A 57170-nucleotide genomic window follows, 5' to 3' on the forward strand; every position below is an offset into this window, starting at 1 on the left:
CAGACATTCGAAGTTCCGTCGCTCCTGGCTCAGATCGAGCTCACGCAGGATCTTGCCGAAGAGGCCCTGAATGCGCTGAGCGCGCAGTGCTGGTTCGGTGAACTTGGACCCAAGAAGAGGATTCGTTCCGTCGATGTTCGCGCGCATCGGTTGTTCCTGGTCGATGGCAATATGGTTCGGGTTTACGACGGAGTTACCGAGCGCCTGCAGAGTTTTCACGGGCTGAGCGACCCCATCGATTTGTTTCCCGAGGCGCGGGACGAGGGCGACTGCGTCATCACGGAGACGGCCTGCAAATTGCTTAGAATTCCCGTGGCGGCCTTGGAGGCAGCGCTGTCTAACAGCACGCAAGTCGACGACATCGATTTGGATCCGACCGAGGCGGCCTTTCTGGCCGAGCTCTATCAGCTCATCACCGACAATCGTCTCGAATTGCCAGCGCGGCCCGAGGTTGCGCTCAAGATCCAGGAGCTCACCTCCGATCCCGACGCTGGCATCGACGAACTCACCGAAATCATCCAGCACGATGGCACCATTGCCGGTGCCTTGCTGCATGCGACCAACAGTCCGCTGTTTCGTGCGGCCAAGGAAATTCTTTCGGTACGGGACGCCGTCCTTCGGCTGGGGTTCCGCAACACTCGGATGCTCACGACCAATCTGGCCTTGCGTCAGGCCTTCAAGGCCAAACACACGGCAACCAGAGATGCTATGGCGCGGGTCTGGTCCGATGGCGTTCTCTGTTCGGCCTACAGTTATCTCATCTCCGATGTGCTGAAGGTCCAGCACCGCGAGCGTGCGCTTTTGGCTGGACTGGTTGCAGGAATCGGCGCGGTCCCCATCATTCAGTTCATCGAGATGCGTGATGCCGATCCCGATCCGAATCTCATTGAGTCGCTGGTCTATAAGTTGTCGAGCATTACCGGAGTTTTGGTCATCAACTACTGGGGACTTGGCGAGGATCTGGTGAAAGTGGCTGAGGAGTCGTCAAACTGGGGTTACGAGGCGGAGGAGCCCGATTACGCGAGTATTGGCCTCGTTGCGAAATGGGCCATGCTGCAGAGCGAGGGCAGACCGCATCCAGATGCGGCCGAAGTGCCTGCTTTCAGAACCTTGGGGCTTCCACCTCCGGAGCCGGGCGAGCCGATCGCTGCCTTGGCTGACAGTGGGGAAACGTTGGAATCATTGAAGTCGATGTTCAATCTGTAGACTTTGGGAGATGCAGATTAATAGCGGGTCCCGCATCCGATCGGCTCGTGACTCGAAGAATCCGCTTTCCGAGTCGCGCAAGGGAACTGAATTATTTGGCGTTCTCTCTAGAATCCGTAGATTCATGCTCAACTATGGGTTAGGGTTTAATTCTTGAGGCACGTCTTTCGATGCATGTCGGTCCTACCGCATGTCCCGAGATGATCCTCGAATCTTTCTGGTCGTGGGAGTCTGCGCGCGTGTCATCACTGACCCTCGATAGCCTCGTTCGAAAGGCTGGTCGTCTGCTTGCCATTCCGCGAGTGGTGGGCGAGATACTGCGACTACTGAACGATGCGAACAGCCGGCAGGCGGATATTGCCGCCCTTTTGGCGCAGGATCCCGCGCTTGTCGCAATCGTGCTTCGTCTTGCCAATAGTCCCGCCTTTGCGCCCGCACGGACGGTGGATTCGGTCGACCGAGCCATCATGCTGTTGGGGCGCGATCATCTGCGGCGGTTGGTCGTCGCGGGGGCGGTGACACAGGCGTCCGAGCGTCTGCCGATGCAGAGCTTGCTGCCGCTGGAGGTTTTCTGGCGACACTCGTCATACTGCGCCGTCATTGCGCGGTTGCTGGCGGAGCGTAAGTCGCCCGATCTCGTGGGGACGGTCTTTCTCGGCGGTTTGCTGCATGACCTGGGGCAGCTCGTGCTTTTCTCGCAGGCCCCGGAAGAGGCGCATGCGGCCTTCCTGAGGAGCTTGGAGCATCCCGATGCGTTGAGCCCGGAGGCGGCCGAGCGGGAAGAGTTGGGTTTCGATCACGCTCAGTTGGGCGCCGCGCTTGCCGAGCGGTGGGGACTTCCGGACGTGTTGTGCGCCTGCCTTGGTTACCACCATGCCCCATTGCAGGCACCGGAGGCGTTTCGAGTTCCGGTCGGCTTCGTGCACCTAGCGAATTCGGCCTCGCACCTGGCCGAACTCGATTCCCGGGATTGGCAGGATGCGCCGCCGACCGAGCCTGCAGTGCTGAAGTCGCTCGATATCGACTCTGACCTCATCTTGGAGCTGCTCAATGAGGCCCAGTATCAGGTTCTGGCCGTTGAGGCGCTGCGCAATCCCAGGCTCTCTGACGACGGCTGACGGCCGTTGGCATCCCGTTCGTGGAACGCGTTCGTTCTATTGAAGTCTCTTCGCTCGCTGTTCGGCTGCTGGTGTCGGCGATGCGGGCGTCTTATCGCTCAAACTGACCGGTTCGAGCAGTTTCGCCTCGAAATTCGTCAGTACGCTGAATTCGACCCGTCTCGATGCCTTGGGATCTTCTCGTCCTTCGCCGTCTCGGACTGGGCGGGAAGATGACATGCCGACGGCTGCCACGCGGGTGCGGAACCAGTCCTGATCCCTCACGCCATTGAGTCCGTAGGCGAAGCGTAAGACCGACTGGGTGCGTTGTTGGCTCAATTCCATGTTCAAAAAATAGGCGTCCAGGGGGCTGCTGTCCGCGCTCCATTCGCTGGATGTGTGGCCCTCAATGCGAATCTCACGGATGACGCCCTTGAAGGGGGTCAACTCGGCGACATAGCGTGGGAGGAAGTCGCGCAGGATCGCCTCGAATTCCGGCTTGATCCTTGACGAGCTGCGATCGAAGAGCACATCGGGTTCGCGGAACCTAAGCGTGAGCGTGGGTTCCACCAGTTCGGCATTCCAGCGCTGCAGGTCGTCCCTGAATTCATCGTCCAAGGCTTGGAAGATGGCGTGCCTGTATTCGGCGGCGGTCGTGCGAACCTCGGTCTCCACCGAATGGATGCGTTCGACCTTGGCCATATGGAGCACGGCCAGGAAGAGAAAAATCATCATCAGGGTCGCCATCAGATCCGACACCACCAGCCAGTGGCTGTCGTCGTCGATCGTAGAGGGCTGCGCCGCAGGGCGTGGGATTGCGATCTTCATGCCCGCGCCCTCCCGACCAGATCAAGATGCGGTTCAGTGTGATGGCGCGCCTCCCCAGACAACTGGTTGAGCCGTTGTTGGGCGTTCAGCGCGGTGAGCACGGCACCCTCGATGCTTTCGAGCATCGTTTTGAGTCGCGTGTCGATGGCTGGGAATGCCTCCTGGGCGCGCTCGCGCAGGTCGGCGATGCTGCCGAGCACGCTTTCCAACTCGAGGGTCTCGCGTCTCAGCCCCTGCATAGCGCTTTCCTGATCGGCCATGTGGCTGGAGATCTGGCGGGCCTGCTGGGTCAATGCCTGGAGGCTGGATTCTGACTGGGCGACGCCTTCGGTGGCGCGATCTAGCTGGCGTCCGAGCGCGTCCATATGGTCCTTGTATTGATCCTGCCAGATCAGGAGTTTCTCGACCGCGCCGTCGAGCCTGCGGAAATTCTCGCCGAACTGTTCGCCTAGGTTGGCGTTGAAGTCGTGGATCACGGATTCGAGGGCGGCGATGAGTTGCCGTGATCCGAGTTCGCTCAGTTGTGTCGCGAAATCCGAGAATGCGGCGAGCTGTTCGCGATGATGGCGCTCCAGGGTTTCGACGAGTCGTTCGTCGAGCAGTCCTATACGCTCGACGACCTGTTGGCTGGATATGAGCTGTGCCTCGGCCAGTTGGCTCTGCTGCTGAAGAAGGCCTAGCAGCTGATTTGGCACCTCCGTTTCCGAGTTTTCAGACGCGTTCCGCTGACTCGCGGCGCGATCATCGCGGCGTAGCGAGAGGATGAGGCGTAAAGAGGCCGAAAGCAGGATGCCGATGATGCTGGTGGTGAAGGCCAGCTTGAGGCCGTTCAGCAGGAGCGGAATGCTGTATTCGATGCGCGAGGAATCGAAGTCCAGCAGTCCGATGGCGATCCCCAGAAAGGTGCCGAGTATACCGATGGTGGTCAGCAGCGTCGGCGTGCTCTGGTAGAAGGCGACGGCACGCCGTCGCGCGATGGCGGCGAGTGCGGCGACGAAGAGACTGGCCATGACCAGCGTGAACAGACCGGTGACGGTCGTCGAGTCCATGCGCTCGAGTGTGTTGACTATGCCGAAGGCGATCGATTCGAACATGCTGTACCTTCCATCCGTCTGAGTCGGGTGCTGATGGCGCGCGGGACAGCGACTCTCCACGCGATCCGGGGCGTTTGAGCGAGTAGATGCAGGATCGAGGCCAAGCGGTGGAAGGGCCGGTGAGGCGGGGGTGATACGCCGTGCTTCGATTCAGGATGTCAAAATGTCGACTTCTGGTGCGGAGGTCGGTTCAGGCTCGGCGGGGGGGGGGCGTGGCAGGCGATCAATGCTCGATCAGCGTTTGGATCGGTGTGCTCGGTTCCGACTGAATGGCTTCGTCGGCCTTCTTGTTCATGACGATGATGCTGATGCGGCGATTGATTGGGTTGTTGGGGTCGTTCTTGTCGAATGGGACTGTCGAGGCGAAGCCGACGATCCGGGCGACCCGGTCCTCACGCATGCCGCCCTCAATCAGCGCTCGGCGGGCGGCGTTCGCCCGCTCGGTGGAGAGTTCCCAGTTGCTGTAGTTGCCGCTGAGCGGGCGCGCGTCCGTATGGCCGGTGATGCTGATGCGGTTGGGCACCTCATTGATGATGGAGCCGAGTTCCTTGAGGATCTCCTTCGTGTAGTCTTTCAGTTGGGCGCTGCCGAGGTCGAACATGGTTCGGTTTTCCTTGTCGACGATCTGGATGCGCAACCCTTCGGGCATGATGTCGATCAATAGCTGGTCCTTGTAGGGGGCCAGGGTCTGACTCTTGTTCAGCGCCTCCTCCAGCACCTTGCGTAGAGATTCCAGTCGCTCTCGGTCCAGCTCCTCGGCCATTTCGTCGATCTGATCCGGTGTCTGCATGGACTGGCTCTCCGGCCCCATATCGACCGCGCCCTCGAAATCGATGATGGAGGGTTTCGAGCCCGTTCCCTCTCCGACCGCCTGAGAGGGCGAGGTGGCTACGCCATCAAAGGCCGAGGGATTGTTGAAATATTTCGAGATGGCGGCCTTCTGTTCCTTTGTGGTGGAACCCAGAATCCACAGCAGCATGAAGAAGGCCATCATGGCGGTGGCGAAATCGGCAAAGGCGATCTTCCAGGCGCCGCCGTGGTGGCCGGCATGCTTGAAGACCTTTTTGACGATGATGGGCTGCTTGTTGGTATCGATGGGCACGCGGGGGTGCTCCCGTTACGGCGATTGCCGGAAAAGCTCATGCCGGATTGGCAGAAATCCCCTAAGTGCCGCGTAGCTGCTGCTCAAGTTCGTTGAAGCTCGGTCTGAGGTCGGGTGGCATGGTCTTGCGGCCGAATTCGACCGCCACCTGCGGGCTGTAGCCCTGAACGTTGGCGAGAATGCAGGCCTTGATGCACGCGAGGAAGCTCGTTTCCTGAGTGGCGAATTCTTCCATCATGCTGGCGATCGGGCTGACGAATCCATAGGCAACGAGGATGCCGGTGAGGGTTCCGACCAGGGCGGCGGCGACCAGGTTCCCGAGTTCTGACATGGGGCCACCGAGTGCGGCCATGGTGTGGACGATGCCGAGCACCGCCGCCACGATCCCGAAGGCGGGCAGGCCGTCGCCGACTCGCTGGATCGCTTGCGCCGGTTTCTCGGCATCGTGATGATGGGTCGCCAGTTCGACCTCCATGAGATTGTCGAGCTCGAAGGGGTTCATGTTGCCGCTGACGACCAGTCGCATGTAGTCCGAGATGAATTCGCAGGCATGATGATTGCTGAGTAGCCTTGGATACTTCTGGAACAAGGGGCTGCTGGACGGCTCTTCGATATCGGACTCGATGCCCATCAGTCCTTCCTTGCGCGCCTTCGAGAACAGGGCGTACATGAAGCCCATGGCGTCCATATAGTCGGCCTTCTTGTACTTCGACCCGGTGAACAGCATGGGGATGGATTTGAGCGACTTGATGACGACGCTCATGGGATTGGCGATGATGAATCCACCGAAGGCCGCGCCCAGAATGATGACGAGTTCGAATGGTTGCCAGAGGGCGGCGATATGGCCGCCGGCCATGCTGAATCCACCGAGGACTGAGGCGAAGACGATGATGGCGCCAAGGATCAGGTTCACGCGACGGAATCCTCTTGGACGATGTTTGGCGTTGGCGCGGTCCGCTTGAGAGACGGCCTGGCAGCGGAAGATAATAATGAATTCGTGCCGTTCGTGCTTGGTCATCCATCGGGCGGAGCGGATCGATAGACCGGCGATCAGTCATGAGGGGAGGCCCCGAGCGTGCTTTCGAGCTGGTTGAGCAGGGTGACGGCGGATGCCATGCCCGAAGAACTTCCTGTTTTGGCGCGGACACGGCGTCTTCTCCCTCTGGTGCTGGAAGACGAGCTAGCCCCGAGACGCAAGGTCGCTATGGCGCTTATGGTGGATCCGGGCCTGGCCCTGAGGGTGCTGCAGTGCGCGAACGCCATCCCTCATCGTCATTTCGGTGCCGAAGTCTCTATGCTGGAGGACGCCACACACATGCTGGGAAGCCGGCGGCTTCTCGATATCGCGACCGAGGCGAGCGTGGCGGACGAGGTGCTCGACGCCAATCGCTTGGAACACTACCGGCGTAGCGCCGGGCGAGCCGTGCTGGCGGCCCTTCTGGCCCAGGATTGGGCGCAGATCGATCGCGACCGGTTTCCCTCCGAGGTGAGCTTGGCCGCCTTACTGAACAATCTGGGCGAACTCTATCTGCTCGCGCATGGCGACGCCCGAATGGGGCGCTATTTGGAGATGGTCGAAGTGCTGCACATCTTTCCGCACGAGGCCGAGTACATGTCTCTTGGGGAGAGTCTCGAAGAGCTGGGTCATGTGCTGGCGGTGCGCTGGGGGTTGCCTGAGATGGTTCGGGAGGCGATGCGGGCTCGCAATGCCCAACACCTGAGGACGCTCTGTGTGATGTTGGCGACCCAGACGGCGCGTTATGCCTTCGCCGGGTGGCGGCATCCCGCGCAGTTCACCGATTTGCGCCTGGCCTCCGAGATGCTGGATATGGACATCGCATCCCTGATCCAGCGGGTCAATCATGTGGTGGAGCGCTTCAATAAAATCGGAGCGCACTATGGCGTTCCCGCAGTCTTGCGCTTGCCCCTCACTACCGAGGACGTTTTGATATCCGGTGCCAGGCTCGCCGAGCCGGGCAATGTCTGTCTGGCCCCGAGACGCGACGACTATCAGGCTGCCGAGCGGTTGCTGCGAGCGGCGGAATCGGCGGAGCGAGAATCTCTTTTGAAGGCGCTGTTGCGCGGATTGCACCGGGGGCTCGGGTTGAACCGGGTGGTGTTCGCGAGCTATTCGGCACGCGCCAACATCTGTAGGTCCGAGTATCTGGTCGGGACGGATTTCGAGCCGGCCTTCAACCGTTTCAGTCTGTCGCTCGCCGAGGCTGGCTGTCTGGGATTTCTGATGGAGCGTCGCGCGTCATTATGGTTGAGCGACGAGAATGCGGCTGAGCTTCTGCCACGTCTGCCGGCGCGGCTGTTGGAGCTGATTGGCGTCGAACGCTTCTTCGTCATGTCGCTTTGGGCCGGAGGACGTCCGATCGGCATGATTTATGCTGATCGCCGCACCGCCGATTGTCAGCTCGATGCGGCGGCCTTCGATGCTTTCCAGCGTCTGGTGGAGCTGGCGGGGCTGGCCTTGGAACGGCAGTCGGCGTAATCGCCGGAGGCTTCCGAGTGTCAGGAGAGACCCAGATCGCGGTCTTCGCTGCGGCGTTGAATGATCGTTCGCGCCTTTTCGACCGCCTCGGTGACCTGTCGATGCATCTGATCGCGCTCCTCGTCGCTGAGGTGAGAGGCCAGGTCGATCGAGTGTCTGATATAGCGTGGTGGTAGATTGTTGAGTGCAACGCAGGCGAGGTCCTCGATATAGGCCGCTTCGTCGGACGCCTTGTCCGCTTCGATAGTCTCTCGAATGCACTCCATGACGAGTCGCTCGTAATAGTTGCCGATGTTGGATGGCATCTGCGTACCTGTTCGGTTGGATGGTGTCGTGGTATTGAATCAGGGTGATGCCCTTTGGATCCGGGCCGTAGGAACCGATCTTAGCAAGTGTGGCCCTCTCGGTGTGAATCCCTTTCCCCTTGACCCTGAAGCGGTTAGGATCCTCCGGGCATAGTCTGCTTGGGCGTGGTGGCTGCATGAGGAAAGAGATCTGGCGCGATGTGCTTGGTGACGACCTCTCGGTGACCCTGGAGCTTGCGGTCGGCCCGAGCGAGCGCCCGATCACCGCAGGCGACGCGGCGGTGCGTCTGTTCGACGCGATTGCCATGCTTGAAGAGGGAGCGCAGGTCCGTTCCAAGGAAGATCCTCCGGCGCCGGAGCTGCAACGGCTGGAAACCAAGATAGATCTTCTGACCGATCTGGTTTCATCTCTGCTCGCCGATCGGATTCCGCAGGGCTCTGTCGTGACCGTGAGCGCCGATGGGGTGGTCATTTCCGCGTGCGTGCTGCCATCGAACTGCGATCGTATCGAGGTCTATCCCAGTCGTTGGCTTGCTCAGCCGGTGGTACTGGAACTGGGGCCGATTGCGCTGCGGGATGGGGCGTGCGGCGCGAGCTGGCGTTGTCGGGATCCGGGTCTGCGCGATGCGATCGGGCGGTGGGTCTTTCGCATGCATCGACGTGAAGTGGCTCGACGGCGAATGCGCGACGCCCCGCGCCATGATGTGTCGCGACGTGGTACCTAATGCCGTGTTTGACGGCTCCTATCAATCATTATTCGTTCAATCATCAAGGATTGCGTACGCCCTTATGGGCTTGGGGAATCGGTACAGGTGTTGAGAATTGGTCTGCACGGTCAGGCGTCGGCGCGCATCGCGACCGCTTGCATCCTGGAATTCCTCGGTTGCGAGGTCTGCGAGGTGAAGGATCCGGGTGAGATTCCGTCGGGTCTTTCGGCGCTATGGCTGTGCGATACGCCGTCCGTGTTGGCGCGATCGCTGGACGCATTGCAGGATGCTCTCCCCGCGCCGCTGGTCTGTCAGCCCACGGAGGATCCTGGGCAGGAGGAGGCGACTCTGCGGCGACGAGCCTTCGTCGTCACCTCGCCCCTAACGCCCGGCCAGGTCATTCAGGTCTTGCAGCGGTTGCAATGCGGGGTCGGGCTCGACGCCGTGGCGGATGTCGGATTGGTCGGTCGTCATGTGACCATGCTCAACGTCAAGCGTCTCATCGCGCAGGTCGCCAACACGGATGCCACGGTTTTGATCCTCGGCGAAACCGGGTCGGGCAAGGAGGTGGTCGCTCGTGCGATCCATGCAGCCTCGAATCGCTCGGGCAAACCCTTCGTTGCGGTCAATTGCGGGGCCATCCCTCCAGATTTGCTGGAGAGCGAGCTGTTCGGGCATGAGAAAGGCGCCTTTACCGGCGCGTTCACTGCCCGTGCCGGACGTTTCGAGCTGGCCGACGACGGTGTTCTCTTTCTGGATGAGATCGGGGACATGCCTTTGCCGATGCAGGTCAAGCTGCTGCGCGTGCTGCAGGAGCGAACCTTCGAACGGGTTGGCTCGAATAAGCCGCTACAGACCAACGCGCGCATCATTTCGGCGACCCATCGCAATCTGGAAGAGGCGGTGGACGCTGGGAGTTTTCGGCAAGATCTTTTTTTTCGCCTGAACGTGTTTCCGGTCGATCTTCCTTCGCTTAGGGAGCGTCGCAGCGATATTCCACTGCTGATCGCGACGCTGGAGCGGCGTCTGAAAGAGCAGGGCGCAACTCCGGCCAATCTTACCCCGGCCGTGATCGCCCATCTCGAATCGCTCTCCTGGCCAGGAAATATCCGCGAACTGGCCAATTTGCTCGAACAGTTGTCCATCATGTATCCGGATCAGTTAGTCGATCTCGCTCAGCTGCCGTCGAAATTTCGGCCCTCTCAGCTGGATCCCCTGTTGGAGCCTCTTGAGTCGCCGCCCGCTGTCGGTTCGCATGAAAAGGCCGTGCTCGGCGGCACGGTGACGGGTTTGCCGCCTGAGGGGACCGAGTTGCGCGAATATATGAATGAGCTGGAGCGTCAGATGATCGTTATTGCCCTCACCGAGAACGATTTCGTGGTCGCGCGTGCGGCACGACGTCTGGGGATGCGGCGGACGACGCTGGTCGAGCGGATGAGGAAGTTCGGCCTTGAACGCGACGCCCGTGATGCGACACAAGATCTCTGATCGCGACGGTTCAGGCGGAGCCTAAGCGTCAATATATTGTCCCTCCGAATCGGTCGGTCGTAGCGTTTGTCGCTCACGCCCCTTTGCCGGCCGATCGTTGTTCGCGATTCTCTCAGCCCTTCGAATCACTCTCTCCATCGCTTGAGCTGCGAAAGCCCTGTGTTCCGGTCCTCGCGTTTCGACGTTGGCGTTTCGCTGTCCTTCCGGTTCGATCTGCGCGTTACCCGTTTGTTTTTGGATGGCTCTGAATTTGCATGGGAGGGGCATCGTTCCCATCGTGCCGACGACTGACTGGCGTTTGGGACAGGGCCCTGGCGAATCACGGAGACGGCAGAGATGAGCGAAATGCAGATTCAGAATGTGCTGCAGCAGATGCGCGCACTCTCTCAGTCTGGCCGCGTGGAGGGTGCCGAGCCCGTCTCCAAGGTTGAACCGACTCGCGAGCTCGATGGAGAGGATTTCGCAAGCACGATGCGTGATGCCATTCGTTCCGTGAACCAGATTCAGAAAGAAGCAACGACCATGCAGACCCAATTCGAACTCGGCGACGCCAACGTTTCCCTACCTCAGGTGATGGTGGCGATGAACAAATCCTCGATCGCCTTCGAGGCGACCAATCAGGTACGTAACCGGTTGCTTTCGGCCTACCAGGAAGTTATGAGCATGCAGGTCTAAGGGCGTTACGGTTGCGATAGCGGAGATACTCGTCAATGGCGTCCTCTCTCACCGCTGCTCTATCAACGGGCCTCGATACGTTCAAGGAAATGTCCGTCGGGCGTCAGGTTGCGCTCATCGGAATGGTGACGGGCGGCATCGTGGCGGCTGCCGCCATCCTCTTCTGGGCCTTGAAGCCCACGTATGCTCCGCTGTTCGGGCAGATGGATGAGGGGGAAGCGGCCGAGGTGATGAAGTCCCTGACGCAGATGGGCGTGCCCTACAAGGTCGACAATGTCTCGGGTCGTATCGAGATTCCCAAGCAGCGGGTCGCCGAGACCCGTTTGCTGTTGGCCGGGCAAGGTCTGCCGAAGAGCGCCGATATCGGTTTCGAGCTCCTGCAACAGGATTCCGGGTTCGGAACCAGCCGCCTGATCGAGGGCGCCCGCTATCAGCGTGCGCTCGAGGGCGAATTGGGGCGTTCCGTGGCGACGCTGGAGCCGGTCGAGTCGGCGCGCGTGCATCTTGCCCAGGCCGAGCGCTCGGTCTTCGTGCGCGAACGTACCCCGCCGAGCGCTTCCGTGGTCGTGCGTCTTGCGGGAAATCGGAGTCTGACCGACGCCCAGGTCGCGGCGATCGTGCATCTGGTGTCGTCGAGCGTTCCGGAGCTCTTGCCGGAGCGTGTGACCGTTGTCGATCAGACCGGTCGTCTCATGACCGCCAAAGACGATAACGAGGGAAGCAAGCTGACGCTCGACAATCTGGATTACACCAGGCGTGTTGAGGCGGGTTTCGTCGAGCGTGTTCAGAGCCTGCTGACACCCATCGTGGGACGTGACCGGGTCCGGGTGCAGGTCGCTGCCGACGTCGACTTTTCGCGCGTGGAACGTACCCAGGAAAGCTACGATCCAGACCGCACGGCGATCCGTTCGGAGCAGACCAGCGAGGAGGAGAAGATTGGCGCGGATCCGGCGATCGGGGGGATCCCCGGCGCGCTGACCAATCAGCCGCCGCAGGGCGGTATCACCGGGAGACAGCAGCAGGCGGGCGATGCCTCCTCTGTCGTTCCGAGCAGTCGCAGTCAGCAGGCGACTCGCAACTATGAGGTCGATCGCACCATCGCTCACGTCCAGGAATCCCCTGGGGGCGTGAAGCGTCTATCGACGGCCGTGGTCATCGACTATCAGGATCAGACCAACGATCAGGGCGAGCCCGTGCGTGTCCCTCGATCCGAGGATGAGATGGACAAGATCCGCGCGCTGGTACGCGGGGCCGTCGGTTTCAACGAGGCTCGGGGCGATTCGCTGAATGTGAGCTCGGTCTCTTTCGTGCCTGATACACTTGATGATGAAGCGGTCAAGTTTTGGACCGAGCCCTGGTTCCTCGAACTGGTCAAAATCGTCGGCGGTTTCCTGACGGCCTTGCTCGTTCTGCTCATGGTGGTCAAACCGGCACTACAGCAGTTGGTTCCCAAGCCGCCCGAGTTGCAGGAGGCGCTCGAAGGTGCCGCTGGCGAGGGTGGAACCCGCGCCCTGACCGACGAGTCTGATTCGGATGAGGACGGCGACGAGGGCGAGGCGGGGGACGAGGAGCAACTGGCCTTGACTCAAGGGTCTTCGGCGGTCTCTGCGCTGCTCGGACCCAGGAGTAACCCGCAGCAGGACCTGGATCTCGAAGCCGTGCGTGAGATGATCAAAGAGGATCCCAAACTGGTCGTTCAAGTAATCAAATCCTGGTTGGATGGCGATGGCAACTGATCCCTCGAAAATGACCGGTGCCGAGCGGACCGCAGTATTTATGATGAGCCTCGGTGAGGCGTCTGCGGCCGAGATCCTGCGCCACATGGGACCGAAGGAGGTTCAGAAGATCGGTACGGCGATGGCGTCCCTGGACAAGGTGACGCGATCGGATATCGACTATGTGCTGCGCGAGTTCTCGGAGGCCGTGCAGGATCAAACCTCCCTCGGTGTCGGCGCCGACGACTATGTGCGTAGTGTGCTGATGTCTGCTCTGGGTGAGGACAAGGCGTCCGGTCTCATCGACAGGATTTTGCTCGGGCGCAATTCAAAGGGGTTGGAGGCGCTAAAGTGGCTTGATCCGCGCGCCATTGCTGAATTGATCCGCAACGAGCATCCCCAGATCGTCGCGATCGTGCTCTCGCATCTGGATCCGGATCAGTCGGCGGAGACCATGTCCTATCTGCCGGAGCGGATGCAGTCGGATCTGATCCTGCGCATCGCGACCCTGGATGGCGTACAGCCGGCCGCGTTGCAGGAACTCGACGAGATTCTGGAGCAACAGCTCTCTGGTAAGAACACGGCGAAGTCTTCCATGATCGGTGGCGTCAAGGCGGCAGCCGAAATCCTGAATTTCGTGGATACGGCGCTCGAATCCGTGATCATGGAGAGTGTCAATCAGGTCGACGAGGATCTGGCCGAGCGTATCCAGGAGTTGATGTTCGTCTTTGGCAATCTGGTCGGTGTCGACGATCGCGGCATCCAGACGCTGCTGCGCGAGGTCTCGACCGAGTCACTGGTGCTCGCCCTCAAGGGTGCCGAGGAAGAGCTCCGAGACAAGATCTTCAAGAACATGTCCAAACGCGCCGCCGAGATGCTGAGAGACGACCTCGAAACCAAGGGGCCGGTTCGAGTCAGCGATGTCGAAGTGGCTCAGAAGGAAATTCTGGCCGTTGCTAGGCGGCTTGCCGATAGCGGCGAAATCGTTCTCGGCGCTAAGGGTGGTGAGGGCATGTTGTGAGTCGCCTACGGGAAGCCGTGGTGGAGGATTTCGGCCCGGAGGTGCGTCGCTGGCTGCCGCCGGATGTTGGGGCCCCGCCACCTCCGCCCCCCGAGCCTCCCGAGCCCGAGATCGAGCCGCCCACCGAGGAGGAGGTTGCCGCCATCAAGGAGGAGGCGCGCCTCTCCGGTGCAGAGGCGGGTTTTCGCGAGGGGTATCAGGCGGGCTACAAAGAAGGGCGCGAAAAGGCCGACACCGAGGCGGCGGCTGAGTGTCAGGAGCGTGAGGCGCGCGAGCAGGAGCTGCGCGAGCAGACCGAGCAGCAGTTGCGCGAGACGGTCGCCGCCCTGGAAGGTATCGCTCACGACCTGGCCGACCCGCTGGCCTCGCTCGGCGACGACCTGGAGCCCGAGCTTCTCACCTTGACGGTGACCTTGGCCGAGCGCGTGATCATGGACACGCTCGATCGGCGGCCCGAGTTGTTGCAGGGTGTTCTGCGGCGTGCCTTGGATCAGTTGCCGTCACGCCAGCACAAGATCCGAGTCCATATCCATCCGGACGAACAGCAAATCCTCGAAACCTATGTCCAGACGCGGGACGAGGCCGTTTCCTGGATTCCGGATCCCGAGATGCGGCGCGGTGGTTGCATAGTGGAAAGTGGCCCGAGCCGTATCGACGCCCGCTTTGAAACGCGTTTGCGCCAGGCGGTTGAGGCCATCTGGGGTGAGTTGGCGCGACCGCTGGTGGCGGATGCTCCACCAGAGGCTGTCGACGCAGTGGCAACCGAAGAGGATGGGTCCCGGCTCGACGCGCATGAGTCGATGACGGATGCGTCCGACCCCGATGCACCGGAACCCGATACACCAGAGCCCGATGCGCCGGAATCCGAGTCCCTTTCCGAACCCAAGACGGACCCAGTTGATATCAGCCCATGACACAGACCATTCGCGACCTTCAGGATCGGGGTGCCGGACAATTGGCGCTCGGTTTGCGCGAGCGCCTGGCTCAGTCTCGTCAGCGTGTCGAGAAAGCGCCAGACCCTCAGCCGGAGGGCCATTTGTCGCGCATGGTGGGCATGACGCTGGAGGCTGAGGGGATCCGGCTACCGGTCGGGGGGCGTGCGGCCATTCATACCGTGAGCGGTCAGCGTCTCGGCGCGGAGGTTGTTGGCTTCAATGGCGAGCGGACCTTCCTGATGCCGGAGGGGCGGCTGGAAGGACTGATTCCCGGCGCTCGCATTGAGCCGCTGGAGCAGAGTCGTCGGATTCCCGTCGGTCCCGAGTTGCTGGGTCGCGTGGTCGATGCGCTCGGCAAGCCCTTGGATGGCGGTGGTCCGATTCGGACGCAGGAGGAGGTTCCGATCGAGGGGCGACCGATCAACCCGCTGACCCGGTCGCCGGTCAAGACCCCGCTGGATGTCGGGATCCGGGCGCTCAACGGGCTGCTTTCGGTCGGTCGTGGTCAGCGTCTCGGGCTATTCGCCGGCAGTGGCGTTGGTAAGAGTGTGCTGTTGGGGATGATGACCAAGCATACCGAGGCCGATGTGATCGTCGTGGGTCTGATCGGCGAGCGTGGCCGTGAGGTCAATGAATTCATCACTGAAATTCTGGATGTCGAATCACGTAAACGGACAGTGGTGGTGGCGGTTCCCGCCGATCAGTCGCCACTCCTGCGCCAGCATGGAGCATGGGTCTCGACGACGATTGCCGAGTATTTTCGCGATCGCGGACTCAATGTGCTGCTGCTGATGGATTCATTGACGCGTTTCGCCCAGGGGGCACGTGAGATCGCCATGGCGATCGGCGAACCTCCGGCCACCAAGGGCTATTCGGCCTCCGTATTCGCCCGTTTGCCGCAATTGGTCGAGCGCGCAGGCAATGGCGACGAGGGTGGCGGCTCGATCACGGCTTTCTATACGGTGCTCGCCGAGGGGGACGATCAGAACGACCCCATCGTCGATTCGGCGCGTGCCATCCTCGACGGGCACGTGGTGCTCTCGCGCGATATCGCCGCGACCGGACGCTATCCGGCGATCGATGTTGGCGCCTCGGTTTCGCGCGTTATGAGCGCTGTGGTGACCCCCGAACACCAGAAAGCGGCCTACCGGTTTCGCAATCTGCTCGCGACCTATATGAGCAACCGCGATCTGATCGCCGTCGGTGCCTACCGCAAGGGATCCGATCCGCAATTGGACGAGGCGGTGGCCATGCACCCACGGCTGGAGGCCTATTTGGGGCAGGATCGAACTGATGCGGCCGGATTCGATGCGTCTCGTCAGGCGTTGTTCGATCTGATCTCGGCGCCGAGCGGATTCAACCGAGGGCAGTCCGCATGAGCGTGAAACGTTTCCAGCGACTGCTCAAGATCCGCGAGGCCCAAGAGAACGAGGCGGCTGTCGGTCTAGCGGGGCGTCTCGCCGAGCTGAATCGTGCCGAGTTGCAGCATAAGCAGTTGTCCGAGTACCAAAGTCACTATCTCAATGCCTTGGTTCCCAACGATGTAAACATGCTGAAGCAATTGGGCTTGATGCACCAGCAATTACGCGAGGCGCTACAGCAGCAGGATCTGCGTGTCGCCGCCGCTCAGTCTCAGGTTGATCAGGCCAGAGAGATCTGGTTGGAGCGGCATCAGGCGAGCCTATCGCTGGATAAGCTGATCGAGCATCGTCGCCGGGCCGATGATGTTCGGGACAATCGCAATCAACAGCGCGAGCAGGACATGTGGGCGACTCGCAAGGCGTTTCAGCAGAATCCTGATAACGACATGTAACTGAGCGAGGAGATTCGAGATGATGCAATCGAGCGGCCTGCAAGCCAGCCTGTCCGGTTTACTCGCGCAGTTGTTCGGCGGTCTTTCGGGCGGTGGCGACTCCCTGGATGAGACGGGCGATTCAGCTTTTCTCGACGACCTCGGTGGGCAGTTGAAAGACCTGCTGATCGATCGAGGCGTGGATCCCGCTGAAATCGCCGCCATTAATGGCCAGGAACTGCTCGCACAGTTCGTGGCCTTGATCCAGGGGGCGCAACCGGTTCAGGAAGGGCCGGATTTTGCGGATGGACTGGCGTTGGGCGTTTCGGATGCATCGGATGGCTGGCCCGAAACTCCGACCGATTTGCTGGGGCGCCTCCTTGAGTCAGCGTCAGCTGGGACGGCGGTTGCCTCGGATCTGTTGGAATCCGGTTCGGATGTGCATTCTTTCTTGGCTGAATTGACGAATGCTCCCGTCTCCCAAGCCTCAACGGACAGGCTGGCTCGCCTTCTGGAATCGGCGTCCGTTGGCGTAGGGCGTGATCCTGCCGGGATGACATCCGACGCTGACGGCCGTTCGATGTTGGCCGCCTCGGCTGCGTCTGCGGATACGCGAATGCTGGCGGATCGGGTTGGGCGTGCTCTGGAGTCGATGTCCGCTGAAGCAGATGTTGCCTCCGAGGTTGTGGAGTCTGACTCTAACGGTCGTTCTGCCTTGGCCGCAGTAGCCACGTCTCCAGCGTCCCAAGCCGCGATGGATCGGTTGGGGCACCTCTTGGAGTCCGTGTCGAGGGAGAATAAGGCCGAACCCGGCGCCTCTACTGTGAGCTCCGACGTTCGTTCGCTTCTGTCCGACCTGGCCAATTCAGCCGATGTCAGGCGTGCGGCCTCCTCTGTTTCACCGTTGGCGGATGCAGGTCTGGTCTCGGGCGAAGCTGGGGCTACTGTGCCGTCGCCGGCTGCCGGTAGTATGGCGGATCGATTGAATCTGTCCTTGGATCGCGGCCCAATTTCAGGCATTGAAGAGGGTGTCGATAGCGGAATGGATCTCGCCGATTCTCAAGCAGACTCTCTTCAAAAGGATGCCGATACGGTCGTTAACGAGGAGGGGGTGTCGATGACGGCTGCGACGGCCACGACCTCGCGGTCGGCTGCGGGGGCCGGTTTGCAGCGGCCCGGTTCTTTGGACCTGTACAGGCTCCTACAGCCGGGCGGTGAGGCGCCTCTCGGCAAGCAGGTGAAATGGGTGTTGGGAGAGGGGCTTTCGAGGGCCGAGATGAAGTTACGGCCACCGAGTCTAGGGGGGCTGGATGTCAAGATCACCCAAGAGGGCGATAAGACGAGTGTCATTTTCGTCTCTCCGCATCCCATCGTGCGAGAGGTTCTCGAAGCGGCGATGCCGCGTTTGCGTGATGCGCTCGCTCAGGATGGAGTGTCGCTCGCAAATCTATCGGTCACCGATCAGGGGGCTCAGGGCGGCGACGCGTCTCCCGGTCGGGACGGGGCTCCATCGAACGAGGCGTCTCGGCAGGGCGATGCAGACGATGCGGAAACGATCGGCGAGCCTCTGTTGATCAATACGACGGTTTCGGCCTTGTCGAAACGTCTCGACTACTACATCTGATCGGTAGTCGATTCCGCTTTGCCCGAGCGAGCGGCCTACCGATCTCGATCAGACTATTCAGATAGGCACTCAGAGGTGTGAAGCATGGCAGAAAAGAAGAAGAAAGAGGAGCCCGCCGCAGAAGGTAAGGGGGGCGGGGGTAAGCTCAAGCTCATTATTGTGATCGTATCGGTGCTGCTGATTCTCGGTGCCGGGGGCGGCGCTGCATACTATTTTCTCGTTTTCGACAAGGCGGCAGAGACGACGGAGGAGGGCGCGGAGGCGTCGAAGCCTGAGGAGGAGGCTCAGCCGACTGAGCCGGATTCTCCTGAGGCGACCGCTCCGGCATCCCTGCAGGATCCTGTGATCTATTACGCCCTCGAGCCGATTACAGTGAATATCACGGCGCCGGGATCGGTGCGTTTCCTTCGCGTCAATATCACCATTGCGACTCGGAACGAGAGGGTGGTTGCGGCTGTCGAAAAGCACCTTCCGATGATTCGAAACGACCTTTTGTCTCATTTGTCGAGCCAGGATTCGGCTGCGCTCAATACGGCCGAGGGTAAGGACAAGCTACGGGAGGAATTGCATTCCATGATCTCTGCGGCTTTGACGCGATCCGCTGAACCGTCCGATATCGTCAACGTGCTCTTCACGGATTTTGTGATGCAGTAAGGCGGAATTATGTCACAGCAGACCGATATCCTCAGTCAAGACGAGATCGACGCGCTCTTGCATGGCGTCGATAGCGGTGATGTCGATACCGACGGAGAGGCATTCCCGGTCGACGGTCAGGCGCGATCCTACGATTTTGCGACTCAGGATCGTATCGTGCGCGGTCGCATGCCCACGCTCGATATGATCAATGAGCGCTTCGCCCGCTATTTGCGTGTCCATCTCTTCAATATGCTGCGCCGTGCTTCGGAGATCTCGGTCATTGGCACCAGGGTCACCAAGTTCTCTGAATATCTGCACTCGCTCTTCGTGCCGACGAGCCTGAATCTACTCCGAGTGAGCCCGCTGCATGGTACGGCTTTGATGGTTTTCGATCCCAAATTGGTCTTCAGTTTGGTCGATAATTTCTTTGGCGGCGATGGGCGTTTCTATTCGCGCATCGAGGGCCGCGACTTTACGCCGATGGAATTGCGCGTGATCCGAAGTCTGCTTGATGCGGCGTTCGAGGACATGCAGAAGGCATGGGAGCCGGTGATGGATCTGCGTTTTGAATTCATCAATTCCGAGGTCAATCCGCAATTTGCCAATATTGTGAGCCCGAGCGAGGTCGTTGTGATCAACGACTTTCATATAGAGCTCGAAGGCGGCGGAGGTAATCTGCATTTCACGCTTCCCTATTCGATGATCGAGCCGATTCGCGAGCAATTGGATACTGGGTTGCAGTCCGATCGTGCTGGTGTCGATAAGCGTTGGTTGAATGCCTTGCAGGAAGAGGTTCAATTGGCCGAAGTCCACATCAGTTCGGTGCTCGTTGAAAAGAATATGTCGGTTCAGCAACTTCTGGATGTGCGTCCGGGAGATATCCTGCCTATCGAGTTCCCTGAGTATGTTGTCCTCAATGTGGAGGATATACCGATGTTTCGCGGAAAATTTGGTGTTTCTAACGGAATCAATGCGATCAAAATCGACGAGGTGTTGGTTAAGAATTGATGAATAGTGAGGAGTGGCTAGGCCCTAATGCTTGAACATTTAGGGTGTTAGTTAGGTGGCTACTAAACCGGCCAGTGGCGTTAATTTATGAGTAGCGAGAGCGATATGGGCGCTGATCAGGATCCGAACGAGGCCATCGCCGACGATTGGGCGGCTGCCCTGCAGGAGCAGCAGGATAACTCCGACGATGATGGAAAGGCTTCCGGTCAGTCCGCAGCTGGCGCTAGGTCTGCCGAATCCTCTGCGCGTGACGGCTTCGCCTCGGCCTCCGCCGAGGCTTTGCAGGCTCGGCCAATGAGTCCGGAGGATTTCTCTGGTTGGCAGCCGGGCGATCCGCAGTCCGAAGTCAATCTCAACATGATTCTCGATGTTCCGGTCACCATTGCCATGGAGATCGGACGGACCAAGATTTCCATTCGGAATCTGTTGCAATTGAACCAAGGCTCGGTCGTGGAGTTGGATCGGCTCGCTGGCGAGCCGCTCGATGTTCTCGTGAATGGGACCCTGATCGCGCATGGCGAGGTCGTCGTCGTCAACGAAAAATTCGGTATTCGCCTCACCGATGTCATTAGCCCAAGCGAGCGGGTCAGGAAGTTGAGATGAGGCATTGGGTCCGTGCCGATTCGATTCCGTCCCGTATGGTTATGGGGTTCGAGACGATTCTCATGGCTTCGTCGGCACATGCGGATGCGCTAGAGGGCGGAGGGCATGCGGCAGCGGGATATCTGTCCCAGTTGATCGGTGGGCTGGCTCTGGTCATCGTCGCGATCCTGGTTTTCGCATGGTTCCTGCGGCGACTTTCGGGCGGTGCGACGCAGGGGCGTCAGGTGATTGATGTGTTGGCGGTTAAGCCGCTCGGAATGCGCGAGCGTCTGGTGCTGGTGCAGGTGGGCGGGGATCAGATCTTGCTTGCCATGACTCCAGCCGGGATCCGGCACCTCCATACTTTGACCCAGGCGGTCGATCCGGGTCTCTGCGCGGAGTCCGCGACCGTTGATTTCGCGGCTCTGTTGCGGCGTTTCGGTGGGAAGGGGTTGGGGGGATGAGGTTTCCCTGGCGGATGATTGCGGTCTTGCTCCTTGGCTTCCTTCCGGGAGTCGTTTGGGCGCAGATCGGGGGGCTTAATGCGGTGACCGTGACCACGGCCCCGGATGGCGGGCAGGTCTATTCGGTGACCCTGCAGATCCTCATCATCATGACGTTGCTGACGCTCCTGCCGTCGGCGCTGATCATGATGACCTCCTTCACCCGCATCATCATCGTGTTGTCGCTCTTGAGGCAGGGGCTGGGGACGGCCCAGGCGCCTTCCAGTCAGATTCTGCTCGGTTTGGCCTTGTTTCTGACCCTGTTCGTGATGGCGCCGGTTTTTCAGGAGATCTACGACACCGCGATCGTGCCCTATATGGACGAAAAGCTCGGCACGGAAGAGGCGTTGGTCAAGGCGGTCAAGCCGCTTCGGACCTTCATGCTGGAGCAGACGCGTGAGACGGATTTGCAGATGTTCGCGGAGATTAAGGGAATCGACGGTTTTGAGTCGCCTGATGACATTCCTCTTACCCTGTTGGTTCCGTCCTTCGTCATCAGCGAACTGAAGACCGCCTTCCAGATGGGATTCCTCATCCTCATTCCCTTTCTCATCATCGATATGGTGGTCGCCAGTGTTCTGATGTCGATGGGTATGATGATGCTGTCTCCCATGATCATCTCGCTGCCGTTCAAGATCATGCTCTTCGTGCTCGTCGACGGCTGGTCGCTTCTGATGGGTACCCTGGCCCAGAGCTTTTACTCCTGAGGAGGTGTCCGATGACTCCCGAAATGGTGATCGACGTTGGAAAGGAGGCGGGTGAGATCGTCGTCCTGATGGCGGCTCCGCCCTTGCTTGCGGGTCTTGTGGTTGGCCTCATCGTGAGCCTGTTTCAGACCGCGACCCAGATCCAGGAAATGACGCTCACCTTCATCCCTAAACTGCTCGCTGTGGGGGCGGCATTGGTGCTGGGTGGTCACTGGATGCTGTCGCTCATCAGCGATTACATCATCCGGCTTTATCACAACATCCCCAATATGATCGGCTGACGGGCGGCGTTACCCTCTCACTCGGATGACCTTTGCGGCCGACGACATACTGCTGTGGGTCGGCGCGATCATGTGGCCCTTCGTGCGCATCAGCGCCATGCTTTTGGTCGCTCCCGTCTTCGGTGGGCGTAATGTGAACGCGCGGGTGCGTCTTGGGCTCGGATTGCTGCTCGCGTTGATTGTGGCGCCCGATCTCAAGCCCGTTCCCGAGATCGATCCCTTGAGTCTTGATGGGCTGGTCGTGGCCGTCCACCAGGTGATCATCGGTGCCGCCATGGGGTTCGTGGTTCAACTCGTCTTCGCGGCACTGGTTCTGGCGGGCGAGAGCATTGCGATGTCGATGGGGTTGGGATTCGCCTCGGCGCTGGATCCGGTTAGCGGAATTCAGGTGCCCTTGATATCTCAGTTCTACACGGTTCTGGCGACACTCATTTTTCTTGCGCTCAACGGCCATCTGGTCCTGATCGATCTCCTGCTTCGCAGTTTTCAGACGCTCCCCATCGCCTCGGGTGGCATCTCGACCGATGATCTTTGGGCTGTGGTTCGGTTTGCCAGTGCCATGTATTCCAGTGCCTTGCTGATCGCTATTCCAGCTGTGGCATCATTGTTGCTTATAAATATCTCGATGGGGGTTGTCACGCGTGCCGCTCCCCAGCTCAATATCTTCGCGGTGGGGTTTCCCGTGACCCTGTTTGCGGGTTTCATCATTATCCTGCTGACACTTCCTCAGCTGAGCGTCCGGATCGGTGAGTCGCTGATGCTGGCTGTTCGGCTCGTTCGGCAGCTCGTGGGGGCTTGAGATGGCCGAGAACGAAAATGGCCAGGAAAAATCGGAGGCGCCAACCGGAAAACGCGTGCGCGATGCGCGTGAAAAGGGGCAGATCGCCCGCTCGCGCGAACTCAACACCGTCGTCGTTCTCTTGGCTGGCGCGACTTCGCTCTTGTTGTTTGGCGGCTATTTCGGGACTCGAATCGCAAATTTGATGACGGATGCCCTCGATTTGGAGCGCGGATTGATCTTCGATCCCGCGCTCATGGTGTCGCATCTGGCGGCGCTGATCGAGCGCGCCCTTTTGATTCTTGCGCCCCTGTTCGTGATTCTGGTTGTTGTTGCCTTGCTCGGACCCTTGCTGATTGGCGGAATCAATTTTTCGAGCAAATCGCTCACCCCTAAATTCTCCAAACTGAATCCGATCAGCGGTATCAAGCGGGTCTTTTCCGTGACGGGGTTGATGGAGTTGGTGAAGGGGATCGGGAAGTTCGTTCTGGTCGCTCTGGTCGCTGGTCTGGCAATCAAGATGATTTGGGGCACCCTGTTGGCGCTGGGCGATCAGCCTGTTGAGCAGGCTATCGTCCAGACGGGGCGTATGGCGGCGTGGGTCTTTCTGATCGCTTCGATCGCGCTCATCGCGGTTGCGGCGATCGATGTCCCTTTTCAGCTTTGGAATCACAACAAACAGTTGAAGATGACTCTGCAGGAGGTCAAGGACGAGTTCAAGGAAACGGAGGGTAAGCCGGAGGTCAAAGGGCGCATCCGTCAATTGCAGATGGAGGCGTCTCGGCGCCGCATGATGACCGAGGTGCCCAAGGCCGACGTGGTGATCACCAACCCGACGCATTATGCCGTTGCGCTCCAGTATCAGCCTGCGACCATGCGCGCGCCACGTCTGCTGGCCAAGGGAACGGACGCGACCGCCAAGGTGATTCGCGACATCGCCGAGGAGCATCAGATCACGCTGGTTGAAGCGCCGCGTGTCGCGCGCGCCATCTATTTCACCACCGATCTCGATCAGGATATTCCCGGAGGGCTGTTCGTGGCGGTGGCGCGCATTCTGGCTTACGTCTATCAGCTCAAGCGCGATGACCTGGGGGTCGATTTGCCCGATGAACTACCGGTTCCCGATGAGTATCTAGATCCGCAGAGTGCGCGACGAGCGCGGAGATAACCTGGATGACAACCCTCGTTGAACGTCTCGGCGGGATCGGGCGTCTCGGTTTGGGGGCGCCCGTTCTGCTCATCGCGTTGCTCGCAATGCTGGTGCTGCCGCTACCGCCCTTTCTGCTTGACCTGCTCTTCACCTTCAATATCGCTTTATCCCTGATTGTGGTGATGGTGGCTGTCTATACGCCGCGGCCGGTCGATTTTGCGGCCTTTCCCACGGTGCTCTTGCTGGCGACCCTGCTGAGGCTGGCGCTCAATGTGGCCTCGACGCGGGTCATTCTCCTGAATGGCGGTTCGGGAACCGAGGCGGCTGGTAAGGTTATCGAGGCCTTTGGCGAGTTCGTACTGGGTGGGAATTTCGCCATCGGCGTGGTGGTGTTCACCATTCTGGTCATCATTAATTTCGTGGTCATCACCAAGGGTGCGGGGCGTGTTTCTGAAGTCAGCGCGCGCTTCACCCTCGATGCTATGCCTGGCAAGCAGATGGCGATCGACGCCGACCTGAACGCTGGTCTTGTCTCTCAGGAAGACGCCCGTAAACGGCGCGAAGGTGTCGCTGAAGAGGCCGACTTCTACGGGTCCATGGATGGTGCCAGCAAGTTCGTTCGTGGCGATGCTATGGCGGGCATCCTCATCCTTTTCATTAATGTGTTGGGTGGGATCTTCATAGGGACCACTCAGCAGGACATGACCTTCGCGGATGCGGCGAACAATTTCGTCCTCTTGAGTATCGGGGATGGGTTGGTCGCGCAGATTCCCTCGTTGCTGCTCTCGTCCGCCACGGCCATCATCGTGACCCGCAGCACGTCCTCTCAGGACATGGGGCAGCAGGTCTTCAGCCAGATGTTCGCGAATCCGCGCGCGCTCTATGTGGCGTCGGGGATTCTTGGTGTCCTGGGGTTGATCCCCGGTATGCCGAATCTCGTTTTCCTCGGTTTGGCCTCCATGCTGGGTGGTGTCGGTTATTTGAACGCGCGCAAACCAGCCGCCGACGGTTCCGAGGTGGTCGAGCGTCTGCCGGAGGGGGTGGAACTGCCGGCGCCTGAGGACCGCGATCTGTCGTGGGACGACGTGCCAGCGGTCGATCTGGTCTCGCTGGAGGTGGGGTATCGTCTGATTCCCTTGGTCGACCGCAGTCAGGACGGACAGCTCATGGGACGGATCAAGGGGATTCGACGCAAGCTGTCTCAGGAGTTCGGTTTCCTCATCCAGCCGGTGCATATTCGCGACAACTTGGAGTTGGGTCCCAATCAATACCGAATTTCGTTGTTGGGTGTGACGGCGGCGGAGGCGGAGGTCTTCCCCGAACGCGAGTTGGCCATCAATCCCGGTCAGGTCTATGGGTCGGTGGCGGGGACGCCGACCAAGGACCCCACCTTCAATCTGGATGCGCTCTGGATCGATCCGGCCGACCGCGAATCGGCTCAAGCCGCCGGTTATACGGTCGTGGATACGGCGACTGTCATCGCGACCCATCTGTCTCAAGTGTTCCGTGAGAATGGACATCGTCTGATCGGCCATGAGGAGGTTCAGCACCTGCTCGATCAGTTGGCGCGGCGTTCGCCCAAGCTCGTCGAGAACCTCTTTTCGTCTAAGGCGCTCTCCTTGGGTGTGGTGCTCAAGGTGCTTCAGAACCTCCTAGCCGAACAGGTCTCCATCCGAGATCTGCGCACGATCGCCGAAACATTGGCGGAGCGTGCGGTGAAGAGTCAGGATCCCGCCGCTTTGACCGCCGCCGTGCGGGTCGCCTTATCGCGCTCGATCGTTCAGGATCTCATCGGTCCGGACGAAGAGCTGCCTTTGATCGCGTTGGATCCGGCGCTGGAACAGCTTTTGCATAAGTCCCTGCAGGGGAGCCAGGGCGAAACCGTCGGTATCGAGCCTGGGTTGGCCGAGCGGGTGCAGCGGTCGGTGATGGATGCCGCTCGGCGTCAGGAATCGGAAGGGGCTCCCGCGATCTTGGTGGTGGCCCCCGAGATCCGGTCCTGGATCGCTGGTTGGCTGCGGGGGGCGGTGCGGAATCTGGCCGTGCTGGCATTCACGGAGATCCCCGACAACCGACGGATTCGGGTCGTGGCCACCGTTGGAAAGAGTGAGCCGGCTCAGGCGCGGGCGTGATTCAACGAACAGGAGTAGATAGATGAATGTGCGGCGATACAGGGCACGTGACATGCGCGATGCGATGCGCCAGGTGCGCGAGCATCAGGGCTCGGACGCGGTCATTCTGTCGAGCCGTCGTGGCGATGACGGCTTGCTTGAGGTGGTCGCCTCGCTCGATGCTGCGCCCGAAGTCGGTTCGTCGTCATTTGCGCAGGGCCTTGGAGAAACGATCCCTGTCGACCCTCAGTTGGCCGCCATGCGTCGTGAAATCTGCGATCTGCGGACCCTGTTGATGCAGCAGCAGGCTTTCTCCGAGAGTGACCAATGGGCTGCGCGTCATCCGCTGGCGTCCCAATGTATCGGGCGTTTGATGCAAAGCGGCTTCTCGGAGAAGCTCGCTCGCAGCCTGGCCGGAAGTGTCCAGGAGGACAGCTCGGAAGAGATGGTGTGGTCCAGATTGCGCTCGCGTCTTTCGGCCTCCATCGCTACGACATCCCCCACCGTTCTCGATCAGGGTGGTATGCTCGCGCTCGTGGGCTCGACAGGGGTTGGTAAGACGACGACCTTGAATCGGCTTGCGCTGCGTCAGATTCGTCGGATGGGACCCGATTCGGTGACCCTGGTGACGCTCGACAGACAACGCATCGGGGCCTATAAGCAGTTGCAGGCATTCGGTCAGATGGCCGGGATTCCAGTGATGTTGTTGGAGAGCGAGCGCGATCTGACCGCCTTGACCAATCGGGCGACAGAGGGGAAGCTGGTCCTGATCGACACTCAAGGCCAGGCGGCGCGGGACGCAGCTGAACGGCGTCTCTTCGCTCAGGTACGCAACGAAGTTGATCTGGAAACCTGGCTGGTTGTCGCCGCGACCCATCAGTCGGCTGTTTTGAGGCAGGTGTTGCAGTCGTTCCAGGTATGCGATCCGGCCGCGCTGGTCTTGACCAAGGTCGATGAAGCGGAGCAACTGGGCGAAACCCTGTCGGTGCTCTTGGAGCAGCGTACCGGCCTGGTTTTCTATTCTGACGGCCAGCGACTCGACGAAGATTTTCACAAAGCGGACACCATGTATCTTACGCGCCTTGCATTGCAGGAACCCGCCTATTCGGCTCCCCCTTCGCAAGATCGGGATGCCATGCTACTCAAGCCGGTTTCGGTCGACAGAGTGCCGGCTACCTCACAGACTCAGAGTTTGCGGGATGGTATGGTGCTTGAGTCGATTGTGCCTTTCAGGAAGGCCCTTCATGCAGCCTACTAGGACTCGGCAGCTCAAGAGCATCGCGATCGCCAGCGGCAAGGGCGGGGTTGGAAAGACCAATGTCGCCGTCAACCTCGCCGTTGGTCTGGCGCGAATGGGGCGTCACGTGATGCTGTTCGATGCCGATCTTGGTTTGGCCAACGCTGATCTTCTTTTGGGATTGCGGCCTACGAAAACGCTGCACGATCTGGTGGCCGGTCGGGCCGACTCGCTGGAAGAGATTCTCGTGGAAGGACCTCACGGCTTGATGTTGGTGCCTTCGGCCTCCGGTATCGGCTCCATGGCCAATTTGACGCCTGCCGAGCATGCCGGGTTGATTCGTGCCTTCAGCAGCTATCAGAATCCGCTTGATGTGCTGATTGTGGATACGGCTGCCGGTGTGCAGGATTCGGTGACCAGTTTCTGTCGGGCGGTTCAGCATGTCTTCGTGGTCGTGTGTGATGAGCCGGCTTCCTTGACGGATGCCTATGCACTGATCAAAGTGCTGCACCAAGAACACGGTTTGAGGCGTTTTCGGGTGATTTGCAATATGCTGCGCTCGCCCGAATCTGGACGTAAACTGATGCACAAGCTCACAGCGGTGTGTCATCAGTATCTGCCTGATGTGGTTTTGGAGGCCGCGATCAGTATCCCGATGGATGACAGTCTGCGTCGAGCGGTTGTCAAGCGGGAGCCGGTTGTGAGCCTGTTTCCCGGCAGTCCATCGGGTCGAGCCTTCATTGAACTCGCCCGACAGATGGACCGTTGGACGGCTGCCGAGACCGATATAGGCGGAATCGGCTTTTTCGTTGAACGGATGTTGCAAAGTGCCTGATGGCCCTCAATCGCTTGCGATCAGGATATCCAGATGTCGCCAATCAGTCGGAGCAGCTGGTTGCGGCTAATATCGATCTCGTGCGACGTATCGCCCATCATCTCGTAGCGCGTTTGCCGGCCTCGGTTCAGGTCGAGGATCTGGTTCAGTCGGGCATGGTGGGTCTGATCGAGGCGGCACGCCAGTTTCAGTCCGGGCAGGGAGCCGCCTTTGCGACCTATGCGGGGATTCGCATTCGCGGCGCCATGATCGACGAGCTGCGTCGCGCCGACTGGACGCCACGCTCCGTGCACCGCAATACGCGGCGCATCTCGGAAGCGATCCGACAGGTCGAGGGTCGAGAAGGCCGTGCGGCGCATGACCGCGAAATCGCGCAGGCACTGGATACCTCGCTCGACGAGTATCATATGATGCTCCAAGATTCGGCCAGCTCGCAGATCCTGGGACTGGAGGATCTATTCGGCGAGGATGCCGATCCGGATAGGATGTTGCCTGGGGGAGAGGCCGCTCCGCTTGAGCACCTGGAACGTGAGCAGTTCCGCGATGCCGTGGCTCAGGCTCTGGCGGGTTTGCCGGACAAAGAGCGTCTAGTGCTTGCGCTCTATTACGATGAAGAATTGAACTTAAGAGAGATCGGTGGCGTCATGGGCATCACCGAATCGCGTGTGAGCCAGATTCGCAGCCAGGCCTTGCACCGGCTGCGCGTCCGTTTGCAGGAATGGATCCACGAGGCTGGCTCGTGAATGTCAACCCGACCAATGCCATTGGGAGCTTTGTGTGGACAAAGGCATGAAAATCCTCGTCGTGGACGATTTTTCCACGATGAGACGCATTATCAAAAATCTGCTTCGTGAACTGGGGTTCAATAACACCACTGAGGCGGATGACGGGAGTACCGCGCTTCCGATGTTGAAGGGCGGCAACTTCGATTTCCTCGTGACCGACTGGAATATGCCGAACATGGAAGGTATTGAGTTGCTTCGCGCGGTACGTGCGGATCCCGAGCTCAAATCGCTTCCAGTGCTCATGGTTACGGCCGAGGCCAAGCGCGATCAGATTGTTGAGGCCGCCCAGGCAGGCGTCAACGGGTATATCGTCAAGCCCTTCACGGCCGAGACCCTCAAGGAGAAGATCGACAAGATCTTCGAGCGTATTGAGGCGGGGTGATCCAGCGGGTGTCCGCGCGGATTGCCTCCATGGCGCCTAGTCGGTTCGTGGAGTGCGGATGTTCATCATCGACACGACGTTGCGGCATCCGAATTTCTGGTCAAGCTTGACCAAAGGTCACTATGTACAGAGTTCGCCCGGGAACGATAGATGGACACTGACGACACGAGCACCAAGGCACAGCTGGATCTCGCGCGCCAACTGGTAGCGCATCTGGAAGCGGGTGAGGGAGATCAGGCAACCGCAGTCATTCGGCAACTGCGCATTCCCCACGAGCGTGAGCTGTTCGACGAGCTCGGCAAATTGACGCGGGACCTGCATGAGGCGTTGAACAGCTTTCGGGGGGATTCACGCCTCGTCGAACTCACTCGGGACGAAATTCCGGACGCGAAGGAGCGGTTGAACTACGTCGTCACCATGACGGAGCAGGCGACGCATCGCACGCTGAATGCCATTGACGAGGCGATGCCGGTGGCCGAGACGCTCCATTCGGGTTCGCTCGAATTGGCCGAGCGCTGGGCTCGCTTCCGCAACCGCGAGCTGTCCGTCGACGAGTTCAGGGATCTGGCGCGCGATCTCGACGGCTATTTCGCTCAAGCCGGTGTGGAAACCGAGCGTTTGCGCTCGCTCATCTCGGAAATCATGATGGCTCAGGATTTCCAGGATCTCACTGGTCAGATCATACGTCGCGTGATTCGGCTCGTGCACGAGGTCGAGGAAAATCTGGTCGGTTTGATTCGCCTCTCTAGCGCCAGGATGGAGCCGGCGAAAACGGTCGAGGATAAATCGGCCGGAAAAGTCCAGCAGGAGGCCGTCGGTACCATGGGGCACGGGCCTGTCGTCCCCAACACCGTAGATGCGGCGGCTGATGTCGTCAGTGGGCAGGACGATGTTGACGCACTGCTTTCTAGTCTGGGCTTCTAGCCCGCCGACCTCTTTGGTGATCATGCATGGCAATCGATCCGAATGATGAGATTCTTCAAGACTTCCTGGTCGAGGCTGGAGAGTTGCTGGAGGCGCTCAACGAACAGTTGATCGACCTGGAGCAGAATCCCGAGGATCGGGATCTGCTCAATGCGGTATTCCGCAGTTTTCATACCATCAAGGGCGGTGCTGGATTCCTCAATCTCAATGCCCTGGTGGAGGTCTGCCATCACGCCGAGGACGTCTTCAATCTTCTGCGCAACAACCAGCGCAAGATCGATGCCTTTTTAATGGACACGGTCCTGCGGGTGTTGGACGTGCTCAATGTCATGTTCGGCGATCTCAAGATGGGGAAGGAGCCCGAGCATGCGCCACCGCAACTGGTCGCTGCACTCGCTGGGCTGGCCTCTCCCGATGCGGTAGCGGCTGCGCCGACCGCCGCGCCTCAGGCTCCGCCGCCGTCGCCTCCCGAGCCTGCGCCTGAACCGGTTCCCGAGACGCAGGATGCGTCAGAATCCCCGGACGATATCAGCGAGGCCGAATTCGAGGCACTGCTGGATGCCTTGCCGCGCGATGGCAGTGCCGCCGCTGGTGACGCAGCTGTCGAGAAGGCGCCTGCATCGCCACCGCCGGAGGGTCAGGACGCATCGTCCGATTTGATCACGGAGGACGAATTCGAGGCGCTCATCGATCAGTTACACGGAGGCGGCGCGGCGGCGGCTCCCGCACCGAAGTCTCCTGCTCCCGTGTCTGCGGCTCCTGTCGCTCCTCAAGTCGCGACGAAGGAGGTGGCGGTACCCAAATCATCCCACGCGCCACCCGTTGCCGACTCGGCTTCCGTATCCGAGGTGGAGGTGGCGGGGAAGAATGCCCGTGCCTCGGTCGGTGAAACATCGGTTCGCGTCGATACCCAACGGCTAGACGAGATCATGAATCTGGTCGGCGAATTGGTGCTGGTGCGAAACCGCATGAGCATGCTGCGCACCCGGACAGCAGACGACGAGCTTGGTAAGGCCATCGGCGCGCTCGCTCTGGTGACGGCCGACCTTCAGTCCGCTGTGATGAAGACGCGGATGCAACCGATCAAGAAGGTGTTCAGCCGTTTTCCGCGTGTCGTGCGCGATCTGGCGCGCAGCCTAGGGAAGGAGATCGAACTCGAAACCTTCGGTGAGGAGACGGACCTCGACAAAAATCTGGTCGAGGCGCTGGCCGATCCGCTCGTTCACCTCATCCGGAACGCCGTCGATCACGGTGTTGAGATGCCCGATGTGCGCGAGGCCAGCGGCAAGCCACGCAGGGGGACGGTGATTCTCGGTGCAGCCCAGGAGGGCGACCACATTTCGCTGCTCATTCAAGACGATGGGCGAGGCATGGATCCGGAGAAGCTTCGCGCCAAGGCGCTGGAAAAGGGGCTGCTGGATCCGGCCATGGTCGAACGAATGACGGATCGAGAGTCCTTCAATCTCATCTTCATGGCCGGGTTCTCCACCAAGGAAGAGATTTCGGATGTCTCCGGTCGCGGCGTTGGCATGGACGTGGTCAAGACGCGTATTGCCCAGCTCAATGGCTCGGTCGAAATCGATTCGGTGCTGGGCGTGGGAACCAAGCTGCATGTCAAGTTGCCGCTGACTCTGGCGATTCTCCCCGCGCTGATGGTTATCCTCGACGGCAGGCGTTTTGCCATTCCATTGGCCTCCGTTTCCGAAATATTGGACCTGGATCTGACTCGGACCCATTTTGTCGACGATCAGGAGGCGATCATGGTCCGTAGCCATGCCTTGCCTCTCTACTACGTGTCGCGCTGGCTGCATCCCTACTCACTGATCGAGCCCAGGTCGGATGCCCATGTCGTTGTGGTGCACGTCGGTCAGCGCAAGGTCGGTTTGGTGGTCGATGGTCTCGTGGGCCAGGAGGAGGTTGTGATCAAGCCGTTGGGGCGTGGTCTGCAGGGCGTTCCAGGGCTTGCCGGGGCTACTATCACCGGTGATGGCGGAATTGCATTGATCATTGATGTGCCCGAGCTTCTGACACTGATGGGACGTCCCGGCTACGGTGGGCGCGCTGCGCGGGCGGAGCCGGCGATGGTGTCGGAGGCGGGGGGCTGATTGATGGCATTGCGCGTCGTCGTGGTTGATGACTCGGGTTTCTTTCGACGGCGCATCGTCGAGATTCTCAACGCGGATATCGGTATCGAGGTGGTTGGTACCGCCGCGAACGGCATGGAGGCCATTGAGGTTGTCAAGCGGCTCGATCCAGATGTCGTGACGATGGATATCGAGATGCCGGTGATGGATGGTATATCCGCCGTTCGTCGCATCATGGCGGAATCGCCAAGACCCATTCTCATGTTCTCGACGCTGACGACTGAGGGGGCGAAGGCGACTCTAGATGCCCTGGATGCGGGGGCGACCGATTTTCTGCCCAAACGTTTCAGCGAGATGGCGAAGGATGAGGATTCCGCCAAAATCCTGCTCCGCCGCCGTGTTCGAGCGCTGGGACGCAGTCGGTTGAGGGCCGGCTCGCAGGCCCATGTGGAATCGCGTGATCGGGCGGCCTTTGCTGAGCCCGCTCCAGTGGTTACGAGACCGATGACCTCGCTGCGCGCGCCGGTAGGAACCCTGCCCCTGCATTCGCTGCGCGCCGTCCTCATAGGGACCTCTACAGGGGGGCCAGTGGCCTTGCAAGAGGTTCTGAAGGGGTTGCCCAAGTCGTTTCCCTTGCCGATCGTTCTCGTTCAGCATATGCCGGCAAGTTTCACCCCGGCCTTCGCCGAGCGATTGAATAGTCTGTGCCAGATCGAGGTCAAGGAGGCTGCGTCCGGTGATGTGCTCAAACCTGGATGCGCCTTGCTCGCGCCCGGCGGACTGCAGATGGTCCTGGAAGGGGGCGGTCAGACTCGGGTTCGAATTGAAGAAAGTCCACTTGGCACCATCTACAAGCCTAGCGTCGATATCACCTTCAATTCGGCGGTCTCTGCGCTCAAGTCCCAGGTTTTGGCCGTCGTGCTGACTGGAATGGGTGCGGATGGACGCGAAGGTTCGCGGGCGCTGAAGGGGCAGGGTGCGCATGTTTGGGCACAGGATGCGGCTTCATCCGTCGTGTTCGGGATGCCAGCCGCCGTTATCGATGCAGGACTGGCTGATCATGTCTATTCGCTCAAGGATTTCGGACCGGCTCTGGTAAAGGGTTTCTGCTGACATGGATATCCTGAGTGTGGTGGGGATCCTGTTGGGTCTCGTCGCCATCTTGGGTGGGGCTATCGCCAAGGGAAGCAGTATCGGTGCACTCTGGAATTTAGCGGCGTTCCTCATCGTCGTCATCGGCACTCTCGGGGCCACCCTCGTTCAGGCGCGCGTTCCCGTGTTCCTGCATGCCTTGCGGATCTTCCCCTGGGTGTTCGTTCCAGCGAATCTGGATGCGCGGGCGATGATCGAGCGGATCGTCGGCTGGTCGCTTCTGTCGAGAAAGGAAGGCCTGCTTGGGCTCGAAAACGCCTCCGATGTGGAGGAGGATCCTTTTCTTCGCAAGGGGTTGCAACTGCTCGTCGATGGCGTGGAACCCCAATCGCTGCGACAGATACTCGAGTCCGATCTGGATAGTCGAGAGGCGTTCGATCTGCAGGGCGCCAAGGTTTTCGAGAGCATGGGGATCTATTCGCCGACACTCGGCATCATCGGCGCGGTCATGGGTCTGATGGCCGTGATGCAGAATCTGGCGGATCCGAGCATGCTTGGGCATGGTATTGCTGCAGCCTTCGTCGCGACCATTTATGGGGTTGGCTTGGCCAATCTCTTTTTTTTGCCTGTGTCCAATAAGCTCAAGGGAATCGTTCAGGCGCGGGTGAATTATCAGGTCATGTTGCTCGAAGGCTTGATCTCGATCGCTGAGGGGGAAAACCCGCGCAACATCGAGAACAAACTCAGCGGATTTATTCAAGGCTGAGGGACGGATTCATGGCGCGTCGGCGCAAGATCGAGGATCATGCGAATCACGAGGCCTGGGCAATACCCTATGGCGATCTGGTCACACTGCTCATGGCCTTTTTCGTGGTCATGTACGCGGTGTCCGTCGTGGATGTGGGCAAGTATCGTGTTCTGTCGAACTCCTTGGTCGAGGCGTTTGGGGCGCATGCGCCGATCGATCCGATCCAGGTCGGAGACCCTAGCCTGGACTTGAATCTGCTGACGGATGACGTCCAGCGTTCGCTCGCGCCACGCGTGCTCGATCATTCCGGGGGTGATTCGCGTCAGGACTACGTAGCCGCCATGGAGACGCGCTCGCCGACCGAGGTTGCCATCGAAAGTGCGCTCGATAGCGTCTCTGGAGAGGATCGCAAGCGGATGCTGCGCGAAATCGCAGAGATGTCCGAAGAGATTGAGGGTGCGTTGGGGCCGCTCATCACTGAGGGTGACATTCAAGTCAAGCGCAAGCCCTATTGGCTCGAGATCACCATCAATACGAACCTATTGTTCACCAGTGGGTCGGCGACCCTGGAGCCCGCCGCGCGTCCTGTACTTAAGGATGTCGCTCGGATCCTTTCGAAGCGTGATGCGCGTATCCATGTCGAGGGCCATACCGATGATCAGCCGATCCGCAATTCGATCTATCCTTCGAATTGGGAGCTCTCGTCTGGCCGCGCAGCCACCGTCGTCAATCTATTCGCCCAAAATGGGATAGATCCCAAGCGCATGGTGGCGATCGGGTATGCAGAATTTCAGCCTGTGGCCGATAACGATACGGAAGAAGGTCGATCGCAGAATCGCCGCGTCGCAGTGGTCGTGTTGCCTGGACCTTCCCCGGATCGTGATGGGACGTCGGAGCCGGAGCGGCTCCGACGTGATTACGAGGGGGGGATTGGCGAGCTTCGCTGAGCGCGTCTCAGCCTAGACCCTAGGTCTGGAGTATCGTCATCGTTCGGCGGCACCCGATTATCAAGCGCTTTTGCTTAGACCCGTGAGGAAGCAATGACCACATCAGATTCTCAGAGCAAGAACCAAGGGCCTTCTTCGGCTTTCGTAACCTTTAGTTTGGCCGAGGAGACCTATGCCATCGACGTGCTTCAGGTACAAGAGGTCCTGAAGCTCACCGACATCGCGCCCGTGCCGGGTGTTCCGGATTTTATCCTGGGCATCATCAACTTGCGTGGGGACGTGGTGACAGTGATTGACGCGCGGCGTCGTATGGCGCTGCCGGATCGAGAGCCAGATGACGCCTCCCGTATCGTCATCATCGACGTGGATAACCAGAATGTCGGTATTCTCGTCGATGCGGTCGCGGAGGTGGTGCAGATCTCGCCCGATGCCGTCGATCCAGCGCCAGCCGTCGGCAACGACCAGACGAGCCGTTTTATCTTGGGTGTGACCAGCACGGCAGAGGGGCTCACGATCCTGATCGATCTGAACAAGCTGCTCTCCGATGACGAATGGTCGATTGTCCGAGACGTCTAAACGCGTTGGGCGATGAGGGCGCTTCGCGTGTGTCTGGGTGGTTTCTGGATGCCTGGATGGTAGGCGTATCCTCTGGCTGCGGGAGATTCGCATGAGTGATCCGATCAAACCGTTGCCGCCGGTTTCTGCTCAGAACCCATCGCGTTCCTCGGCCGATGAACAAGATCGGAGTTTTGCCAAGTCTTTGTATTGGCCACGTTCGTCGAATCAGCCTGTCGAGCGTCGCTTGGGCAATCGGCGCTCTGGAGAGCGAAGGCGTTTCGAGCGGCGTAGAGATGAGCGTCGATCCGACGATAGGCGTACGGGCGAGCGCTTGTCCGACGACCGGCGAGACGTGGACCGTCGTGGCGTGGATCGGCGGGTTTCGGACCGTCGATCGAGTGATCGGCGCGGTTTGTCAAAAAGCGGTACGCAAAGGTTCGCTCAGGTGGGTGCCTCCAAACCGGGAAAGGGGACGGATAGAAATCGTCGACGCCGACGCGGCATCATTGATGAGTATGTTTGATCGCTGGAGCCCGACAGTTGGTCGGGCTGTAAGGCCTGTGGCGGACGCTGCATGATTTCCGGTATGAATGTTCCTCCTTCGGTTCTCCTTGTCTTGGTGGGGGTGACATTCGTGCTCGCGGTCCTCGCTTTGGTCGTCATCATTCGTCTCTCTCGAACTGTGAAGCAGTTGCGGGACCTGGTTCACGACCTCAAGCGAGACCAGCAACGCCAGAGTACGGCCCTCCTGTCCTTGCACGGTGCCATGAAAACCATCTCCGAAGACGTGATCAGCCATGGACAGATTCAATCCTCGGTGAGACGGACGCTCGAACGTTTGGTGGATCAGCAGAGCCAGATGCAGTTGCGCGAGGTGGATGAGGGGTTGTATCCGCAGGCGATTCGGCTGATTCAGAGCGGTCGAGGGCGTGATGAGGTTCAACGGCTCTGTTCTCTGACCGATTCGGAAGCGGATCTCCTGTTCAGTCTGCATGCCCCAGGGGCCGTCGTTACGAAAGGCTCGCGGGCAGCGGTTTCATCACGTGATCGGTGAGCTCGAATCGAGTCGGCTCCGGGCGCCAAAGAAGGGACCACCTGGCTGGCCGCTCTCTCCCACACAGAGACTCACGCGTCTTGAGAAGGGGAGCGCAGGTCCGGTTGGCGGGGGTCGATGCCTTCCAGCATGAAGATGAAGGCGAGCACCTCGGCGACCGCGATATAGAGTTCTTTGGGGATTTCTTCGCCAACGGGGATCTGGGCTAGCGCCTCTACGAGGGCCGGATCCGATTGCAGTGGAATGTCATGGGCTTCGGCGATCTGTAGGATTTGCTCGGCTGTGGTGCCGCTGCCTGTCGCTGTGATCTGTGGGGCGCCTTTCCCATCCCAGCGCAGTGCGACCGCCTTCGACGCAGCGAACAGGCTTGGTCTCTTTTCCTTCATGCGTGATCGTCTAGTAGGGGCGATCCGGAGTCCCTGACTGGATCGGTGGTCGCTTCTGGGCGATAGCTGGCATGTAAGCTGCCCACATCGAGTTCTCTTTCCTTCAGTTGGGTGCGGAGCTGCTCCAGGTGACGTTGCAAGATCTCCGCTCCCTGGCGATTCTCGCTGTTGAGAGAGGCGTTCAGCCGCCCACCTCTCAGATGCAGATGGATGTTGAGTGGCCCGAGTTTTTGCAAGTCGAGTCGAAGTTTCATGTCCCAGCCAGGCTCCTGCTCCCGGGATTTTCCTTTCTTGCGTCGGATGTCCGCCTGGATCGCCATGACCCTGTCTTCCATTCTTAACGGCAGTTCTAGAACCCAGCGGGGTTCTTGCGGATCTCGATCCAGGGATTGCAGCTGTTGCGTGACCACCTGTTTGATCATTCCATCCACGTCACGGGCGAGCGAGCGCGATAGATGTTCGTCGAATGGATGTCGAGCTTTGGGCGTCGGATCTGCTTCGTTGACCGGTAAGCGCTCGGCAAGATTTTCTTGCCTTGCCGACGGTATGCGTTTGTTTGTGTTTTCAGCCGATTCGCTAGGCCCTAACGCTGCGGAGCGGTTTCCTGTCGCGGGGCGAGCTTGATCGCTCCCGTTGTCTAGCGATTCATTCTTGGTGCCCTTCGTTTCGAGTGTTATCTGGCGCTCTGGGGCGAGCTTTTGGTCGATTTCTGGATCGACGGAGGTTCCGGTCGGGTTTGAAGATGTCGACTGACTCAGCTGGGGGGGCGTGTATCCAGGGCGGCCTTGGGTGTTTGGTTTTTGCGTGATCGCCTGTTTGATGATTTCGAGTGCGTTTCGTGTGAGAGCCTGGAACAGGTTTTCCTCGAATGGGCGTTGGGCTTGTGTCGTTGCGGCCTCTTTGGTAAGCGTTGAGTGCCCAGCCGGGTTTTGGTTTCTGGAAACGGCTTGGTTATCTCGATTCTCCGTTGGCGTGTTCCCTGCGCGGTTCGTATCGAGTGAGGGTTGGACGCCTAGAGAGCGGGCGTCGAGGTTCGCGTGTCTCAGTCGATTGGCGACCAGGAGCAAGCGCGCTTTGAGATCATGCTCGATATTCTTGCTCTCTTCTGGGTCCAATGCGGTTCGCGCCAGTGTCGCTTCCAGCCAGATTCCAGCCCCTGCGATTGCCTTGCTGAGACGACTGGGATCGGTTAGATCCGCTGGGCGGGCGAGTCCTTCGAGAATAGACTCGAAAAGTCGGGTCACCGATGGTGGGCTGGCTGTGACCGGTTGAGTGTGCGTCTGAATTTGCACCTGGGCTTGCTTGGTCAGCCAGGTCTCAAGTGTCTTTGCAAGTGGCTGCGACTGAGGCAGATGGTGTCGGAGTTGCGCGTCCAGCCATTGAGGTGTGCCGATGTTGGGGTGGGATGCTATGCCTTCCGTTCTGGTGCTTGGGTTGGTTGGCAGCTTCAGGACGAGCGCTGGCGTGACACTCACGACATCGGCGACCAGCCGGTTGGTGCTGGGGCGAGCGGCGGATCCGGCCGCGCGATTTTCGTGGGGGGCTGTGTCGAGGATCCGTGCCTGGATAGGTTTGGACCAACCGTCGTTGGCATCCGTTAAACGGACTCGAACGTTCGTCATGCCGGAGGACAGCTGCCCGGCGAGTTGGATCTCGAGCCGGGCTCCGATCGTGATGGTGTCCGGCAGTTCGGTACGACTGGGCTGCGTAGCTCCGGTCGTCGAGCTGGCAATGCCCTTTGCGGTCGTAATGGTGGGAGGGATGGGCGGATTCATGGAATGGCTTCGATATCGATCACAACATGTGCGGCCTTCGCCTACTGTTCGAGATCTCAGCCTCCAATGCGTCGTGCGTTCCTTTGATCCTGGCGGGGTGATGTCTTCGATGGCAAAGCTAGCGTAGCGGAGACGAAGTCATTGTTTGGTTGGAGATGGCCACGGATCGTTCGATGTGGCCGAGCTGGCTAGGCTTGTGCGTCTCTGGGGACTTCATGCCGATCCCCGTATTGTCGAATACTGACTCCTGCGTCTCAATGCCTGATCTTTTGGGAAGCATCCGGGTCGGTGACGCTCAGGCACGGCTAATAGTGCGACTCTGGTGTGTTGGCGACGTCGCGCGCCCATAGGGGTCATAGGTGGTCGATTGGCCGTCGTCTCCGCAGAGGAGTCGCAGCGACATGGCGACGCGCTTCCGGCCGCGTTCGATCAGGCGACCATTGGCGTCGTTGAGACGGTCGCAACGCTCGATCGTTGCTCTCAATGCCGACCAGCGATTCGATAGGTCATTGCTTGGATCAAGGTCTCGGAAGAATAGCTCGATGCCCGCCAGGGTGAAGGCATGATTTGCGCTCTCCACCCAATGCTTTTGCTGGGTCGTCTCCTGCTCAAGACGTTCGATTAACAGCTGTTTCTCGGTCAGAATGGGCTGCAGTCGATCGACATGCCGCGAGGCCAAGATCTCGGTCTCTTGAAGCATCAGCCTCTCCAGTTTCTGCATGAGTTGCAGCGACTGCTCGATCGATTGTGAGAAAGCGGTGATCTGATCCATTCAGGTATGCTCTTCGAGTGATGCGTACGTTATCGGCGTCGCTTCTAGCCCATGTGCTCGTCGGGCGGCCGCAAAGTTGTTTCGAGAGGTTGCGTGGACCGATTCATCGCCTTATGCCGCTTCGGTTTGTGTTGCGCTGCCTGGATCAGGCCAGACTCTCGGCATCGAGTATGCTTTCGGCCAGTCGTGTGTTATCGATAGGATAGCTGCCTTCGGCGAGCGCGGCCTTGATGCTCTCGACCTTGTCGCTGTCATAAGGCACCGTTTTGGCACCCTCCATCGCGGCGTTCAACACTCGGGCCGTTTGGGTGATGGTTAGCGAGTCGGTGGACGGACTGTGGGCTGCATCGGATTGGTTGGAATCTCTGTTGCCGACACGCGTGCTCGACCCTGTGCTCGTTGCTTCAGGCAATCGGGTGCTGCTAGATAGAAGATTCTTGATGTCCATGGGTCGATCCGAGTCTTTTAAGGTGCTTGCCTGAGATATCGGCCGCAATTGGAAAAACTGTAGAGCAAATGCCATCTCAGGTCGATAGAGACGCAAAACTCGGATCACATTGTGATATGCACCCCACCCGTAGGGTCGATGATGCCTTCGACGATGCGTTTCGACGAACGGTTGCGAACCCGAATGCGCTCTCCTTCCTGGCCGTCTTCCAGCGCAATACCCTTCATGCGCACGGTCAATCCTGGGCGTGTCGCGTAGAGTGTCACCAACTGCCCGCGCTCGACCAGGCGCGGTTGGGTCAGGTGCCCGGGTAGAACGACTTGTCCAGGTGTCAGTGCGCGGCGCGTTTGCAGCCCGACGACCGATTCAAGATCCGAGAAATATCCTCTGCTCAGTCTGGACATCTCGGTACGCTCGATGCGCAGATCACTGGGTTGGATCGCCTGTTTATTGGAAATCGGGCGTGCCACGATGACGGCGTCGGCATAGCGCTCGATCGTGACGGGGACGAAGATCGACCAGGAGACGGGCGCGTTGCAGCGGACATTTACTGTTGTGTTTCCGCTGGTTCGACCACCTGGTGCCATCTGCGCCGTTGGCGGATGGGCGCAGCGTCGAAGCTGTAGGCGGCTATCCAGGCGGCCGATCTCGATGCGTGTATCAGCATTGCGGTCTGTCGCCAAGGTTTCGGTGAGAAAGGCGCGCGCGGACTCAAGGATGCGTTCCAGAGGCTCTGAGTCGTTGTCTGCGACTGTTGCTAACGGCAAGGCCGTAAGGACAAGGAAGAGCAGTAGCCGGTGCATCTGGCGATGGAGCGGTATGGACGACTGATCGTTGATAATCCTCATCGGCTGGTGCCTGGCTAGTGGAGTTATGCCGCAGTAATGCACGAATTACGCCGACTGATCGACAAATCCGCATCATGCCTGTCTCTTGAAGTCGCTGGGGTGGGCTATCATGCTGCTAGACTATTTAGATCCAACCAGATTTTAGACCCAATCCGATCAGATCCAAACCATGGCCGATTTCGAGTAGGAGGCGGAGGGATGAGTCAGTTTATTGACGATGTCGATCAGCGAACCCGTTTAGTGGGGCAGAACCGCATGGAGCTCCTGCTGTTCCACCTGGGGGGTAAGCAGACATTTGGCATCAACGTCTTCAAGGTTCGAGAGGTCATCGCTAAGCCGAAGCTGATGCATCTCCCGGGCTCCAGCCCGGTCGTCACCGGCGTGGCCAATATTCGCGGACGTACGGTTTCCGTCATCGATCTTGCCCATGCGATCGGCTTTGCTCCTCAACCCGTTGACGAGGCGCAGGACGCCAAGGTCATCGTGACCGAGTTCAACCGCTCGGTCCAAGGTTTCTGGGTTTCGGCGGTCGATCGGATCGTCAACGTGAGCTGGGAGACCGTGAAGCCGCCACCTCATGGAACCGAGCGCGAGAGCTATCTGGTCGCCGTTACCGAGGTCGACCAGCGGTTGGTCGAGATCATCGATGTCGAGCGGGTGTTCGCTCAGGTCAATAAGCTTAAGGTCGATGTATCGGAGGAGATGCAGAAACAGGCCGAGGCGGTGTCGCATGATCGACGTATCCTGATCGTCGACGATTCGCTCGTAGCGCGCAAGCAGGTCGAGCGTGCCATCGTGGAACTCGGTTTCCGCACCGAGACGCGTTCCGACGGTCGGGCTGCCTTGGAGTTTCTTGAAGAATTGGTAGCCGAGGACGCCGTGGATGCCTCGATCGAGATGGTGATCACTGACATCGAGATGCCGCGCATGGACGGCTATACCTTGACCCGTAAAATCCGGGAGAATAGCAAGCTCAAGCACCTGTGTGTCATTCTGCATTCGTCGCTGAGCGGTCAGTTCAATGTCGATATGGTCAAACGGGCCGGGGCCGATGATTTTCTCGCCAAATTCGACCCTGACGAGCTGAGTGCGACGGTGCTTCGATATGTCGATAGAACTGAAAACTGACTGAGAATGCCTTTGGATCCGCTTCGGATGACAAACGAGCCTGCGGAACGTGTCACCTTGATGCCCTCGGGATTGCGGTGGCGTTCGCGAGCGGGAAATTGGTTCGTCCGCACACACCCGGAGGTCGATGATATGGGTCCAAGAGCTATCGCAAGGTTACGCCGTGATTGATGCGCAGGATTATGCCGAGTTTGCCCGGTTCCTTTCGGAATGTTGCGGTTTGGTGTTGGGCGAGAATCGTCAGTATCTCGTCTCAAGCCGCCTGTCGCGTCTTCTGGACGAATTTGGATTCAAGGATGTCGGAGCGTTGCTGAAATCGTTGCGGCAGACCAAGAATCCAGCGCTCAAGTCGCGGGTTATCGACGCGATGACGACCAACGAGACATCTTGGTTCCGGGACGTTTATCCCTTCGAAATCCTGCGTCAGGTGGTGCTTCCCGAATTGGCCGCCAAGCAGAAGCCGGTCAAGATCTGGTCCGCCGCCTGTTCCAGTGGGCAGGAGCCCTACAGCATCTCGATGGTAGTCTCCGAGTGGGCGGCGGCTTTCCCGCTCAAGAATGTCTCCGTCAGTATTTTGGCGACCGATCTGTCGGAGAGCGTCTTGAGCGAGGCGCGTACCGGTCTCTACGATGGCCTGAGCATCGTTCGTGGCTTGAGTCCCGAGCGCCGTCAGCGTTTCTTTGAAACGGTCGAGAACGGTCACCGGATCAAGCCGGATATCCAGCGACGGGTGCGGTTTCAAAAGCTGAACCTCATGGATTCTTACGCGATGCTCGGTAAATTCGATATCGTGTTTTGCCGAAACGTGCTCATCTATTTCTCCGCCGAGACGAAACGTCGGATATTTGACGGCATTGCGCGCCAAATGGATCCGGGCGGCTATCTCTTCGTTGGCGCCTCTGAGGCAGTGGGCTCCTATACGGACGCCTTCGAGATTATCCGCGTCCCACAGGGCACTATGTTACGTCGCCGTTGAGGGTGCGTTCCCCTCTCGCTGGGAATTCCTGCTGGGCCCCTTCCCGATCTCCTGAATTTTGGTTATGGCATGCCGGTTGCTAATAGCTAGATAAAGCTATTTGCGGGATCTGCATGCCATGAGCCTCTCAATCGACAAAGCCCTCGGTGTTCTTCCAGCGGCCGTCAAGCTACAGGCGCGTCGTGCGGAGCTGCTTGCCTCCAATTTGGCCAACGTCGATACGCCCGATTACAAATCACGTGATTTCGATTTTAGGGCCACGTTGGCAGCGATCGAGGGCAAGAATGACGTCTTGCCGCTGGAGCGGACACAGTCGTCTCATATTCCTCTCAGCTTTCCCGACGAGAATACACATCCGGAGCTGCTCTATCGCATCCCCGCCCAGCCCGCGCTCGATGGCAATACCGTAGATCCTCAATTGGAGCGGGCAGCCTTCGCCGAGAACACCATGCTGTATCAGAGCTCGCTTGAATTTCTGGATCGGCGTGTTTCCGGTATTCGTTCCGCTTTGAGGAAGGAGTAACCCATGAGCAATCTGTTTAGTGTGTTCAATACCTCCGCCTCGGCCTTGACCGCGCAATCCGTGCGGCTCAATACCGTGGCATCTAATATGGCGAACGCGAATACCGTCGCATCGAGTCCTGAGGCGGCCTATAAATCGAAGCAGGTATTGTTTCAGACGATGTTGGATCAAGAGGATCCCGATGGCGTCGCTATGCCCGTTCGCGTCTCTGGAATCCTCGACTCGGATGCGAAGCCGTTTCCCTCTTACGAGCCGAATCATCCCCAGGCAAATCAGGATGGCTATGTCTTTCACGCGGCCGTCAATGTCGTCGAGGAAATGGCTAACATGATGTCAGCCTCAAGAAGTTATGAAGCGAATGTCGAGGTGATGACGACCACGCGTGAGTTGCTTCAGCGCACGCTTCAGATTGGAAAGGGCTAGAGCTAGAGGCGGATATTATGACTCAAGTAGACAGTGATTATCTGCGTAGCTTGGGGTTGACTGGAAGCAACACTGATGCCTCGAATACCTCAAGTACGGGTAGTTTTTCGAGGGCGACAGGTAGCGGTCAGAGTGATCTTGGACAAGAAGAATTCCTCAATTTAATGATTACTCAGATGACTCATCAGGACCCGATGAGTCCGATGGAAAATACGGATTTCATCGCCCAAATGGCACAGTTTTCGAGTCTGACCGGTATCAAAGAGTTGACGAAGTCATTCGAAACGCTGTCGCAGAGTCTGTTGCAGGGCCAGGCACTGCAAGCGGCTGCATTGGTTGGAGGAAATGTCTTGGTTCCCGCCGATTCCGCAGAATTGGAAGAGGGCGAAGGGGTCGATGGGGCGATCAGTCTCGAATCCAGCGCGCAGGATGTAACAGTGAATATCTATGATGCTGGTGGTCAGTTGGTTCGGGCTATCGATCTCGGGACGCTGAGTGCGGGACTTCAGGATTTCTCTTGGGATGGCTATGCGGAAAATGGCGAGGCGGCTCCTGCGGGAACCTATACCTTCGAGGTGACGGGGCAGACCGATGGGAAAACGGAGGCGTTCGTACCGCTTCTTGAGGGGGAGGTTCAGAGCGTTTTCACCGATAGCGTAAATGGAGGCTTGATCTTGAAGCTGAAAGAAATTGGGAATGTTCGTTTTAGCGATGTGTTTCGTATCGGCTAAATCAATCCTCGTTGCTGCTTCCGTCTCGTGGGAGGCGAGATCCTGTTCGATCTGGTGTCTTGATATTGGCTGGCATGACCTAAATTGATTGAGCGTAGGGTTGCGTGAGATTTAAAAATGTCGCCCGTATCGGTTGAGGCCGGAAAACTGCGTTGCGCTCCGGCGCTCATTACAAATCAACCACTGAAAAACATGAAGGAGTAACCTCATGCCTTTTAATATTGGATTGAGCGGATTGAATGCGGCGGCGGCCGATCTCAAGACGACCGGTAACAATATCGCGAATGTTGCGACCACTGGCTTCAAGCAGTCGCGTTCCGAATTTGGCGATATATTCACTCGCTCCTACGGAACTATCAGTCGGACCAATACCGGCGCCGGCGTGCGGGTCGTTGCGACGACGCAGCAATTCACTCAGGGAACGCTTGAGTTCTCTGGAAACAGCCTCGACCTGTCTATCACCGGCCGCGGGTTTTTCGTTCTGAACAGTCCGGGAAGTAACGATAACACCTATACCCGTGCTGGCGCTATTCAGGTAGATAATGAGGGGTATCTTGTCAATAATGGCGCGCCGCCGTTACGTATTCAGGGTTTTCCGCCAGTTGATCCGAGTGACCCGAATAGTACCTTTAGGACTGGGTTGCTGTCCGATATGCAGCTCAATCTGGGCGATTCGCCACCGAATGCGACGGCTGATGTTGCTGCGCAGCTCAATCTGCGCTCGGATGTCGCGACGCCGATCGATAAAACGTCTACTGCGACACCGCCAGACCCCATCGATCCAACGCTGATCGGGCCGGGCGGATTCGAACCCGATGACCCCGATACCTACAATTTCTCGACATCGACTACGATGTACGATTCGTTGGGCACGCCGCGCCCCGTGACCATGTATTTCATTAAGGATGACGCCACGGGGCCTCGCTCATGGCAAGTCCATGTGCAAATGGATGGCGCGATCGATCCAACCATTTTTCCGACCGGATCTCCAATTCCGATGTCTTTCGATACGAATGGCCTCTTGGACGAGACTGCGAACCCTCCGTTCGCCGACCTCGAGTTTGACATGACAAACTATAATCCGGCGAATGGCGCAACGCTTGGTGTGGATGATCCGACTACGCCGATCACACCTCCTCTTCCTCTCACCCCAACCATTCCCGGTAACAACATCGTTCATTTCGATTTCAGTGGAACGACCCAAAACGGGCAGAAATATGCGGTGACAAGCCTGGAGCAGGATGGCTATACCACGGGCCGCATCACCGGGGTCGACGCCGACGAGGAGGGCGTGCTGTTCGTCCGTTATTCCAATGGTCGGGCGCTGCCTCTCGGTCAGGTGGCGCTGGCCGATTTCGACAATCCGCAGGGACTCCAGCAGATCGGCGACACCTCCTGGGCCGAGACTACGGCCTCTGGCAATCCAGTGATCTTCTCACCCGGTACCGGCAGCCTGGGCAACATCCAGGGTGGTGCGCTGGAGACTTCGAATGTCGATCTGGCGACCGAGCTGGTTCATCTGATTACCGCTCAGCGCAACTATCAGGCGAATTCGAAGACCATCAGCGCGGCCGACACCATTACCCAGGCCATTCTGAATATCCAATAACCTGTTCATCCGGTCTCGTCGCTGGACGTCGCGGGTCGATCCGGCTGCCGGAATCGCCCGCGCGGCCTGATCGGTCAGCCCACCAGGAGCCGACACCATGGATCGTTTTCTCTATCTTGCGATGTCCGGCGCCAAGGAGACGGCCTACGGGCAGGCCATCAACAATCACAACCTGGCGAATGCGACGACCCATGGGTTTCGCCAAGCGCTCGGGGATGCCTATACGGTTCCGGATCGTGGCCCCGTGTATGACTCGAGGGATTACGTTCAGGTCAGGGACGAGGTCATCGACTTCAGCCACGGGGCCCTGCAGAGCACCGGGCGTGATCTCGACCTCGCGATCGAAGGCGAGGGTTTCCTCGCCGTTCAAGCCCCGGACGGTGGTGAGGCCTATACGCGCGCTGGCAATCTGCACATCGACACGACAGGCATCCTGCGCACGGATCGCGGCTTGCCGGTTCTGGGCGACGGCGGAGGGCCGATCGCCATACCGCCCAACGAGAGCTTGCTGATCGGAACCGACGGCACCATCACCATTCGCCCCCTGGGATCCAATCCGAATGCCTTGGCCGCCGTCGATCGGATTCGTCTGGTCAACCCCGATCTCGCGACCTTGAAGCGTTCGGAGGATGGCCTGATTCGTGCTGAGAATGGTCAGGCGCCGCCGGCTGATGCCAATGTTCGAGTCATCACTGGCATGCTGGAGACGAGCAACGTCAATACCGTGGCGGCGCTGACCCGAATGATCGAGCTGTCTCGTCATTTCGAGACCCAGATCAAGATGATGGAGACCGCCAACAACGTTGAGAAGACCCACAATCGTTTGCTGGCTAACAGTTGAGCGCCGCCTGAAATGCACGGAGATCGATCATGAATCAAGCCCTTTGGATCGCCAAGACAGGCCTCGATGCTCAGCAAACCCGTATGTCGGTGGTCTCGAACAACCTGGCGAATGTCAATACCAACGGCTTCAAGAAAGGGCGCGCCGTTTTCGAGGACCTCATCTATCAGACCGTTCGGCAACCGGGTGCGCAGGCGACGCAGGAGGCACAGTTGCCTTCGGGACTGATGCTCGGTGCGGGTGTGCGTACAGTCGCGACCGAGAAGCTGTTTGGGCAAGGCGGGTTCGTTCAGACCGAGAACTCGCTCGACATGGCGATCGAGGGCCGCGGGTTCTTTCAAATCCTCATGCCCAACGGCGAGTTGGGCTATACCCGTGATGGAACCTTCCAGCTCAATGCGAACGGGGAGGTCGTGATGTCCAACGGCTATGCCTTGCAGCCAGGTTTGGTGGTTCCGGAGAACACCCAAGCCATTACGGTTGGCAAGGATGGTACGGTGACGGCCCAATTGCCCGATCAGGCCGCTCCGGTTCAATTGGGCAACATTCAACTTGCGGATTTCATCAATCCGGCCGGTCTACAGCCGGTGGGAGAGAATCTCTATTTGGAGACGGCCGCATCGGGTGCCGCTCAGCAAGCCAATCCCGGTCAGAACGGTGTCGGAAGCGTCCTACAGGGTGCTCTGGAGACCAGTAACGTCAATATGGCTGAAGAACTGGTCAACATGATCGAGACCCAGCGCGCCTATGAGGTGAATTCCAAGGCCATCGCCGCAGCGGATTCCATGCTGCAGTTCGTTAACAACAACCTGGCCCGCTAGTTGCGCGGGGGAAGGCGGTCATGAAGCGTTTTACGAGTCTCCTCTTGGTTGCGATGGCGAGTCTACCGCTCGGTGCTTGCGGTACCCTCAATCCGCCGCGTCCTGGAGATTCGGCCGAGTATCGCCCTGTGGCGCCCATCGCCCCCGTTCCCGCCGGCGCCAACAACGGGGCCATTTTTCAGGCGTCCCAGGCTCAAGGGCTGTTCGAGGACTACAAAGCGCGTCGGGTCGGCGATCTGGTGACGGTTGAACTGGTCGAGAAGACCGATGCCAAAAAATCGTCGGCGACCAGCACCTCGAAGGATTCAGGGCTCGACATGAGTCTTGGCGATATCTCCGTGGCTGGGCGCACCTTGGCCGGTGCCGACCTGCTGGCCGCTTCGGGAAACGGCTCGCGGACCTTCGATGGGGCGGGTGACTCCAGCCAAAGCAACTCGCTGACCGGGGATATCACCGTGACGGTCGCCGAGGTCCTGCCTAACGGCAATCTGGTCATTCAAGGCGAGAAATGGCTGAGCATCAATCAGGGGTCGGAATACGTGCGGCTGCGCGGCATCATCCGCCCGGTCGACATCTCCACCACCAACACGGTCCAGTCGACGCAAATCGCCAACGCGGAGGTCTCCTACGCCGGTACCGGTACGTTGCGCGACAGCAATGCGCCTGGTTGGCTGACCCGTTTCTTCAACAGTCCAATCTGGCCGATCTGACGCTTCGGTCTACTACTGAGCCGAGAATGTCGATGAAAAGAATCCAGTCCCTTGCACTTATCGCTTGCGTGACCCTCGCTGGTCTAGCTGGTGTTGTGCAGGTACACGCAGGAAATGGCGATCCGCTCGACGAATATGGACTGAGAACGGGATCGGGAGGGAATGAGGACCTGAGCCAGGAGCGCATCAAGGATCTCGCGACCATCGCGGGTGTGCGCAACAACCAACTGGTGGGCTATGGATTGGTCGTAGGGCTCAATGGAACCGGTGACCAGACGACTCAGTCGCCTTTCACGGTACAGAGTCTCAAAAATATGCTGGGCCAACTGGGGGTGACCGTGCCGCCCGGCACCAATCCCCAGACCAAGAATGTCGCCGCAGTCATGATCACGGCGGATCTGCCCGCCTTCTCCAAGCCGGGACAGCAGTTGGACGTGACGGTTTCGTCGCTTGGCAACGCCAAGAGTCTGCGCGGAGGCACCTTGCTGATGACCCCGCTCAAGGGGGCCGATGGACAGGTCTATGCGATGGCCCAGGGCAATCTCACTGTTGGTGGCTTTGGCGCCGACGGTGCCGATGGGAGCCGTATCACGGTCAATATACCGAGTGTCGGGCGCATCATGGACGGGGCAACGGTCGAACGCGAGGTTCCGAGTGGCTTCGCCAAGGGCAATTCGATGGTCCTGAACCTCAAGAAAGCCGATTTCACGACTGCCAGTCGCATGGCTGACATCATCAACCAGTATTTCGCCGACGACATCGCCCAGCCGGTCGATGCCACCTCGGTTCAGGTGCGTGCGCCGAACGATCCAGGGCAGCGCGTCTCTTTCGTCTCGCAGGTCGAGAATCTGGAGGTTGCGGTCGCCGAGCCGCCGGCGCGGGTCGTCATCAACGCGCGCACTGGAACCATTGTGATCGGCTCCGGCGTCAAGGTGCTTCCGGCAGCCGTTTCGCATGGCAACCTGACGGTCACCATCGCCGAGAATACCGGGGTCTCGCAGCCTAATGCGTTTGGTCAGGGGCAGACCGCCGTGGTGCCGCAGAGCAATATCGACGTTAAGCAGGACAACAATCGCATGTTCCTCTTTGCGCCGGGCACCTCTTTGGGCGATATCGTCGAGGCGGTCAACGAGGTCGGCGCGGCCCCGGGCGATCTCGTCGCCATTCTCGAGGCCTTACGCGAGGTCGGTGCGTTGCGGGCCGATCTAGTCGTCATCTGATTCGTCATGATTCCGGCCTCCAACATTTCCAGCGCGACCCTTGGGGCGGGACTCCAAACCGGCCTCGTCAGCGACCCGTCCAGCTATCAGGCGTTGGAAAAAACCGCCAAGCAGGGGGGGCAGGCCGGACTGGAGTCTGCGGCGAGGGCGTTCGAGGCGTTGATGGTCGGACAGATGCTGAAGCAGATGCGGGCCGCTTCATTCGGTGATGGGATATTCGACTCGGAGCAAACCAAGCTCTATCAGGATCTCTACGACCAGCAGATCGCGAGCGTTATCAGTCAGGGAGACGGGATGGGGATCCGCAAGGCCCTGCTGCGCCAGCTCGCACCCCAGTTCTCAGAGGATCCCGACGAGCGTGATCCGGGTTCCTTGCGGGTGCCCGAACGTAATAAGGCGCTGAAATCTGTTTTGCGTCATCAAATTGACGCCGGTTCCTCGGTGGATGCGGGCAACGTCGAAAAGGTGGCGTCAGGGATAGCCGACGGTGTGTCGGCCTCGGCCGTCGGCCAGTTAACGGGGCAGTGGCCGCCGACTGGTCCGGAAGACTTCGTCGCCTATCTGAAGCCCTATGCCGATCAGGCGGCCGAGGCGCTCGGAATGGATACCAGCATCCTGCTCGCCCAAAGTGCGCTGGAGACGGGGTGGGGCAAGCATATTCCGCGTCACGCGGATGGAAGCAGTAGCTTCAATCTTTTCGGTATCAAGGCGGATCGGAGTTGGAAGGGTGACCGGGTCAGCGTGGGCACTCTGGAGTATCGTAACGGCGTTGCGCAGCGCGAACAGGCCAAATTCCGTGCCTATGGCGATCCGGCCGACTCTTTCGTCGATTACGTCGCCTTTCTGAGGCGCAATCCGCGCTATCGTGAGGCATTGGGAAGTACCAATGCCGAGGATTTTATCCGTGGTCTGCAGGCGGCGGGCTATGCGACCGATCCGAGCTATGCTTCTAAAGTGCTTGGGATTCGTAACCGGGTGATGGCGCTCGGTGCTGCCGTCGAGGCTCAAGTCTCGGCGGACATGGCCGATAGTCCGAATGAGGGGTGAGCGGGATGTCAGGCATTTTTGGTGGATCCTGTCCCGACCGAATCCAGCGTTGCCTGGCCCTATCCTCCAAACGGTGATGTCATGAGCTTACTGGGAATCGCATTGTCCGGTATCCGGGCCTATCAGACGGGTCTGTCGACCACCGGGCACAACATATCCAATGCCGCCACCGAGGGCTACAGCCGGCAACGTGTCGAGTTTCAGGCCAATAAACCAGAGTATTTTGGTGGTAATTATATTGGGCGAGGAGTTCAGACCTCCAACATCCAGCGGTTGCAGAACGATTGGGTCGACACGGAGCTGCGGTCAAGTCGCACCGACAATGCCTATAGTCAGGTGGTGGCTGCATATGCCGAGGAATTGGATTCCTTGTTTGCCGATGAGAGTACCGGGCTTGAGCCTGTGCTCGAAAGCTACTTGAATTCTGCTCATGATGTCGCGAGCGATCCGACCTCCATGTCTTCGCGGACCGTGATGTTGGGGGACGCTGTATCGCTGGTGGAGCGTTTCAATTCCATTGCCAAGCAGCTTGAAGAGCAAAGGGCCCTGATCAACGACCAGATCGAAACCTCCGTGGATGAGATCAACGACTATGCGACGGCATTGGCCAAACTCAATGGAAGCATTGCTTCTGCTTCCGCAACGGGCCAGGCGCCGAACGACCTGCTCGATCAACGCAGTAATCTCCTGAATCAGCTTGCAGACAAGATCGATGTCAGTTTGGTCACTCAAGAAAACGGAGAGATCAATGTCTTCATCGGTAGCGGTCAGGCCCTGGTTATGGGGTCAAACTCTAGAGAGTTGGTTGTTGAGCATCTGTCTGGAGATTTGGTCAATCCTGACATTGGTATTAAGTCTCCGACAGATGGGTCCATTTCCAGGATAACGCGCTTCATCTCGGGTGGAGAGATTGGTGGTTTGTTAGACACCCGTGAGGACCTTCTCGACAGATCACAGAACGAGCTTGGTTTGATTGGCCTGAATATCGCCTCGGCCTATAACGAACAGAATCGGCTCGGTTTGGATATGGATGGTGAGCTCGGTCAAGATATCTTTAATATGCCAAAGGTTTCCGTTAACTTCGGGCAATTGAATACGGCCACTGGAATACCGGCGGTCACGATCGAGAAGGTCTCTGAATTGACAGCCAGTGATTATCGCTTGGTCTATGGCGGTACCGACTATCAATTGCAAACGATTCCGGATGGAACAGTCGTGGCGTTGACTCCCGAGGTGGCGGGGGCGGCTGGAGGCGGAAATACGGGTACGACGGCTGTCCCAGAAATTGAAGTCACGGATACCTCCGCCTTCGATACGGGTGGCTATCGTTTGGACTACGATGGTACAAACTATCAGCTGACGCGTTTGTCGGATAGCGCGGTGGTTCCACTAACGGCCGATCCGAGCAATCCGAATGTGCTGGTCGGCGATGGTATGAAGATCGATACCTCTGATCTCACTGGCGCCGCAGCACTCGATACGTGGGATATCCAACCGACTGGTGCCGTGATGGCTGATGGGCTCAAGATCGATGTCTCATCGATTAGCGGAGCCGATGCCGGTGACAACTGGTTGATCCGTCCGACCCGAAATGCCGCAAGCCAGTTGTCTGTTTCTATGACGGATCCGGCAGATCTTGCAGCGGCAGGTGCAGTCAAGGCGGAACCCAGCGAGCTCAATACTGGATCTGCTGTTATCGATAGTGTGCGTGCGCTTGATACCACGGACTCTGCGACCCTTTTCAAGGAAGCGCTCGTCACATATGACGCTGCGACAGGCTATTCGGTGAAGACGTTGGAGGATGTCGCGGGTGTGGATACGTGGGTTGATGTGGCGCCAGCGCCATTGATCAGCACAACCGATGGAATTACGACTATCAGTGCCAATGGATGGGAATTGACGGTTTCAGGAGCGCCGGCTGACCAGGATCGGTTTATCGTTAGCCGCAATGACACCTATGAAGGCGATAACCGTAACATGATCGCGATGGCTGATATTCAAGATCAGCGTCTAATCGAAGGGAAAACGACGATTCAAGGCGGGTATACCGACATTATTGCGAGTGTGGGCACTCAAACGGAACGGGCTCAAGTTATACGCGATTCGAGTGAAAATCTGCTCGCTTCTGCCCAGGCTCGGCGAAATGCACTATCGGGTGTCAATTTGGATGAGGAAGCGGCGGACCTGATTCGCTATCAACAGGCCTATCAGGCATCGTCTCAAGTGATTTCCGTTGCTAGAACTCTGTTCGACACAATCCTCAGCGTCGTCGGTTGATGTCTGGAGAAGATAATGCGTCTATCAACCAGTCAAATTTTCCAGTCCGGTCTCTCGGCGTTGCAGCGGGCGCAGTCGAATCTGAATCATACGAACCTTCAGATGGCGACCGGGCGACGGATTCTAACGCCATCCGACGACCCGAGTGGAGCGACCGTTTCGGTTCAACTGTCGGCGGCGATCAACTCGACGAAACAATACCAGCGTAATGTAGATTTGGCTCAGCCGCGCCTGGAGCAAGAGGAGGCGCAACTGGATGCCTATGAGAATTACATGCAGCGTGCGCGGGAACTGATCGTCCTCGGAAATAACGACAGCTATAATCAAGCGAATCGTATGACCTTCGCTAGCGAGATTCGTCAGCTGCGCGAAGGTCTTTTAGGTCTTGCTAACTCAAAGGATTCAAACGGCGAGTACCTGTTTTCCGGGACCGATTCGTTCGTTCAGCCCTTTGTTGTGGATGGAGACGGAAAAGTCTCCTATGTGGGGGCTGATGGCGAGGGTTCCGTGCGTAACGTAGCTATCAGCGGTACCCGGTCTATACAGGTCGGTGATACCGGGAAGTCGATTTTTATGAATATTCCGGAGGAGAGTGGAAAGCTGATCGAAGCGCTTCCCGCTGAAGACAATACTGGTTCGCTGGTTGTTAAGGGCAGTGAAGTCACCGATTACGAAGAATATGGGAAATCTGTGGATTATGGCCCTGGCTTTGAAGGACCTAATTCCGATAGAACTTTTAATATTGAGTTCAAGCTGAATACAGTGACGAACCAAATGGAATATACGGTCTTCGATGCTGCGAGTTCGTCTGTTGTTCTGGATAAGAGCAATCAACCGATCCAGGATGTAGTTTTTGATCCGGCTTTGCCTTTTCCTATCCAGTTCGCGGGTCGCAGCGTAACGCTTTCTGGTGTGCCCGAGGACGGGGATACGGTGACCTCTCGTCCGGCACGTTACGTCAGCATTTTTGACACCCTGGACTCGATCGCAACGGCGTTCGAGGCCCCTCTAGCTGCTGATAGCGCGGGCAGAGAGACTCTTTCAAGAGCGGTGGATATTGCGTTCAAGAATATCGACTCTAGCCTCGACCGAATGAATGAAGTGAGGACTTCTGTCGGTTTGCGGCTCAGCGCAATAGATGTTCAGACAGATCTGAATACTCAGCGGAATCTCAATCTTAATTCGACTCTATCTGATGTTCGAGATCTTGATTATGCCGAGGCAATTAGTAGATTTAAAATGGAGCAGGTTGTCCTGGAAGCCGCTCAGCAAACCTATACTCAGGTCACTAAGATGAGCCTGTTTGACTATATGTGATATAGTGTTTTGGTCGTGGTTTGTGTTGTGCTGCTCAAAGAGATTGAAATTTATAATGGCCAGTCTTTCGCGTTTAATCGCTGATCTGAATGCCGCTACGCTGCAGATGCGAGATGCGGCGCTTGGTGATGATTGGGTGATGGTAAAAAGAATTCAGAAGCAGCGTGCCTTAATGGTTCAGGGGATTATTGATTGTGGATCTTTAGGTGAAACTGATCGGGTTCTGTTAGATCAGCTGAAATCAATTCGTGAAATTGAGCATTGCGTTTCTATGAAGGCAACCCGTAGAAAGGGGGCGCTGGGGCGATCGTTAGAAGATCTGCGGGCCGGATCTAAAAAAGGGGGAGGGAAAAAACGCTCGGTGGATTCTGCTTACGGGGTTGTCGCTGTCAAGAAATTGTCTGGCTGAAACCGATTTCGACGTCGGATGTTCGGGTTCTAAGGCTCCCTCGGTTTTCTGTCTTCCAAGGCTTGTGGTCTCATGACAATCCGGTGTCCCACCATGCATCCAGGCTTAGTCGCCGCTGACGTTGATCTCCAATGTTGCGCACAGCTCGGAACGCGTGCACAGTCCATCCTTTGCTCAGCAATCCAGGTGGACTTCACAGAACATCCCGTGCGAAGTACGCTGCCGTTTTTTCGATCTCAAGCTCACGCTTGAGTCGCGTATTTTCGGCGCGTCAGCACCGAGCGTTCTTCCATCTCCTTGGGCGCCACTTTGAGCACGCCAGGAGCGTCCTGCTTGCCATCCTTCACACACGCTCGTCTGCTCCTTGAGCTCGGCCGTGTACTCCTGCGTCGGAATCTTCATCTCCAGTGTGATTGACAGTCTACGCCACCGTTAGGACGGCTGAATTTCGAAGGGAACTCGCTCCCAAAATGACATCATGAGCACGGTGGCACTCCGCTCCGATCGATATCGACAAATGTTTGGGCATGAATAAGATACTTGCCAACCCAAGGTAGCCTCGAAGATTCCACCATGAAGACAACCGCTGGTCATGATGTCCTCGCGCAAGCCATTGTTCACCATGAAGCGGGTCGTCTGGAGGTGGCCGGACATCTGTATCGGGCCGTGCTGGAACTCGATGATGCGCATGTCGAGGCCCATCATCATCTGGGTGTGCTGGAGATCGAGCGCGGTCACATTGAGGCAGGGTTGAGTCATCTGCAGCAGGCATTGGAGGGTGCGCCCGAGACCGGCCATTACTGGCAGTCATTTGCCGAGGCACTGCTGTTGGCGGGACGGTCCGAGGATGCGCTGGTCGTCATTGAGCAGGCACTGACGAGCGGACTGGATACGCCCGCCGCCCATGATTTGCATGCGCGCATACAGGCCGAACGTGTCGATCCTGTCCAGGAGGCATCCACTGTCCTGGACTCTACAGTGAATCGGGAGTCGGACGCAGCTTCCAAGTATGAGTCAGGTGATCAAAGCGCAAGCGACACCCTTCTCGATGCGCTGCGGACGGGCCAACTCCCGCGCGCCAAAGCATTGGCGCGCGAACTCACGGAGGCCGATCCAACGAACGCCCTTGGCTGGAAGGTACTGGGGACTTTGCTGGTGCGCGATGACGAAAGCTCGGCGGCCCTGCCGGTGCTGGAAGAAGCCCATCGCTTAGCCCCCGAGGACGTGGAGATACTCAATAGTCTAGGGCAGGCCTATCGGGCGCTGGAACGACTTGACGAGTCTCTCGAAGTCTATGGCCGTGCCCTGGCGTTGCGGGCGGACCTCGCCGAGGTCTGGTACAACCAAGGTATTGTCCAACAGGAATTGGGTCGATTGGATGATGCTCTGGTCAGTTACAGTCAGGCTGTCAGGCTACGTCCAGGTCATGCCAAGGCGTACAACAATCTCGGGATGGTTCAACAAGGGCTTGGGCTGCTTGAAGAAGCGCTAGGCAATTATGATCGGGCGATTCGGTTGCATCATGATTATGCCGAGGCGTACGACAATTTTGGGACCCTTTTGAGGGAGCGGGATCGGTCGGAGGAGGCACTGGCCTGTTATGACCGTGCATTGAAGGTTTGGCCCGATAACGCCGAAGCGTTCAACAATCGGGCGTTAGTCCAGCAAGATTTGGGGCGGGTCAACGACGCCTTGCAAAGTTTTGACGCCGCGCTTGCGATCAAGCCCGGTTTCGTGGCGGCATGGAGCAACCGTGGCAATGTCCTTAAGGATCAGGGGCGTTTGGACGAGGCGCTTGCCAGCTATGAGCGGGCGCTGGCGATTCAGCCAGATTCGCTTATCGCGCGGCAGAATCGGCTTCTCTGTCTGAATTATCAGGCGTCCCTTTCACGAGAGACACTCTTTGCCGAGCATCAAGCATTCGAGAGCTGGCAGGCTGCCAAGATCGACCGGCTTCCGCCGGTCATTACACGAAATTCTGATCCAGACCGACGATTGCGGATCGGGTTCGTTTCGGCGGATTTTTGGCTGCATTCGGTGGCCTTTTTCCTGCTGCCCGTGTTGGAGCGCTTGGATCGTCAGTCCTTTGAGGTGTATGCCTATGCCACTAGCATCAAACAGGACGCGTTGACTCGGGAGTTTCGTCGGCAGGTGGATTGGTGGATCCCCTGTTCGAGAATGGGGCACGAGGCCCTTGCCGAACGGATTCGCGCCGACGAAATCGATCTTTTGCTGGACCTCAGCGGGCACACCAGCGGAAATGCCTTGCCAACCTTCGCTGCCAAGCCGGCGCCTGTTCAGGTCACATGGATCGGGTATCCCAATACCACCGGACTCTCGGCCATGGATTATCGGTTGGTGGATGCGATCACGGATCCGCCAGGCGAGGCCGATGATCTGCATACCGAGCGTCTGATCCGT

57 protein-coding genes (2 of these 57 running past the window's edge) are annotated in these 57170 nt (G+C 58.7%); 47 read left to right on the forward strand and 10 right to left on the reverse strand.

Features of this window, described 5'->3' with window-relative positions; all coding sequences use genetic code 11:
* A protein-coding gene (locus ACFSJC_RS13860) for an HDOD domain-containing protein (RefSeq protein WP_386027560.1) crosses the window boundary here: on the forward strand, positions 1-1206 show its 3' portion. 6 nt of this gene lie to the left of the window's left edge; only the last 1206 of its 1212 coding nucleotides appear in the window; its start codon lies off the left edge, out of view; the stop codon is at positions 1204-1206.
* A gap of 200 nt (positions 1207-1406) precedes the next feature.
* Positions 1407-2324 (forward strand): HDOD domain-containing protein, encoded by a 918-nt coding sequence (locus ACFSJC_RS13865; RefSeq protein WP_386027561.1) that lies wholly within the window; start codon positions 1407-1409, stop codon positions 2322-2324.
* A gap of 36 nt (positions 2325-2360) precedes the next feature.
* Here ACFSJC_RS13865 and ACFSJC_RS13870 read toward each other — a convergent pair whose 3' ends face one another.
* From ACFSJC_RS13870 to motA, 4 genes are all read right to left on the reverse strand, one after another.
* On the reverse strand, positions 2361-3131 hold the full coding sequence (locus ACFSJC_RS13870; RefSeq protein WP_386027562.1) for an OmpA/MotB family protein: 771 nt from the start codon (positions 3129-3131) through the stop codon (positions 2361-2363).
* Positions 3128-4225, reverse strand: a complete 1098-nt coding sequence (locus ACFSJC_RS13875) for a hypothetical protein (RefSeq protein ID WP_386027563.1) — start codon at positions 4223-4225, stop codon at positions 3128-3130. The genes ACFSJC_RS13870 and ACFSJC_RS13875 overlap by 4 nt, the downstream gene beginning before the upstream one ends.
* A 223-nt stretch (positions 4226-4448) precedes the next feature.
* On the reverse strand, positions 4449-5327 hold the full coding sequence (motB, locus tag ACFSJC_RS13880; RefSeq protein WP_386027565.1) for a flagellar motor protein MotB: 879 nt from the start codon (positions 5325-5327) through the stop codon (positions 4449-4451).
* 61 nt (positions 5328-5388) lie between these two features.
* Entirely contained in the window at positions 5389-6240 is an 852-nt protein-coding gene (gene motA / locus ACFSJC_RS13885) for a flagellar motor stator protein MotA (protein WP_386027566.1), read from the reverse strand.
* A 201-nt stretch (positions 6241-6441) separates the two neighbouring features.
* On the opposite strand from motA, the gene ACFSJC_RS13890 reads away from it, so the two are divergent.
* A complete protein-coding gene (locus ACFSJC_RS13890) occupies positions 6442-7824 on the forward strand; it encodes an HDOD domain-containing protein (protein WP_386027567.1) in 1383 nt (460 codons plus the stop codon).
* A gap of 20 nt (positions 7825-7844) precedes the next feature.
* Here ACFSJC_RS13890 and ACFSJC_RS13895 read toward each other — a convergent pair whose 3' ends face one another.
* The gene (locus ACFSJC_RS13895; RefSeq protein ID WP_386027569.1) at positions 7845-8129 is read right to left on the reverse strand and encodes a late competence development ComFB family protein; all 285 of its coding nucleotides are present in this window, start codon (positions 8127-8129) and stop codon (positions 7845-7847) included.
* Between the two features lie 176 nt (positions 8130-8305).
* On the opposite strand from ACFSJC_RS13895, the gene ACFSJC_RS13900 reads away from it, so the two are divergent.
* The 29 genes from ACFSJC_RS13900 (at position 8306) to ACFSJC_RS14040 (ending at position 36488) form a co-directional block, all read left to right on the forward strand.
* On the forward strand, positions 8306-8854 hold the full coding sequence (locus ACFSJC_RS13900; protein WP_386027570.1) for a PilZ domain-containing protein: 549 nt from the start codon (positions 8306-8308) through the stop codon (positions 8852-8854).
* 90 nt (positions 8855-8944) lie between these two features.
* Positions 8945-10324, forward strand: a complete 1380-nt coding sequence (locus ACFSJC_RS13905) for a sigma-54 interaction domain-containing protein (protein WP_386027628.1) — start codon at positions 8945-8947, stop codon at positions 10322-10324.
* Between the two features lie 336 nt (positions 10325-10660).
* A complete protein-coding gene (fliE, locus tag ACFSJC_RS13910) occupies positions 10661-10999 on the forward strand; it encodes a flagellar hook-basal body complex protein FliE (RefSeq protein ID WP_386027571.1) in 339 nt (112 codons plus the stop codon).
* 35 nt (positions 11000-11034) lie between these two features.
* A complete protein-coding gene (fliF, locus tag ACFSJC_RS13915) occupies positions 11035-12735 on the forward strand; it encodes a flagellar basal-body MS-ring/collar protein FliF (RefSeq protein ID WP_386027572.1) in 1701 nt (566 codons plus the stop codon).
* A complete protein-coding gene (gene fliG / locus ACFSJC_RS13920; RefSeq protein WP_386027573.1) occupies positions 12719-13735 on the forward strand; it encodes a flagellar motor switch protein FliG in 1017 nt (338 codons plus the stop codon). The genes fliF and fliG overlap by 17 nt, the downstream gene beginning before the upstream one ends.
* Positions 13732-14649 carry a FliH/SctL family protein gene (locus ACFSJC_RS13925; protein WP_386027574.1) on the forward strand — a complete coding sequence of 306 codons (918 nt, stop codon included), beginning with the start codon at positions 13732-13734 and terminating at the stop codon, positions 14647-14649. Before fliG ends, ACFSJC_RS13925 begins: the two co-directional genes overlap by 4 nt.
* Positions 14646-16049: a FliI/YscN family ATPase gene (locus ACFSJC_RS13930; RefSeq protein ID WP_386027576.1), complete on the forward strand. Its 1404-nt coding sequence runs from the start codon at positions 14646-14648 to the stop codon at positions 16047-16049. The genes ACFSJC_RS13925 and ACFSJC_RS13930 overlap by 4 nt, the downstream gene beginning before the upstream one ends.
* The gene (gene fliJ, locus ACFSJC_RS13935) at positions 16046-16483 is read left to right on the forward strand and encodes a flagellar export protein FliJ (protein WP_386027577.1); all 438 of its coding nucleotides are present in this window, start codon (positions 16046-16048) and stop codon (positions 16481-16483) included. Before ACFSJC_RS13930 ends, fliJ begins: the two co-directional genes overlap by 4 nt.
* A 19-nt stretch (positions 16484-16502) precedes the next feature.
* Positions 16503-18086 (forward strand): flagellar hook-length control protein FliK, encoded by a 1584-nt coding sequence (locus tag ACFSJC_RS13940; protein WP_386027578.1) that lies wholly within the window; start codon positions 16503-16505, stop codon positions 18084-18086.
* Positions 18087-18170: 84 nt separating this feature from the next.
* Positions 18171-18740, forward strand: coding sequence for a flagellar basal body-associated FliL family protein (locus ACFSJC_RS13945; RefSeq protein WP_386027579.1), 570 nt, complete (start codon positions 18171-18173; stop codon positions 18738-18740).
* A 9-nt stretch (positions 18741-18749) separates the two neighbouring features.
* A complete protein-coding gene (fliM, locus tag ACFSJC_RS13950; RefSeq protein ID WP_386027581.1) occupies positions 18750-19730 on the forward strand; it encodes a flagellar motor switch protein FliM in 981 nt (326 codons plus the stop codon).
* Positions 19731-19817: 87 nt separating this feature from the next.
* Entirely contained in the window at positions 19818-20333 is a 516-nt protein-coding gene (gene fliN / locus ACFSJC_RS13955) for a flagellar motor switch protein FliN (protein WP_386027582.1), read from the forward strand.
* Between the two features lie 62 nt (positions 20334-20395).
* Positions 20396-20776 (forward strand): flagellar biosynthetic protein FliO, encoded by a 381-nt coding sequence (gene fliO, locus ACFSJC_RS13960; RefSeq protein ID WP_386027583.1) that lies wholly within the window; start codon positions 20396-20398, stop codon positions 20774-20776.
* Positions 20773-21522, forward strand: a complete 750-nt coding sequence (fliP, locus tag ACFSJC_RS13965; RefSeq protein ID WP_386027584.1) for a flagellar type III secretion system pore protein FliP — start codon at positions 20773-20775, stop codon at positions 21520-21522. Before fliO ends, fliP begins: the two co-directional genes overlap by 4 nt.
* Before the next feature lie 11 nt (positions 21523-21533).
* A complete protein-coding gene (fliQ, locus tag ACFSJC_RS13970) occupies positions 21534-21803 on the forward strand; it encodes a flagellar biosynthesis protein FliQ (RefSeq protein WP_386027586.1) in 270 nt (89 codons plus the stop codon).
* A gap of 25 nt (positions 21804-21828) precedes the next feature.
* Positions 21829-22602 carry a flagellar biosynthetic protein FliR gene (gene fliR, locus ACFSJC_RS13975; RefSeq protein WP_386027588.1) on the forward strand — a complete coding sequence of 258 codons (774 nt, stop codon included), beginning with the start codon at positions 21829-21831 and terminating at the stop codon, positions 22600-22602.
* 1 nt (position 22603) lies between these two features.
* Positions 22604-23749: a flagellar biosynthesis protein FlhB gene (flhB, locus tag ACFSJC_RS13980; protein ID WP_386027589.1), complete on the forward strand. Its 1146-nt coding sequence runs from the start codon at positions 22604-22606 to the stop codon at positions 23747-23749.
* A 5-nt stretch (positions 23750-23754) separates the two neighbouring features.
* Positions 23755-25863, forward strand: a complete 2109-nt coding sequence (flhA, locus tag ACFSJC_RS13985; protein ID WP_386027590.1) for a flagellar biosynthesis protein FlhA — start codon at positions 23755-23757, stop codon at positions 25861-25863.
* A 22-nt stretch (positions 25864-25885) separates the two neighbouring features.
* Positions 25886-27100, forward strand: a complete 1215-nt coding sequence (locus ACFSJC_RS13990) for a flagellar biosynthesis protein FlhF (protein ID WP_386027591.1) — start codon at positions 25886-25888, stop codon at positions 27098-27100.
* A complete protein-coding gene (locus tag ACFSJC_RS13995) occupies positions 27087-27914 on the forward strand; it encodes a MinD/ParA family protein (RefSeq protein ID WP_386027592.1) in 828 nt (275 codons plus the stop codon). Before ACFSJC_RS13990 ends, ACFSJC_RS13995 begins: the two co-directional genes overlap by 14 nt.
* Complete coding sequence (locus ACFSJC_RS14000; protein ID WP_386027629.1) at positions 27911-28657, forward strand: RNA polymerase sigma factor FliA; 747 nt, start codon at positions 27911-27913, stop codon at positions 28655-28657. Before ACFSJC_RS13995 ends, ACFSJC_RS14000 begins: the two co-directional genes overlap by 4 nt.
* Positions 28658-28703: 46 nt before the next feature.
* The gene (gene cheY / locus ACFSJC_RS14005; RefSeq protein ID WP_007041427.1) at positions 28704-29081 is read left to right on the forward strand and encodes a chemotaxis response regulator CheY; all 378 of its coding nucleotides are present in this window, start codon (positions 28704-28706) and stop codon (positions 29079-29081) included.
* A 150-nt stretch (positions 29082-29231) separates the two neighbouring features.
* Complete coding sequence (locus ACFSJC_RS14010; protein WP_386027593.1) at positions 29232-30005, forward strand: protein phosphatase CheZ; 774 nt, start codon at positions 29232-29234, stop codon at positions 30003-30005.
* Between the two features lie 26 nt (positions 30006-30031).
* The gene (locus ACFSJC_RS14015; RefSeq protein WP_386027595.1) at positions 30032-32110 is read left to right on the forward strand and encodes a chemotaxis protein CheA; all 2079 of its coding nucleotides are present in this window, start codon (positions 30032-30034) and stop codon (positions 32108-32110) included.
* Between the two features lie 3 nt (positions 32111-32113).
* Positions 32114-33202: a protein-glutamate methylesterase/protein-glutamine glutaminase gene (locus tag ACFSJC_RS14020; RefSeq protein ID WP_386027596.1), complete on the forward strand. Its 1089-nt coding sequence runs from the start codon at positions 32114-32116 to the stop codon at positions 33200-33202.
* Between the two features lies 1 nt (position 33203).
* Positions 33204-33947 (forward strand): flagellar motor protein, encoded by a 744-nt coding sequence (locus ACFSJC_RS14025; RefSeq protein WP_386027597.1) that lies wholly within the window; start codon positions 33204-33206, stop codon positions 33945-33947.
* A gap of 11 nt (positions 33948-33958) precedes the next feature.
* Positions 33959-34876 (forward strand): flagellar motor protein MotD, encoded by a 918-nt coding sequence (gene motD, locus ACFSJC_RS14030; protein WP_386027598.1) that lies wholly within the window; start codon positions 33959-33961, stop codon positions 34874-34876.
* A 93-nt stretch (positions 34877-34969) separates the two neighbouring features.
* A complete protein-coding gene (locus tag ACFSJC_RS14035; protein WP_386027599.1) occupies positions 34970-35452 on the forward strand; it encodes a chemotaxis protein CheW in 483 nt (160 codons plus the stop codon).
* 748 nt (positions 35453-36200) lie between these two features.
* Positions 36201-36488: a DUF2802 domain-containing protein gene (locus ACFSJC_RS14040; protein ID WP_386027601.1), complete on the forward strand. Its 288-nt coding sequence runs from the start codon at positions 36201-36203 to the stop codon at positions 36486-36488.
* A gap of 71 nt (positions 36489-36559) precedes the next feature.
* Here ACFSJC_RS14040 and ACFSJC_RS14045 read toward each other — a convergent pair whose 3' ends face one another.
* From ACFSJC_RS14045 to flgA, 5 genes are all read right to left on the reverse strand, one after another.
* Positions 36560-36874, reverse strand: coding sequence for an EscU/YscU/HrcU family type III secretion system export apparatus switch protein (locus ACFSJC_RS14045; protein WP_386027602.1), 315 nt, complete (start codon positions 36872-36874; stop codon positions 36560-36562).
* The gene (gene fliK / locus ACFSJC_RS14050; protein ID WP_386027604.1) at positions 36871-38649 is read right to left on the reverse strand and encodes a flagellar hook-length control protein FliK; all 1779 of its coding nucleotides are present in this window, start codon (positions 38647-38649) and stop codon (positions 36871-36873) included. The genes ACFSJC_RS14045 and fliK overlap by 4 nt, the downstream gene beginning before the upstream one ends.
* Positions 38650-38944: 295 nt before the next feature.
* Positions 38945-39421 (reverse strand): flagella synthesis protein FlgN, encoded by a 477-nt coding sequence (locus ACFSJC_RS14055; protein WP_386027605.1) that lies wholly within the window; start codon positions 39419-39421, stop codon positions 38945-38947.
* Between the two features lie 145 nt (positions 39422-39566).
* Entirely contained in the window at positions 39567-39869 is a 303-nt protein-coding gene (gene flgM, locus ACFSJC_RS14060; RefSeq protein ID WP_386027606.1) for a flagellar biosynthesis anti-sigma factor FlgM, read from the reverse strand.
* 104 nt (positions 39870-39973) lie between these two features.
* Positions 39974-40759, reverse strand: a complete 786-nt coding sequence (gene flgA, locus ACFSJC_RS14065) for a flagellar basal body P-ring formation chaperone FlgA (protein ID WP_386027607.1) — start codon at positions 40757-40759, stop codon at positions 39974-39976.
* A 156-nt stretch (positions 40760-40915) separates the two neighbouring features.
* Here flgA and ACFSJC_RS14070 point away from each other — a divergent pair, with 156 nt between their 5' ends.
* The 15 genes from ACFSJC_RS14070 to ACFSJC_RS14140 form a co-directional block, all read left to right on the forward strand.
* Positions 40916-41845, forward strand: coding sequence for a chemotaxis protein (locus ACFSJC_RS14070; protein ID WP_386027631.1), 930 nt, complete (start codon positions 40916-40918; stop codon positions 41843-41845).
* Between the two features lie 163 nt (positions 41846-42008).
* The gene (locus ACFSJC_RS14075; protein ID WP_386027608.1) at positions 42009-42821 is read left to right on the forward strand and encodes a CheR family methyltransferase; all 813 of its coding nucleotides are present in this window, start codon (positions 42009-42011) and stop codon (positions 42819-42821) included.
* A 118-nt stretch (positions 42822-42939) separates the two neighbouring features.
* Positions 42940-43344, forward strand: coding sequence for a flagellar basal body rod protein FlgB (gene flgB / locus ACFSJC_RS14080; RefSeq protein WP_386027609.1), 405 nt, complete (start codon positions 42940-42942; stop codon positions 43342-43344).
* Positions 43345-43347: 3 nt separating this feature from the next.
* Positions 43348-43767: a flagellar basal body rod protein FlgC gene (gene flgC, locus ACFSJC_RS14085; RefSeq protein ID WP_386027610.1), complete on the forward strand. Its 420-nt coding sequence runs from the start codon at positions 43348-43350 to the stop codon at positions 43765-43767.
* A 17-nt stretch (positions 43768-43784) separates the two neighbouring features.
* Positions 43785-44498 (forward strand): flagellar hook assembly protein FlgD, encoded by a 714-nt coding sequence (locus ACFSJC_RS14090; RefSeq protein WP_386027611.1) that lies wholly within the window; start codon positions 43785-43787, stop codon positions 44496-44498.
* 208 nt (positions 44499-44706) lie between these two features.
* Complete coding sequence (gene flgE / locus ACFSJC_RS14095; protein WP_386027612.1) at positions 44707-46107, forward strand: flagellar hook protein FlgE; 1401 nt, start codon at positions 44707-44709, stop codon at positions 46105-46107.
* Between the two features lie 97 nt (positions 46108-46204).
* The gene (gene flgF / locus ACFSJC_RS14100; RefSeq protein ID WP_386027614.1) at positions 46205-46948 is read left to right on the forward strand and encodes a flagellar basal-body rod protein FlgF; all 744 of its coding nucleotides are present in this window, start codon (positions 46205-46207) and stop codon (positions 46946-46948) included.
* A gap of 29 nt (positions 46949-46977) precedes the next feature.
* Positions 46978-47769, forward strand: a complete 792-nt coding sequence (flgG, locus tag ACFSJC_RS14105) for a flagellar basal-body rod protein FlgG (protein WP_386027615.1) — start codon at positions 46978-46980, stop codon at positions 47767-47769.
* Between the two features lie 20 nt (positions 47770-47789).
* The gene (gene flgH, locus ACFSJC_RS14110; RefSeq protein ID WP_386027616.1) at positions 47790-48479 is read left to right on the forward strand and encodes a flagellar basal body L-ring protein FlgH; all 690 of its coding nucleotides are present in this window, start codon (positions 47790-47792) and stop codon (positions 48477-48479) included.
* Positions 48480-48511: 32 nt separating this feature from the next.
* Positions 48512-49699: a flagellar basal body P-ring protein FlgI gene (locus ACFSJC_RS14115; RefSeq protein ID WP_386027618.1), complete on the forward strand. Its 1188-nt coding sequence runs from the start codon at positions 48512-48514 to the stop codon at positions 49697-49699.
* Positions 49700-49705: 6 nt separating this feature from the next.
* A complete protein-coding gene (gene flgJ, locus ACFSJC_RS14120) occupies positions 49706-50746 on the forward strand; it encodes a flagellar assembly peptidoglycan hydrolase FlgJ (protein ID WP_386027619.1) in 1041 nt (346 codons plus the stop codon).
* Between the two features lie 81 nt (positions 50747-50827).
* Positions 50828-53023, forward strand: a complete 2196-nt coding sequence (gene flgK / locus ACFSJC_RS14125; protein WP_386027620.1) for a flagellar hook-associated protein FlgK — start codon at positions 50828-50830, stop codon at positions 53021-53023.
* A gap of 15 nt (positions 53024-53038) precedes the next feature.
* Positions 53039-54340, forward strand: a complete 1302-nt coding sequence (gene flgL, locus ACFSJC_RS14130) for a flagellar hook-associated protein FlgL (protein ID WP_386027621.1) — start codon at positions 53039-53041, stop codon at positions 54338-54340.
* A 55-nt stretch (positions 54341-54395) separates the two neighbouring features.
* Positions 54396-54749 (forward strand): hypothetical protein, encoded by a 354-nt coding sequence (locus ACFSJC_RS14135; protein ID WP_386027622.1) that lies wholly within the window; start codon positions 54396-54398, stop codon positions 54747-54749.
* A gap of 573 nt (positions 54750-55322) precedes the next feature.
* Positions 55323-57170, forward strand: partial view of an O-linked N-acetylglucosamine transferase family protein gene (locus ACFSJC_RS14140; protein ID WP_386027624.1) — the 5' end (the start) only. It continues 8907 nt past the right edge of the window; 1848 of the gene's 10755 nt are visible here — the first part of the coding sequence; it begins with the start codon at positions 55323-55325; its stop codon lies beyond the right edge, outside the window.

The sequence above is a fragment of the Thiorhodococcus fuscus genome, assembly GCF_042682685.1.
GTDB classification, from domain to species: domain Bacteria; phylum Pseudomonadota; class Gammaproteobacteria; order Chromatiales; family Chromatiaceae; genus Imhoffiella; species Imhoffiella fuscus.

Excerpts from the sequence above, each read along its gene's own strand:
- ACFSJC_RS13865 (WP_386027561.1), top strand. The coding sequence starts at position 1,407 with ATGATCCTCGAATCTTTCTGGTCGTGGGAGTCTGCGCGCGTGTCATCA.
- ACFSJC_RS13870 (WP_386027562.1), bottom strand. The coding sequence starts at position 3,131 with ATGAAGATCGCAATCCCACGCCCTGCGGCGCAGCCCTCTACGATCGAC.
- ACFSJC_RS13875 (WP_386027563.1), bottom strand. The coding sequence starts at position 4,225 with ATGTTCGAATCGATCGCCTTCGGCATAGTCAACACACTCGAGCGCATG.
- ACFSJC_RS13890 (WP_386027567.1), top strand. The coding sequence starts at position 6,442 with ATGCCCGAAGAACTTCCTGTTTTGGCGCGGACACGGCGTCTTCTCCCT.
- ACFSJC_RS13895 (WP_386027569.1), bottom strand. The coding sequence starts at position 8,129 with ATGCCATCCAACATCGGCAACTATTACGAGCGACTCGTCATGGAGTGC.
- ACFSJC_RS13900 (WP_386027570.1), top strand. The coding sequence starts at position 8,306 with ATGAGGAAAGAGATCTGGCGCGATGTGCTTGGTGACGACCTCTCGGTG.
- fliE (WP_386027571.1), top strand. The coding sequence starts at position 10,661 with ATGAGCGAAATGCAGATTCAGAATGTGCTGCAGCAGATGCGCGCACTC.
- fliF (WP_386027572.1), top strand. The coding sequence starts at position 11,035 with ATGGCGTCCTCTCTCACCGCTGCTCTATCAACGGGCCTCGATACGTTC.
- fliG (WP_386027573.1), top strand. The coding sequence starts at position 12,719 with ATGGCGATGGCAACTGATCCCTCGAAAATGACCGGTGCCGAGCGGACC.
- ACFSJC_RS13930 (WP_386027576.1), top strand. The coding sequence starts at position 14,646 with ATGACACAGACCATTCGCGACCTTCAGGATCGGGGTGCCGGACAATTG.
- fliJ (WP_386027577.1), top strand. The coding sequence starts at position 16,046 with ATGAGCGTGAAACGTTTCCAGCGACTGCTCAAGATCCGCGAGGCCCAA.
- ACFSJC_RS13940 (WP_386027578.1), top strand. The coding sequence starts at position 16,503 with ATGATGCAATCGAGCGGCCTGCAAGCCAGCCTGTCCGGTTTACTCGCG.
- ACFSJC_RS13945 (WP_386027579.1), top strand. The coding sequence starts at position 18,171 with ATGGCAGAAAAGAAGAAGAAAGAGGAGCCCGCCGCAGAAGGTAAGGGG.
- fliM (WP_386027581.1), top strand. The coding sequence starts at position 18,750 with ATGTCACAGCAGACCGATATCCTCAGTCAAGACGAGATCGACGCGCTC.
- fliN (WP_386027582.1), top strand. The coding sequence starts at position 19,818 with ATGAGTAGCGAGAGCGATATGGGCGCTGATCAGGATCCGAACGAGGCC.
- fliO (WP_386027583.1), top strand. The coding sequence starts at position 20,396 with ATGGCTTCGTCGGCACATGCGGATGCGCTAGAGGGCGGAGGGCATGCG.
- fliP (WP_386027584.1), top strand. The coding sequence starts at position 20,773 with ATGAGGTTTCCCTGGCGGATGATTGCGGTCTTGCTCCTTGGCTTCCTT.
- fliQ (WP_386027586.1), top strand. The coding sequence starts at position 21,534 with ATGACTCCCGAAATGGTGATCGACGTTGGAAAGGAGGCGGGTGAGATC.
- fliR (WP_386027588.1), top strand. The coding sequence starts at position 21,829 with ATGACCTTTGCGGCCGACGACATACTGCTGTGGGTCGGCGCGATCATG.
- flhB (WP_386027589.1), top strand. The coding sequence starts at position 22,604 with ATGGCCGAGAACGAAAATGGCCAGGAAAAATCGGAGGCGCCAACCGGA.
- flhA (WP_386027590.1), top strand. The coding sequence starts at position 23,755 with ATGACAACCCTCGTTGAACGTCTCGGCGGGATCGGGCGTCTCGGTTTG.
- ACFSJC_RS13990 (WP_386027591.1), top strand. The coding sequence starts at position 25,886 with ATGAATGTGCGGCGATACAGGGCACGTGACATGCGCGATGCGATGCGC.
- ACFSJC_RS13995 (WP_386027592.1), top strand. The coding sequence starts at position 27,087 with ATGCAGCCTACTAGGACTCGGCAGCTCAAGAGCATCGCGATCGCCAGC.
- cheY (WP_007041427.1), top strand. The coding sequence starts at position 28,704 with ATGAAAATCCTCGTCGTGGACGATTTTTCCACGATGAGACGCATTATC.
- ACFSJC_RS14010 (WP_386027593.1), top strand. The coding sequence starts at position 29,232 with ATGGACACTGACGACACGAGCACCAAGGCACAGCTGGATCTCGCGCGC.
- ACFSJC_RS14015 (WP_386027595.1), top strand. The coding sequence starts at position 30,032 with ATGGCAATCGATCCGAATGATGAGATTCTTCAAGACTTCCTGGTCGAG.
- ACFSJC_RS14020 (WP_386027596.1), top strand. The coding sequence starts at position 32,114 with ATGGCATTGCGCGTCGTCGTGGTTGATGACTCGGGTTTCTTTCGACGG.
- ACFSJC_RS14025 (WP_386027597.1), top strand. The coding sequence starts at position 33,204 with ATGGATATCCTGAGTGTGGTGGGGATCCTGTTGGGTCTCGTCGCCATC.
- motD (WP_386027598.1), top strand. The coding sequence starts at position 33,959 with ATGGCGCGTCGGCGCAAGATCGAGGATCATGCGAATCACGAGGCCTGG.
- ACFSJC_RS14035 (WP_386027599.1), top strand. The coding sequence starts at position 34,970 with ATGACCACATCAGATTCTCAGAGCAAGAACCAAGGGCCTTCTTCGGCT.
- ACFSJC_RS14040 (WP_386027601.1), top strand. The coding sequence starts at position 36,201 with ATGAAAACCATCTCCGAAGACGTGATCAGCCATGGACAGATTCAATCC.
- ACFSJC_RS14045 (WP_386027602.1), bottom strand. The coding sequence starts at position 36,874 with ATGAAGGAAAAGAGACCAAGCCTGTTCGCTGCGTCGAAGGCGGTCGCA.
- fliK (WP_386027604.1), bottom strand. The coding sequence starts at position 38,649 with ATGAATCCGCCCATCCCTCCCACCATTACGACCGCAAAGGGCATTGCC.
- ACFSJC_RS14055 (WP_386027605.1), bottom strand. The coding sequence starts at position 39,421 with ATGGATCAGATCACCGCTTTCTCACAATCGATCGAGCAGTCGCTGCAA.
- flgM (WP_386027606.1), bottom strand. The coding sequence starts at position 39,869 with ATGGACATCAAGAATCTTCTATCTAGCAGCACCCGATTGCCTGAAGCA.
- ACFSJC_RS14070 (WP_386027631.1), top strand. The coding sequence starts at position 40,916 with ATGAGTCAGTTTATTGACGATGTCGATCAGCGAACCCGTTTAGTGGGG.
- flgB (WP_386027609.1), top strand. The coding sequence starts at position 42,940 with ATGAGCCTCTCAATCGACAAAGCCCTCGGTGTTCTTCCAGCGGCCGTC.
- flgC (WP_386027610.1), top strand. The coding sequence starts at position 43,348 with ATGAGCAATCTGTTTAGTGTGTTCAATACCTCCGCCTCGGCCTTGACC.
- ACFSJC_RS14090 (WP_386027611.1), top strand. The coding sequence starts at position 43,785 with ATGACTCAAGTAGACAGTGATTATCTGCGTAGCTTGGGGTTGACTGGA.
- flgE (WP_386027612.1), top strand. The coding sequence starts at position 44,707 with ATGCCTTTTAATATTGGATTGAGCGGATTGAATGCGGCGGCGGCCGAT.
- flgF (WP_386027614.1), top strand. The coding sequence starts at position 46,205 with ATGGATCGTTTTCTCTATCTTGCGATGTCCGGCGCCAAGGAGACGGCC.
- flgG (WP_386027615.1), top strand. The coding sequence starts at position 46,978 with ATGAATCAAGCCCTTTGGATCGCCAAGACAGGCCTCGATGCTCAGCAA.
- flgH (WP_386027616.1), top strand. The coding sequence starts at position 47,790 with ATGAAGCGTTTTACGAGTCTCCTCTTGGTTGCGATGGCGAGTCTACCG.
- ACFSJC_RS14115 (WP_386027618.1), top strand. The coding sequence starts at position 48,512 with ATGAAAAGAATCCAGTCCCTTGCACTTATCGCTTGCGTGACCCTCGCT.
- flgJ (WP_386027619.1), top strand. The coding sequence starts at position 49,706 with ATGATTCCGGCCTCCAACATTTCCAGCGCGACCCTTGGGGCGGGACTC.
- flgK (WP_386027620.1), top strand. The coding sequence starts at position 50,828 with ATGAGCTTACTGGGAATCGCATTGTCCGGTATCCGGGCCTATCAGACG.
- flgL (WP_386027621.1), top strand. The coding sequence starts at position 53,039 with ATGCGTCTATCAACCAGTCAAATTTTCCAGTCCGGTCTCTCGGCGTTG.
- ACFSJC_RS14135 (WP_386027622.1), top strand. The coding sequence starts at position 54,396 with ATGGCCAGTCTTTCGCGTTTAATCGCTGATCTGAATGCCGCTACGCTG.